This window comes from Bacillus sp. A01H (assembly GCF_045277205.1).
In the GTDB taxonomy this organism is placed as follows: domain Bacteria; phylum Bacillota; class Bacilli; order Bacillales; family Bacillaceae_G; genus Bacillus_A; species Bacillus_A paranthracis.
Genome location: NZ_CP117702.1, coordinates 4,859,930 through 4,917,600 on the forward strand (window position 1 = coordinate 4,859,930; position 57,671 = coordinate 4,917,600).

56 protein-coding genes, 3 pseudogenes and 1 riboswitch (3 of these 60 only partly in view) are annotated in these 57,671 nt (G+C 36.0%); of the genes and pseudogenes, 19 read left to right on the forward strand and 40 right to left on the reverse strand.

The genetic code is table 11. The annotated features are described in order from the left end of the window. Position 1: a 1-nt sliver of an EndoU domain-containing protein gene (locus PSR14_RS25825; RefSeq protein WP_229131380.1), read on the forward strand. The gene continues 266 nt to the left of window position 1, outside the view; just 1 of its 267 coding nucleotides falls inside the window; the start codon falls outside the window, past its left edge; the stop codon is cut by the window's left edge — 1 of its three bases falls inside, at position 1. After that, positions 1–359, forward strand: partial view of a hypothetical protein gene (locus PSR14_RS25830; RefSeq protein WP_000413492.1) — the 3' portion only. Its footprint begins 43 nt before the window's first position; the window shows 359 of its 402 coding nt (coding positions 44–402); its start codon lies beyond the left edge, outside the window; it ends in the stop codon at positions 357–359. Before PSR14_RS25825 ends, PSR14_RS25830 begins: the two co-directional genes overlap by 44 nt. A 109-nt stretch (positions 360–468) precedes the next feature. Continuing rightward, positions 469–588 (forward strand): annotated as a pseudogene (locus tag PSR14_RS25835) (IS3 family transposase); the annotation flags it as partial. A 56-nt stretch (positions 589–644) separates the two neighbouring features. On the opposite strand, the gene PSR14_RS25840 reads toward PSR14_RS25835, so the two are convergent. From PSR14_RS25840 to PSR14_RS25850, 3 genes are read right to left on the reverse strand one after another with little or no spacing between them, the layout of a single operon-like run. Continuing rightward, positions 645–812, reverse strand: a complete 168-nt coding sequence (locus PSR14_RS25840; protein WP_000989595.1) for a FeoB-associated Cys-rich membrane protein — start codon at positions 810–812, stop codon at positions 645–647. 16 nt (positions 813–828) lie between these two features. Continuing rightward, entirely contained in the window at positions 829–2,817 is a 1,989-nt protein-coding gene (gene feoB, locus PSR14_RS25845; protein WP_098487227.1) for a ferrous iron transport protein B, read from the reverse strand. Then, entirely contained in the window at positions 2,814–3,041 is a 228-nt protein-coding gene (locus PSR14_RS25850; protein WP_000060519.1) for a FeoA family protein, read from the reverse strand. Before PSR14_RS25850 ends, feoB begins: the two co-directional genes overlap by 4 nt. Positions 3,042–3,235: 194 nt before the next feature. Continuing rightward, positions 3,236–3,337, forward strand: a riboswitch (TPP riboswitch). Between the two features lie 85 nt (positions 3,338–3,422). Between PSR14_RS25850 and thiT the strand changes: the two genes are divergently transcribed. Further along, the gene (gene thiT / locus PSR14_RS25855) at positions 3,423–4,091 is read left to right on the forward strand and encodes an energy-coupled thiamine transporter ThiT (RefSeq protein WP_001246599.1); all 669 of its coding nucleotides are present in this window, start codon (positions 3,423–3,425) and stop codon (positions 4,089–4,091) included. Between the two features lie 208 nt (positions 4,092–4,299). Here thiT and PSR14_RS25860 read toward each other — a convergent pair whose 3' ends face one another. From PSR14_RS25860 to PSR14_RS25890, 7 genes are all read right to left on the reverse strand, one after another. Next, a complete protein-coding gene (locus PSR14_RS25860; protein ID WP_001225473.1) occupies positions 4,300–6,153 on the reverse strand; it encodes a cell wall metabolism sensor histidine kinase WalK in 1,854 nt (617 codons plus the stop codon). Beyond that, positions 6,150–6,839 (reverse strand): response regulator transcription factor, encoded by a 690-nt coding sequence (locus PSR14_RS25865; RefSeq protein WP_001097107.1) that lies wholly within the window; start codon positions 6,837–6,839, stop codon positions 6,150–6,152. The genes PSR14_RS25860 and PSR14_RS25865 overlap by 4 nt, the downstream gene beginning before the upstream one ends. Positions 6,840–6,876: 37 nt before the next feature. Next, complete coding sequence (locus tag PSR14_RS25870; RefSeq protein WP_098487226.1) at positions 6,877–7,497, reverse strand: class D sortase; 621 nt, start codon at positions 7,495–7,497, stop codon at positions 6,877–6,879. 89 nt (positions 7,498–7,586) lie between these two features. After that, positions 7,587–8,030, reverse strand: coding sequence for an LPXTG cell wall anchor domain-containing protein (locus PSR14_RS25875; protein WP_048557020.1), 444 nt, complete (start codon positions 8,028–8,030; stop codon positions 7,587–7,589). 160 nt (positions 8,031–8,190) lie between these two features. Then, positions 8,191–10,779, reverse strand: a complete 2,589-nt coding sequence (locus PSR14_RS25880) for an S-layer homology domain-containing protein (protein ID WP_098487225.1) — start codon at positions 10,777–10,779, stop codon at positions 8,191–8,193. Between the two features lie 168 nt (positions 10,780–10,947). Beyond that, on the reverse strand, positions 10,948–11,280 hold the full coding sequence (locus tag PSR14_RS25885; protein WP_000415597.1) for a hypothetical protein: 333 nt from the start codon (positions 11,278–11,280) through the stop codon (positions 10,948–10,950). A gap of 184 nt (positions 11,281–11,464) precedes the next feature. Continuing rightward, positions 11,465–11,680 (reverse strand): hypothetical protein, encoded by a 216-nt coding sequence (locus PSR14_RS25890; protein ID WP_002156638.1) that lies wholly within the window; start codon positions 11,678–11,680, stop codon positions 11,465–11,467. Positions 11,681–11,840: 160 nt separating this feature from the next. Here PSR14_RS25890 and hpt point away from each other — a divergent pair, with 160 nt between their 5' ends. Together hpt and PSR14_RS25900 are read left to right on the forward strand one after the other, a co-directional pair. Further along, positions 11,841–12,368 carry a hypoxanthine phosphoribosyltransferase gene (hpt, locus tag PSR14_RS25895; protein WP_001019304.1) on the forward strand — a complete coding sequence of 176 codons (528 nt, stop codon included), beginning with the start codon at positions 11,841–11,843 and terminating at the stop codon, positions 12,366–12,368. Between the two features lie 256 nt (positions 12,369–12,624). Further along, complete coding sequence (locus PSR14_RS25900) at positions 12,625–13,527, forward strand: diacylglycerol kinase family protein (protein ID WP_000167905.1); 903 nt, start codon at positions 12,625–12,627, stop codon at positions 13,525–13,527. 60 nt (positions 13,528–13,587) lie between these two features. Here PSR14_RS25900 and PSR14_RS25905 read toward each other — a convergent pair. Next, a pseudogene (locus tag PSR14_RS25905) lies at positions 13,588–13,773 on the reverse strand (DUF7003 family protein); the annotation flags it as partial. 145 nt (positions 13,774–13,918) lie between these two features. On the opposite strand from PSR14_RS25905, the gene PSR14_RS25910 reads away from it, so the two are divergent. Then, the gene (locus PSR14_RS25910) at positions 13,919–14,890 is read left to right on the forward strand and encodes an Rpn family recombination-promoting nuclease/putative transposase (protein ID WP_098487224.1); all 972 of its coding nucleotides are present in this window, start codon (positions 13,919–13,921) and stop codon (positions 14,888–14,890) included. A gap of 53 nt (positions 14,891–14,943) precedes the next feature. On the opposite strand, the gene PSR14_RS25915 is transcribed toward PSR14_RS25910, so the two are convergent. The 8 genes from PSR14_RS25915 to PSR14_RS25950 all read right to left on the reverse strand — a co-directional run bounded on the left by PSR14_RS25915 (position 14,944) and on the right by PSR14_RS25950 (position 21,683). Beyond that, positions 14,944–16,848, reverse strand: a complete 1,905-nt coding sequence (locus tag PSR14_RS25915) for an ABC transporter permease (protein WP_098487223.1) — start codon at positions 16,846–16,848, stop codon at positions 14,944–14,946. Beyond that, a complete protein-coding gene (locus PSR14_RS25920) occupies positions 16,835–17,605 on the reverse strand; it encodes an ABC transporter ATP-binding protein (protein WP_000855632.1) in 771 nt (256 codons plus the stop codon). The genes PSR14_RS25915 and PSR14_RS25920 overlap by 14 nt, the downstream gene beginning before the upstream one ends. Before the next feature lie 177 nt (positions 17,606–17,782). Then, positions 17,783–18,199: an SRPBCC family protein gene (locus PSR14_RS25925; protein ID WP_000024113.1), complete on the reverse strand. Its 417-nt coding sequence runs from the start codon at positions 18,197–18,199 to the stop codon at positions 17,783–17,785. A gap of 17 nt (positions 18,200–18,216) precedes the next feature. Further along, entirely contained in the window at positions 18,217–19,227 is a 1,011-nt protein-coding gene (locus PSR14_RS25930) for an aldo/keto reductase (RefSeq protein WP_000653984.1), read from the reverse strand. Positions 19,228–19,615: 388 nt separating this feature from the next. Then, a complete protein-coding gene (locus PSR14_RS25935) occupies positions 19,616–19,795 on the reverse strand; it encodes a hypothetical protein (RefSeq protein ID WP_000924671.1) in 180 nt (59 codons plus the stop codon). 75 nt (positions 19,796–19,870) lie between these two features. Next, positions 19,871–20,218, reverse strand: coding sequence for a YxeA family protein (locus PSR14_RS25940; RefSeq protein ID WP_048557016.1), 348 nt, complete (start codon positions 20,216–20,218; stop codon positions 19,871–19,873). A gap of 296 nt (positions 20,219–20,514) precedes the next feature. Next, complete coding sequence (locus tag PSR14_RS25945) at positions 20,515–21,105, reverse strand: DedA family protein (protein ID WP_000418914.1); 591 nt, start codon at positions 21,103–21,105, stop codon at positions 20,515–20,517. Further along, entirely contained in the window at positions 21,105–21,683 is a 579-nt protein-coding gene (locus tag PSR14_RS25950; protein ID WP_001176078.1) for a class I SAM-dependent methyltransferase, read from the reverse strand. Before PSR14_RS25950 ends, PSR14_RS25945 begins: the two co-directional genes overlap by 1 nt. 370 nt (positions 21,684–22,053) lie before the next feature. Between PSR14_RS25950 and PSR14_RS25955 the strand changes: the two genes are divergently transcribed. Next, positions 22,054–23,283 (forward strand): helix-turn-helix domain-containing protein, encoded by a 1,230-nt coding sequence (locus tag PSR14_RS25955; protein WP_098487222.1) that lies wholly within the window; start codon positions 22,054–22,056, stop codon positions 23,281–23,283. A gap of 296 nt (positions 23,284–23,579) precedes the next feature. Continuing rightward, complete coding sequence (locus PSR14_RS25960; RefSeq protein WP_000099615.1) at positions 23,580–23,879, forward strand: YolD-like family protein; 300 nt, start codon at positions 23,580–23,582, stop codon at positions 23,877–23,879. Positions 23,880–23,954: 75 nt separating this feature from the next. Here PSR14_RS25960 and PSR14_RS25965 read toward each other — a convergent pair whose 3' ends face one another. Further along, positions 23,955–25,904 carry an ABC transporter permease gene (locus PSR14_RS25965; RefSeq protein WP_098487221.1) on the reverse strand — a complete coding sequence of 650 codons (1,950 nt, stop codon included), beginning with the start codon at positions 25,902–25,904 and terminating at the stop codon, positions 23,955–23,957. After that, complete coding sequence (locus PSR14_RS25970) at positions 25,891–26,661, reverse strand: ABC transporter ATP-binding protein (protein ID WP_000859654.1); 771 nt, start codon at positions 26,659–26,661, stop codon at positions 25,891–25,893. Before PSR14_RS25970 ends, PSR14_RS25965 begins: the two co-directional genes overlap by 14 nt. Positions 26,662–26,966: 305 nt before the next feature. On the opposite strand from PSR14_RS25970, the gene PSR14_RS25975 reads away from it, so the two are divergent. Then, positions 26,967–27,839: an AraC family transcriptional regulator gene (locus tag PSR14_RS25975; RefSeq protein ID WP_048557013.1), complete on the forward strand. Its 873-nt coding sequence runs from the start codon at positions 26,967–26,969 to the stop codon at positions 27,837–27,839. A 42-nt stretch (positions 27,840–27,881) separates the two neighbouring features. Here PSR14_RS25975 and PSR14_RS25980 read toward each other — a convergent pair whose 3' ends face one another. Next, positions 27,882–28,517, reverse strand: coding sequence for an SdpI family protein (locus PSR14_RS25980; protein ID WP_074531947.1), 636 nt, complete (start codon positions 28,515–28,517; stop codon positions 27,882–27,884). Further along, positions 28,514–28,786, reverse strand: a complete 273-nt coding sequence (locus PSR14_RS25985) for an autorepressor SdpR family transcription factor (RefSeq protein WP_098487220.1) — start codon at positions 28,784–28,786, stop codon at positions 28,514–28,516. Before PSR14_RS25985 ends, PSR14_RS25980 begins: the two co-directional genes overlap by 4 nt. Before the next feature lie 207 nt (positions 28,787–28,993). Here PSR14_RS25985 and PSR14_RS25990 point away from each other — a divergent pair, with 207 nt between their 5' ends. From PSR14_RS25990 to PSR14_RS26015, 6 genes are all read left to right on the forward strand, one after another. Continuing rightward, the gene (locus PSR14_RS25990; protein ID WP_000276737.1) at positions 28,994–29,689 is read left to right on the forward strand and encodes a response regulator transcription factor; all 696 of its coding nucleotides are present in this window, start codon (positions 28,994–28,996) and stop codon (positions 29,687–29,689) included. 2 nt (positions 29,690–29,691) lie between these two features. Next, entirely contained in the window at positions 29,692–30,714 is a 1,023-nt protein-coding gene (locus PSR14_RS25995) for a HAMP domain-containing sensor histidine kinase (protein WP_048557011.1), read from the forward strand. Between the two features lie 94 nt (positions 30,715–30,808). Next, on the forward strand, positions 30,809–32,782 hold the full coding sequence (locus tag PSR14_RS26000) for an FtsX-like permease family protein (RefSeq protein WP_048557010.1): 1,974 nt from the start codon (positions 30,809–30,811) through the stop codon (positions 32,780–32,782). 74 nt (positions 32,783–32,856) lie between these two features. Further along, a complete protein-coding gene (locus tag PSR14_RS26005; RefSeq protein ID WP_000145014.1) occupies positions 32,857–34,812 on the forward strand; it encodes an ABC transporter permease in 1,956 nt (651 codons plus the stop codon). A gap of 20 nt (positions 34,813–34,832) precedes the next feature. Beyond that, complete coding sequence (locus PSR14_RS26010; RefSeq protein WP_000393244.1) at positions 34,833–35,585, forward strand: ABC transporter ATP-binding protein; 753 nt, start codon at positions 34,833–34,835, stop codon at positions 35,583–35,585. Further along, positions 35,582–37,558 carry an FtsX-like permease family protein gene (locus PSR14_RS26015; protein ID WP_098487219.1) on the forward strand — a complete coding sequence of 659 codons (1,977 nt, stop codon included), beginning with the start codon at positions 35,582–35,584 and terminating at the stop codon, positions 37,556–37,558. The genes PSR14_RS26010 and PSR14_RS26015 overlap by 4 nt, the downstream gene beginning before the upstream one ends. A gap of 50 nt (positions 37,559–37,608) precedes the next feature. Here PSR14_RS26015 and PSR14_RS26020 read toward each other — a convergent pair whose 3' ends face one another. The 16 genes and pseudogenes from PSR14_RS26020 to PSR14_RS26095 all read right to left on the reverse strand — a co-directional run bounded on the left by PSR14_RS26020 (position 37,609) and on the right by PSR14_RS26095 (position 55,003). Continuing rightward, positions 37,609–37,800 carry a YjcZ family sporulation protein gene (locus tag PSR14_RS26020; RefSeq protein ID WP_001290390.1) on the reverse strand — a complete coding sequence of 64 codons (192 nt, stop codon included), beginning with the start codon at positions 37,798–37,800 and terminating at the stop codon, positions 37,609–37,611. 169 nt (positions 37,801–37,969) lie between these two features. After that, positions 37,970–39,294 (reverse strand): annotated as a pseudogene (gene gntP, locus PSR14_RS26025) (gluconate permease GntP). Positions 39,295–39,341: 47 nt separating this feature from the next. Continuing rightward, a complete protein-coding gene (locus PSR14_RS26030; protein WP_000539281.1) occupies positions 39,342–40,067 on the reverse strand; it encodes a GntR family transcriptional regulator in 726 nt (241 codons plus the stop codon). Then, positions 40,067–41,083 (reverse strand): sugar kinase, encoded by a 1,017-nt coding sequence (locus PSR14_RS26035; RefSeq protein ID WP_048557007.1) that lies wholly within the window; start codon positions 41,081–41,083, stop codon positions 40,067–40,069. Before PSR14_RS26035 ends, PSR14_RS26030 begins: the two co-directional genes overlap by 1 nt. Continuing rightward, a complete protein-coding gene (dagF, locus tag PSR14_RS26040) occupies positions 41,076–41,831 on the reverse strand; it encodes a 2-dehydro-3-deoxy-phosphogluconate aldolase (protein ID WP_000181911.1) in 756 nt (251 codons plus the stop codon). Before dagF ends, PSR14_RS26035 begins: the two co-directional genes overlap by 8 nt. A 1-nt stretch (position 41,832) precedes the next feature. Continuing rightward, entirely contained in the window at positions 41,833–42,936 is a 1,104-nt protein-coding gene (locus PSR14_RS26045; protein ID WP_000542376.1) for a DgaE family pyridoxal phosphate-dependent ammonia lyase, read from the reverse strand. After that, positions 42,914–44,014 carry an amidohydrolase/deacetylase family metallohydrolase gene (locus PSR14_RS26050; protein WP_046199479.1) on the reverse strand — a complete coding sequence of 367 codons (1,101 nt, stop codon included), beginning with the start codon at positions 44,012–44,014 and terminating at the stop codon, positions 42,914–42,916. Before PSR14_RS26050 ends, PSR14_RS26045 begins: the two co-directional genes overlap by 23 nt. Before the next feature lie 173 nt (positions 44,015–44,187). Next, positions 44,188–45,048 carry a D-alanyl-D-alanine carboxypeptidase family protein gene (locus tag PSR14_RS26055; RefSeq protein WP_098487218.1) on the reverse strand — a complete coding sequence of 287 codons (861 nt, stop codon included), beginning with the start codon at positions 45,046–45,048 and terminating at the stop codon, positions 44,188–44,190. Positions 45,049–45,130: 82 nt separating this feature from the next. Further along, a complete protein-coding gene (locus PSR14_RS26060; RefSeq protein ID WP_098487217.1) occupies positions 45,131–46,237 on the reverse strand; it encodes a cell wall metabolism sensor histidine kinase WalK in 1,107 nt (368 codons plus the stop codon). Next, the gene (locus PSR14_RS26065; protein WP_000822491.1) at positions 46,230–46,928 is read right to left on the reverse strand and encodes a response regulator transcription factor; all 699 of its coding nucleotides are present in this window, start codon (positions 46,926–46,928) and stop codon (positions 46,230–46,232) included. Before PSR14_RS26065 ends, PSR14_RS26060 begins: the two co-directional genes overlap by 8 nt. Before the next feature lie 234 nt (positions 46,929–47,162). After that, positions 47,163–48,269, reverse strand: a complete 1,107-nt coding sequence (gene menC / locus PSR14_RS26070; protein ID WP_000403291.1) for an o-succinylbenzoate synthase — start codon at positions 48,267–48,269, stop codon at positions 47,163–47,165. Next, positions 48,270–49,715 (reverse strand): o-succinylbenzoate--CoA ligase, encoded by a 1,446-nt coding sequence (locus PSR14_RS26075; RefSeq protein ID WP_000449582.1) that lies wholly within the window; start codon positions 49,713–49,715, stop codon positions 48,270–48,272. Between the two features lie 445 nt (positions 49,716–50,160). Continuing rightward, the gene (menB, locus tag PSR14_RS26080) at positions 50,161–50,979 is read right to left on the reverse strand and encodes a 1,4-dihydroxy-2-naphthoyl-CoA synthase (RefSeq protein ID WP_000963874.1); all 819 of its coding nucleotides are present in this window, start codon (positions 50,977–50,979) and stop codon (positions 50,161–50,163) included. Between the two features lie 69 nt (positions 50,980–51,048). Beyond that, positions 51,049–51,861: a 2-succinyl-6-hydroxy-2,4-cyclohexadiene-1-carboxylate synthase gene (menH, locus tag PSR14_RS26085; RefSeq protein WP_098487216.1), complete on the reverse strand. Its 813-nt coding sequence runs from the start codon at positions 51,859–51,861 to the stop codon at positions 51,049–51,051. Then, positions 51,858–53,612, reverse strand: a complete 1,755-nt coding sequence (gene menD, locus PSR14_RS26090; protein ID WP_001059237.1) for a 2-succinyl-5-enolpyruvyl-6-hydroxy-3-cyclohexene-1-carboxylic-acid synthase — start codon at positions 53,610–53,612, stop codon at positions 51,858–51,860. The genes menH and menD overlap by 4 nt, the downstream gene beginning before the upstream one ends. Further along, positions 53,609–55,003: an isochorismate synthase MenF gene (locus PSR14_RS26095; protein ID WP_098487215.1), complete on the reverse strand. Its 1,395-nt coding sequence runs from the start codon at positions 55,001–55,003 to the stop codon at positions 53,609–53,611. The genes menD and PSR14_RS26095 overlap by 4 nt, the downstream gene beginning before the upstream one ends. Before the next feature lie 194 nt (positions 55,004–55,197). Here PSR14_RS26095 and PSR14_RS26100 point away from each other — a divergent pair, with 194 nt between their 5' ends. Both PSR14_RS26100 and PSR14_RS26105 read left to right on the forward strand, forming a co-directional pair. After that, a complete protein-coding gene (locus tag PSR14_RS26100) occupies positions 55,198–56,151 on the forward strand; it encodes a 1,4-dihydroxy-2-naphthoate polyprenyltransferase (RefSeq protein ID WP_000425747.1) in 954 nt (317 codons plus the stop codon). 109 nt (positions 56,152–56,260) lie between these two features. After that, complete coding sequence (locus PSR14_RS26105) at positions 56,261–56,992, forward strand: yteA family sporulation protein (protein WP_000957376.1); 732 nt, start codon at positions 56,261–56,263, stop codon at positions 56,990–56,992. A 44-nt stretch (positions 56,993–57,036) separates the two neighbouring features. On the opposite strand, the gene cspD is transcribed toward PSR14_RS26105, so the two are convergent. Further along, on the reverse strand, positions 57,037–57,237 hold the full coding sequence (gene cspD, locus PSR14_RS26110) for a cold-shock protein CspD (protein ID WP_001193054.1): 201 nt from the start codon (positions 57,235–57,237) through the stop codon (positions 57,037–57,039). Between the two features lie 326 nt (positions 57,238–57,563). Between cspD and PSR14_RS26115 the strand changes: the two genes are divergently transcribed. Further along, positions 57,564–57,671, forward strand: partial view of a TIGR00266 family protein gene (locus tag PSR14_RS26115; protein ID WP_001147833.1) — the 5' portion only. The gene runs 675 nt beyond the window's last position; only the first 108 of its 783 coding nucleotides appear in the window; it begins with the start codon at positions 57,564–57,566; the stop codon falls past the right edge of the window.

The window sequence follows — 57,671 nt, forward strand, 5'->3', positions numbered from 1 at the left end:
GTGAGGTTGTATTAATGAATTATTCACATGAATTTTGGCGTGACCCATTTGGTGGACTAAGAATTCGTTTACCAAAAGAAATTGCTATTGTATCTGACTTTATAGAAAATCTAGATGAAGATGAAGCGGATGAATACATAGAAGTTTTAGACCATGTCGTAGAAGGAAAGTACCCTAGTTATGAACTAGAATACAATGCTGCTGCTGTATTTATTGAACCTAAATATACAAGCGCGATTAATTATTACATTAGCCCACCAAATAATCAATGTAAATTAGAAACTTCAGAATTCAGGAGATTACTTTTGCTTTGGAGAAATAAAGTGATGACAGAAGGCCGAGATATTGAAGTAGATTAAAAAGACTGCCTGTAATGAAGTGCACCCCAATTGTTAGACACATAATTAACAATTGGAGGTGCATTTTTTATGGCTAAATTTTCTTCAAAAGATAAAATACAAGCAGTAAATGGAACAATTTAAGCAAGAACTAGAAACTTATATTTATTACTACAATCACAAAGGAATTAAAGCAAAACTAAAAGGATTGCCCCCTGTGCAATACAGAGTTCAATCCTTAGTAGCTAGCTGCTTAATATATTTGTCTAACTTTTTGGGTTCAATTCAAATTCGAAAAGCTTTTTTCTATTTATGAGCAATTTGCTCCATATCCGGACTACAAGTATTCGACTGACATGACTTATTTAAAGAACATGCCGCGCATTTTCCTTTTTTACTTCTCTTTACAAAATTAACTAACGTGTATGCTGCATAACCAAAAATGATAGCTCCAATTATAATATTGACCATCATCACAATACATCTCCTTCTAGAATCCGAGTAGGGATCCAACTTGGTATATAATGAGCGTTAATACATAAGCAACTACGAGTGGATACACGACTGAGAAAATCGTCCATTTCGCTGATCCTGTTTCACGTTTAATAACAGCTACCGTCGCTAAACACGGAACATATAATAAAATAAAGAACATAAATGCATAAGCTGATAATGCTGTATAATGTGCTCCCATTACATTTCCAAGCACATCTTCTTTCACCGCATAAATAATGGCCATTGTAGAAACGACCACTTCCTTCGCTAAAAATCCTGTTAAAAGGGAAGCTGCAGCTTGCCACGTTCCAAAGCCAAGTGGTGCAAATAGTGGTGCGATAAATCCACCAATCATTGCTAAGAAACTGTCTCCCATATCAACACCAAATCCTGATGGCCCTGCATAATTTAATAGCCAAATGACAACAGAACCACCAAAGATAAATGTACCTGCTTTACGAACAAATCCTTTCCCTTTCTCCCACGTACTTAGCCATAACGTTTTCGCTTGCGGCACGCGGTAAGGCGGTAGTTCAATAACGAAAATAGATTTTTCCGCTTTTAAAATGGTAAGAGACATAATTTTTGTAACTAATAACGCAAGGACAATCCCTGCAACATATAGGGAGAACACAACAGTTGCCTGACCATGAGGGAAGAATACTCCCGCAAATAACGCATATACAGGTAAACGTGCCGAACAAGACATAAATGGTGTTACAAGAACTGTAAGTAAACGTTCTTTTTCTTGTTCAATCGTTCTCGCTGCCATAATACCTGGAACATTACATCCAAAACCGATAATCATCGGAATAAACGCTTTTCCGTTTAAACCGAAGAACTCCATAATTCTATCCATAACAACTGCAATTCGCGCCATATATCCTGAGTCTTCTAATAATGAAATGAAAAAGAATAGTGCAAAGATTTGTGGAACGAATACTAATACGGCACCAACACCAGCAATAATACCTTCCGTAACGAGTGCTTGAATAAAATCAGAAGCTCCAACACTTGTAAGCCCAGCTATCACCCAATCCTTAAGCTGTCCAGCAAAAAACTCATCTAACATATCAGATAACGGTGTCCCAATCCACGTAAACGTAACCTGAAAAATAAAAAACATAACTGCTAAAAAGATTGGAAGTCCTAAAATTTTATGTGTAATTAATCTATCAATTTTTTCTGAAAAAGGAATTTCTCCTTCTTTCTCATGCTTCATAACATTTGTTTTTAACTTTTCAATATACGCTTCACGAGTTTTGTAAATGTGCTCTTCCAACGTACAATCAAGTTTTTCTTCTAAGCGAGATCGAATGGCTATGAGTTCCTTATAGATTGGTAATGCTTTCATTTCTTTTTCTACTACTTCGTTATTACTTAAAAATTGAAGAGCTAACCATCTCGGATGCTCATAATTCGCTTTCTCTAAAAGAGAAATTACTTCTCCAATTCCTTCATCCATTCGTACACCATATGAAATAATGAATGGCTTTTTCTCGTTTTTATCATTTTCTTTAAGAGTCGCAAGTAATTCTTCACAGCCTTTTCCACTTCTTGCAACGACAGGAACGACTGTTACACCTAATAGTTCTGATAATCGTTTTACATCAATGACAATTCCTCTTTGCTTCGCCACATCAATCATATTTAAACCAATTGAGACCGGCTTACCAAATTCAAGTAATTGCAACGTTAAATGCATATTTCGTTCGAACTGCGAAGAATCCACAATATTTAACATATGCTGAAATTCTTCTGTTAATAGAAAGTTTGTTACAACACCTTCATCACGCGAAACTGGATTTAAATCATACACACCTGGTAAATCAATTAATGTTCCTTGCTTATCTTTTAATTTACCAACCTTCTTTTCTACTGTTACACCGCTCCAGTTTCCTACGTATTCATAAGAACCAGTAAGCGCATTAAATAATGATGTCTTTCCTGTATTCGGATTCCCTAGCAAAGCTACCTTATTCACGCTAATTCCACCTTTATCATTTTCGCGTCACAATGACGAATGCTAATTAACTGTCCACGACACTCCAATGTACAAGGACCTTTGAACATCGCTTTCTGCTTCATACGAAGTTCGCTTCCTTCAGAAAGACCAAAAGCAGCCAGTCTTCTCTTTAATAATTGATCTAACGACTGAACGCTTTTTACTAACACTTTCTCACCAATTTTAATATCTACTAAGCTCATAACCTTCCCCCTCAGAAGAGAATGATAATTATTTTCAAAAAAATTATAGCACACTCTATTTCTCTTGTACTATACCCTTTTGCTTCATATTTATTAACATTTCGCTACAATTCTATTTCAATTATTGTCATACTGTATTCGTTTGCCATTCTCATCCATTTCGCTTACAATAAACAGTAGCAAATAAAGAATCTCGTTATCACAGGGGGAGCCATGCCGCTGAGAGGGAACACTTCGTTCCGACCCTTCGAACCTGTTAGTTAATGCTAACGCAGGGATTGTGCAAACGTCCGAAATACATACCTCTTTTTATTTACGTATTTCGTATCCTCCTATGATATCTATTCTTTTTTGTACAACTTGGATTTAGGGGGAGACAACATGCGTAACACCAATTTACAAGCGATGATCGAATCTGCTATTCTTGCAGCCTTCGCCATGGTCATCGACATTTTACCATTATCAATCAAACTTCCAACAGGCGGTTCCATTTCATTTGCTATGATTCCTATTTTTATTATCGCTTATCGCTGGGGCTTTAAATCAGCTTTCTTAGGTGGTTTAGTTTGGGGACTATTACAAATTGTCGTGGGAGATGCTTACATTTTAACACCTGTTCAAGCATTCATTGAGTACTTCATTGCCTTTGCTTTTATCGGATTTGCTGGCTTATTCTATCGTCCAATTCAAAAAGCACTTTTAACTTCTAATGAAAATAACTTAGAACAATCCAGTTTAGGTAGCCGTAAAGACAAACCTTCATCAAAACAAAATGAAGGAAAGAAAGTTCTTGCTTATATTATCCTTGCTACATTTATCGGTAGCTTTGCCCGCTACTTCTGTCACTTTATTGCCGGTATCATTTTCTGGGGACAATATGCGCCAAAAGGTCAATCAGCTGTGCTTTATTCATTAATCGTAAATGGTAGTACAATGATTGGGTCTTATATTTTGTGTACCGTTTTACTTATATTTTTATTCCTTACTTCACCACGCTTATTCAAGAGCATCAATGCTTATCAAATAAATGCAAACAAAAAGGGCGCTTAATAAGCGCTCTTTTTTTCATATCGTAATATCAATTAAAAATACAATAAATGCGCAAAGAAAAATAAATACTACCATACCTAGTAAATTGCTATTCACGGCTAATCTACTCCTTACATAACCTCATTTTCTAACCAGATTATATCGTTTAAAAATAAAGATTAAGTAAAGATAATATGAAAATAAATTAAAAAAGCGTAGATTATATTGTCTACGCTTTTTTCTGTAAATAAAAATAAAATAACACACCATCTTCTGTATTCTTTACTCCATATTCAGCATCATGCAGTTCTAAAATATTCTTTGAAATGGCAAGCCCAAGACCTGTTCCACCTTGCGAACGCTGACGAGCTGCATCCACGCGATAAAAACGATCCCAAATTTTATCTAATTGTTCTTCTTCTATGTGAGTACCTTTATTTTCAATACATACTTTTATACGATCCTTCTCATCTATTGTAGAAATAATAATATCTTCTTTATTTGGTGTATAACGTATCGCATTCGTAATGAAATTTACGATGACTTGTTCAATCCGGCCTTGATTTGCGACTACTTCAAATGGACCTATATGTTTATGAACACGAAGTTCTTTTTTCTCTATTTCTACAGAAAGGTGTTCACATATATCTTCAATTACTGTATCAATATAAAATGAATCCTTTTTCATTTTATATGTGCCTGACTCAAACTTAGCTAACTCCAGCATATCCAAAATTAAAGTATCCATTTTGTCTACTTCCCGTTCCATCGCTTGAAAATAGTACTCTTTTTTATGCTCAGCTACTCCATCTTTTAAAATAGAAATACAGCTTTTCATAATACTCAGCGGTGTTTTTAGTTCATGCGAAACACCAGAAATGAATTCTTTCCGCGTCTTTTCTAACTTTCTTTCCTTTTCAATATCTTGTTCTAGCTGTCCAATATGTGAATTGAGTTTATTCGATAGCACATTAATATTTTTCGATAAATCACCAATTTCATCTTTTGAAGTAATTGGTATTTGTTCTGTGAAATCTAAATGCGCTATTTTCTTCGTTGTATCATTTATTTTTAATAACGGCTTTGCGATTTGCTTAGAGTAATAGAATGAAGCTAGAAAAATAAGAACAACTACAAATGCAATGATGTAAATGTAGTAATCTTGCACCATTTGTACAGCTTCATCTACAGGCTGTAAAGAAGCCATCGCATATATATATGTGACGGATCCGTCTTTTTCTTTTATTGGTTTGATTAATAATTTATATTTAATATCATTTTTTTCATAGTCCATTGTTTGTGTAGTAGATTGTATGGGCTTGCTCTCTTTCAATAATAAATCCGTTTGAAATTCTTTTATGTTATCTAAAAAGATGCTATTTTTATAAATTGGATTTATAGGACCTGTTACATCCGGAAGCTGAACTTTCGTAACACGCCCTCTTATGTGAATATCTGGTTCTTGGGCAGCTTGCTCCTGAACTGCCGGCTTCTTTTCCTTACCAAATTGTTCCTCAGCTGCTTTCTTTTTCTCCTGATCTAATTTACTCATTTTCTCATTAAATGCTTTTTCTAACGGTTTATTAAATCCATTCAAATTTTGCTTACCTAGCGAAAAAGAGAATGGAATAAAACTTTCTTCTTTTTTCACTCCAGAAAAATAAATTTCTTGTCCTAAAAATGGATCTGATGATTTATTATCAATCTCTTCTATATTGACGAGATTGTATAAGGGAATTTTGAATATTTGTTGTCCAAAGCTCTTTTGTTGCCTACGATCTATCGTTACCTCAAAATAAAAATCATCCGCATGTTTTAAATTCCCATTTTGATCTAATGTCGTAATCCACGTATTATTTTCTCTTAAAAAGTCTTGCTCTAGCTTCTGAATTCCTTCTGCACTTCCTGCATAGTTCAAATAATTCTTTTCGAAGGAATTTAAATTCACTTTAATGTCTTCTACTTTTCGATTCGCGTAATATTGTTTAAAAAATATCGTTTGTCCAATAAAAATCGTCGCTAAAATTAACATACATAATGCTGTTGTGAGGGTAAATAATTTTAGTACAACCCCTTTTCTCATACATTCCCCTCAAATTTATAACCTGTTCGTACTACAGTTGTAATGTACTTTGCTTTCTCTCCTAATTTATTTCGCAAATTACGAATATGACTATTAACCGTTCGATCGTCACCAGCAAATTCATATCCCCAAATTTTTGAAATGAGTTGCTCTCGTGTTAAAACAATCCCCTGATTTTTCATCAAGTACGCTAATATTTCAAATTCTGTATGAGTTAAATTAATGTCTGTTTTATCTACCGTAACAGTACGCGATGGAAAATGGACATGAATACCATGAATTGATAATGTATCATCTTCATTCTCTAAAAGTCGCTTCGTCACTTTTCTACTTTCTAATAACCTTTTCGCTCTTGCTAATAAAATTGGCGGACTATACGGCTTCGTCACATAGTCATCTGCTCCAAGTTCAAAGCCAAGTAACGTATCATCTTCATCAACACGTGCCGTCAGCATAATGATAGGAACCTCGGATGTTTTACGGATTCTTCGGCAAACGGACCACCCATCAAGTTCCGGCAACATAATATCAAGAATAACTAAATCAACCTCTTCTTCCTCAAATACAACTAAAGCTTCTTTCCCGTCCCTTGCTTCAAACACTACATATTGCTCACTTAAAAAATAATCTTTTAATATTTCACGCAAAATATCTTCATCTTCTACAATTAAAATGTTTTTTGCCATAACTTATATCCCCCTCTCGCTTTCAGAAACTATAATTTCATTTTGAATAACTAGCAGTTAACTTCGCCTCGATAATATATCTATCCGGTGCATCCCCTATATAATTAAATGGATAGCAAGTCGTCAGTGTTAATATCGGTTCTTCTTTTTTTATAATAACAGTACGATCATCCGCATGGGTAATCCACTTCTTTTGAATTTCATATGTGTACGTTTTATTATCATACTCTAAAACAAGAGTATCTTTTTCTTTTAACTCTCCTAAATCTGTAAAGACCGTATCCCGGTGCCCACTTAGTACAGTATGGCCCCCTCCAGATGGCGTTGTCGTTACATCACTAACGAACATTCCAACCCCTTTTTTCAGCGTTGCATCATCCGCTCCCCAATATACAGAAAACTTCTTCTTTATTTTCGGTATATGTAACATCGCTACCTTTTCTCCTTCTTTATGCTCTGTTTGAGAAGAAGGGACTTGAGAAGTTACGGGGGTTTCATGTGAAAGTTGATTATGTTGTATATTGTTAAGGCTCTTTATTTCTTCCTTCGTTAGTTGCCCGGCAGAGCTTTTTCCTTTATACCATTCCACAGCATAATATGATCCCATAAATAGTCCTATAGCCATCAATATGATACCGATATAATTGAGTAACTTCATTCTTCATTCCTCCATGCCAAAAATGGTAGGAATAACCTACCATTTTTAATATATGAAATTATTCCATTCTTTATAGGAGAATATTTTATTTACGCCTTAACTTTATTGCGACGATTCAAACCAAATAATGTCCCTAGCCCTACAAGGCATGCGCTTAGTGCCATCATTGCTACATTATTAGAAGCTGTGTTTGGTAATTTTTCACCTTGTACAACTGGCTTTGCTACTTCTTTTTTAGTTGCAGTATTTTTTTGTTGCACTTGTGCTGCCTCTTTTTTTGCTTTATCATTTTTCAACTGTTCTTGTGCTATTCTCTTTTTCTCCTCTTCGCCTTTTTGCTGTTCTTGTGCTATTCTCTTTTTCTCTTCCTCACCTTTTTGCTGTATCTTAATCGCTTCTTCTTTTTTAGCCTTATCTTGTTGTACTTGCGCTGCATCTTCCTTTGTTACTGTTCCAGTATCGGCACTTGCTACTGAAGAATATCCTACTGCTAAAAGTGCCATTGCACAGATTGGTAATAGTTTCTTTTTCATTGTATTTCTCTCCTTTTATACGTTTTACATCACTTCGCATCGGATGTATCACTAGAATAAACAAGAGATATAAATATAAGATGCAGATAAAATATATTTCATTTAAAGATTTCATTGTAAAAAAGGTTATCCGAAATCATCTTCGGATAACCTTTTAAAATTAATCTACACTTAAGGCCTTCTTGCCCATTTGATTATAAATACTTGCAAACCGGCTCTTACTCACTTTTACATTTTTCGTTCCATAGAAAGGATCATTATAGTATACGTAATTATCATCCACTCCTGTTAAAACAACCGCATGCGTATTCATTCTTGCAGAAATTGTCTTTCCACCTGGTGTTTTCCACGTTGTAATTGGTCTTGGATTATTTAAAGCGACAGTCACCCACGTTACTACTGGTTTTCCATTTCTCACATAGTCTTCTAAAACAGAAAGATCATTTCCAGTTAAATTCGTTCCTCTTGCATATTTATCTAACAAACGTTTTAGTGGTTCGGGATTAATAGAATATCCTGGCGTATTTCCTGTCACATCACCTACAAACCCTACATCTGGATCTCCCCAAATTTGTGATGATGTTTTATAGTTCTTTAATTTCGTTTGATCAAAAGGCATTTCAAAAGCAAATGCTACTTTATTTAACGAGCGACCAATTTGATGTTCTACAAGCATTTGTAAAGAAACGACTTCACAGCCATTATGCAATTCTGGGAATTGATACAGTGACGGTACGTTCAATATAACTTGACTACGATTAATATTCCCTTCATTAACCCACTTTAACCCATTACTAGTTTGAATTTGAATCCAACCACCGTCTCTCTCACCATAAACCTCGACTGTCTGTGGTGCATACCTTCCTGATACACGAGATACAAAACTTGGACTATCATAAGCAAAGAACACTTTAGATAAATACTTCGCTTCTTTTTTCGTATCCAACCATTGATAGCCTGCATATGTACGTATACGAAGCCAAGTTCCTCTTTCCTCTACAACCGTTACTGCTTGAGGCCCATAATAATCTAGTATATTCGCAGACCTGAAAGGAGCATCATAAGTAGTAAAGTCTCTATCAATCTGAACTTTTTTGTCTATTAAGCAGACCCACTTATAGCCTAAGGCCGTATAAACTTTAATCCAATTTCCTTCTCTTTCTTCAATAACCGTTACACTTTGCGGAGCATACTCACCTGAAATCCCTGAAGATAAGGATGCCTCATTATATGTCAAAAAATTTTTATTCATATTCACTTTCTTTTCAACTAAACAAACCCACTTAAAACCAGTATCCGTATGAATTCTAATCCAGCCACCATCTCGCTCTTCATACACTGTTACTTCCCTAGGGCCATATTCCCTTGAAATTCCAGATGATAAAGATGGTCCATTATACGTAAAGAATTTTTTCGAAATGCTTATCTTCTTCATCTTCAATTCATTGTCTTTAGACTTATCTGTAACTGCGACGAGCTGTGCTGCCTCTGCACGTGTAATGGATCTATCTGGTTGCCAACGTCCTCCATCAACACCACTTGATATACCCATGCTTACTAAAATATTAATGAATTTCTCACCCCAATGATCTTTTACATCAGGAAATAATGTTGATAATTCTTCATGAACCTTTTTCTCTAGTTGATAGGCTTGTACTAACATCGTTGCCATAGCAGCTCTTGTCATTTGACCATTCGGATTAAATTTCCCATTTCCTTCTCCTTTAATGACTCCTGCCTTTTCCACAGCAGCAATATAAGGAGTTGCCCAATGATCTTGAGAGTCTGTAAAAGTTGGTTTCTCCCCCTCTTTAACTTCTAATTCTAAAATTTTCGCCATAATTGTTGCTGCTTCAGCTCTGCTTAATACTTTACTTGGTGAAAATGTTCCATCTGGCATCCCAGAAATAACTTTTTTATGAACTAAATAATAAACAGACTCTTGTGCCCATCCTGGAACGTCAGGAAATGATTGCGGCGCTACTTGCATTGTAATGGTAGCTTGTTTTAATTCTGTCTCTCTCTTTTCTTGTTCCTCTTTTTGTTTTAATTCAAGTTCTTGTTTTGCTTGTTCCTCTTTTTGTTTTAATTCAAGTTCTTGTTTTGCCTGCTCTTCTTTCTGTGTTAACTCAAGCTCTTGTTTCGTTTTCTGCTCCAATTCTAGCTGTTGCTTCTTCAATTCTTCCTGCTGTTTTCGTAATTCCTCTTGTTGCTTCTTTAGCTCTTCTTTCTTTTTTTGTTCTTCTAATTCTTCAAGTTTTTTTTCTTCTTGGCTATTATTTTCTTTTATTTCTAATGCATTCTTCTCTTCAAGTTCTTCTTGTTTTTTTAATTCAGCAGCTTTTTTCTCTTCATTATTATCCTTCACTTGTAACGGGTTCTTCCCTTCAAGTTCTGCTTGCTGCTTTTTCAACTCATCTAATTCCTGCTGTACTTCTTCCAGTTGTACTTTATGTTCACCATCTTGTTTCAGTAACTCGTCTTTTTTCTGTTTTAATTCATCTACCTTAACAAATAATTCTTTCTGCTGTTTTAAAATTTCTTCTCTTTTTTCTAATTCTATTTGTCGTTCTTTTACAGCTTCTAATTGTTGTTGCAGTTCGCTTTTCTCATTGCTCTGTATATAGGAAAAAGCTTCTATACTATTTCTCGTTTTATTTTCAATTTCCGCTAGCGAACTAGAAGGAAAGGTTAATAGATTTGTCGCTAACAAACTCGCTACTGCAATTACACTATATTTTTTCATCATACACGCACCTTTTCAAATTTCATTACGATCATACTTTCATACTAAATGTAAAATGTAAGATTCCTCCATAATCATAGCAAATTTTTCCTCAAACAAAATACTTTTTTACAAAAAAGAAAAAGAGCACTGTATGATACAATGCTCTTTTCGGGTGTGTGTCTCAATTATTTACATGTTACTTTCGCGTGATTTAGAAGTAGAACGGGCCGGAGCGATAACTAATTGTCTCGGCTCAGTTTTCTTTAAGTGATTTTTGACGTTACACTTACGACGTTGAACAACCCACGCTTTAATAGGGTTTGTCAAAATAATTTTTTGCGCTTCGTTAGGGGCCTCTTCTTCCAACCTACAACTTTCGCTCCATTTATTCCATTTCATTGTAAATTTAGAAGAAGAATGATCGTCTTCTCGATCAAACAAGTGCAAAAAATCCATCTCGCCAGCTAGCATTACGGTGTTGCTAGTTGCTAAAAAAGAAAAGGTCGTCCAACGTTTCTCCATGCCCTCCTACTCCTTTTTCACATATAGAGTGCCTAAAACTTAATTTACCTAAAATATGCTTGCCTTTTACCTTACACCCATAGTTTATCCAAAACACTACTATGCAACTATCGATTTCCCTTACAACTACCTTACATTTTTGTAAGAAACAAAAAAAACTTCACTATGCATATGTGAAGGTCTCTTATTTCTTATCTATATGATCTTTCATATCATCAAGTCCAGCTTCTTGTAGCTGCGACATCATACCATGAGAAATTGCGCCTAATACTAAAGTCATTCCAATTAGTGAAATCCGAATCGCTGGTACATCAATTATATAAGCCAACAATCCAAGAACAATTGTTAATAGTAATGCTTTTATAAATGTTACAGTTGTGTACTGTTTCTTCTTCATTATCATCACCCTTTATGGAAGCGTTTTCTTAATATAATTAGTATATCATATCATCAGACGATTTTGTTCGTATTTTGTAAAAAATTACTATCTCCTTTGACTTTTTCCTTTCTATCCTTTACAGTCGAAATGTTCACAAGTTTTACACTGTAGGAGGACTCCAATGAATATTGAAATAAAAGACACTTTAATTTCTGAAGAACAATTACAAGAAAAAGTAAAAGAACTAGCACTTCAAATCGAACGTGATTTTGAAGGAGAAGAAATTGTAGTAATCGCTGTATTAAAAGGATCTTTCGTATTTGCTGCTGATTTAATTCGTCACATTAAAAACGATGTAACAATCGACTTTATTTCTGCATCTAGCTACGGAAATCAAACAGAAACAACTGGCAAAGTAAAACTATTAAAAGATATCGATGTAAACATTACTGGCAAAAACGTAATTGTCGTAGAAGACATTATCGATTCTGGCTTAACACTTCACTTCTTAAAAGACCACTTCTTTATGCATAAACCAAAAGCGTTAAAATTCTGTACGCTACTTGATAAACCTGAGCGTCGTAAGGTGGACTTAAAAGCTGAATATGTTGGCTTCCAAATTCCAGACGAATTTATCGTTGGCTACGGCATCGACTGCGCAGAAAAATATCGTAACTTACCATTTATTGCTTCGGTTGTAACGGAATAATCATATAACTTAAAAAATCGATAGTACATGAAATTTATATCGGCGATTTTCAAAATATATCGACCGTATCTTAAATTATATCGGCGATTTTTCAAATATATCGACTGCAACTCAAATTATATCGGCGATTTTTTCAATATATCGACTTACCGACAATAACCGACAATCTTAGCACCCTATTAATAGGAAGAAGCTGTTCTGAAATACATCGGAACAGCTCCTTCTTTCCATTACAAAAAACAGGGAGAGATGAAAAATGACAAAGACAAAATTTGAAAAAGTACTCCTCATCGTAAATCCAAAAGCTGGACAAGGCGACTTACATACAAATTTAACGAAAATCGTACCACCTCTTGCCGCAGCTTTTCCTGACTTACATATCCTTCATACGAAAAAGCAAGGTGATGCAACGAAATATTGCCAAGAGTTTGCTAGTAAAGTAGATTTAATTATCGTCTTTGGTGGTGACGGCACTGTATTTGAATGCACAAACGGCTTAGCACCTCTTGAAACTAGACCTACACTTGCGATCATTCCAGGCGGAACTTGCAATGACTTCTCTCGCACACTAGGCGTTCCGCAAAACATTGCAGAAGCAGCAAAACTTATCACTAAGGAACACGTAAAACCAGTTGATGTTGCAAAAGCAAACGGACAACATTTCCTAAACTTCTGGGGCATTGGACTCGTATCTGAAGTATCAAACAATATTGATGCAGAGGAGAAAGCAAAGCTTGGTAAAATTGGTTACTACTTAAGCACAATCCGAACTGTAAAAAATGCTGAAACATTCCCGGTAAAAATTACGTACGACGGACAAGTATATGAAGACGAAGCTGTTCTTGTCATGGTTGGAAACGGTGAATATCTTGGCGGCATCCCATCCTTTATTCCGAACGTAAAATGCGACGACGGAACACTTGATATTTTCGTAGTCAAATCAACAGGTATTCAAGCATTTAAAGATTATATCGGAAAGAAACTATTTGAAGACTCAAACGAAAATGACATCTTCCACGTAAAAGCGAAATCCATTCATATCGAAACAGAAGAAGAAAAAGAAGTAGATACAGATGGAGAAAGTTCGCTTCATACACCTTGTCATATTGAATTGTTACAAGGGCACTTTACGATGATTTATAATCCTGCGGTTGTGTAATACAAAAAGACGAGCTAAAGTTTTAACATTTTAGCTCGTCTTTTTTATTACAAAGATATTTCAATATGAATTTTCGTAATCAAACTCCACCCAATTTTTCCAGTGCGTATTAGCATCCTTCTTCACAATAATACTTGGATCTTTCTTCTCTATTGCAGCGGCTACTGATTGGAAGAATTCATTTTCACTTACTTTTTCATCTTCAACATGTTTCCATTCTTCCGTTTCATACGCTACTTCCCAATTTCACTAGAGTATAACATAACCATACTTACCTCTGACATTATAATAATCCTACTTAAAAATAGCAGAATGGTCTATTTGCATCCTCTAGTTATTTTTAGATACAATTAAGAAAAGAAGCACCTTCATATAAGGGAGAGGACAACCTTTGTTCAACCAACAATTAGTGAATTTACGCATTGATTTTGCATTTAAACAATTGTTTGGTACGAATGGTAGTGAAGATATTCTCATTGCCTTTTTAAACGCGATGTTACAAGAGTCTTTAGAGTCACCTATTGCTTCTCTACAATTAGAAGATCCACATTTACACCGAGAACACGCAAATGATAAATTATCAATTCTAGATATTTCAGCAACATTAGACACAGGGACAAAAGTAAATGTAGAAATACAGCTTAATAATAATCACGATATGATGAAACGCAGTTTATATTATTGGGGAAAATTATACACATCCCAGTTACAAAAAGGGATGCCCTACAGTGCACTTCGTAAAACCATCACCATTAATTTATTGAACTTCATAATGTTTTTAGATCACAAAGAATTTCATACAAAGGGCACATTGTGGAATACACAACAACAGAAACTCTTGAGTGATGACATAGAAATTCACATTGTAGAAATTCCAAAGTTAACAGAACAGTGGCATGAAGAAAAAGTAAATCCGTGGAAAGACCCATTTGCTCGTTGGCTTTTATTGCTTTCAGCAAATGAGGATGAGCACTTAACTAAACTATTGGAGGATATTGCTATGAACCAAGACCCTATTTTACAAAAAGCAATAAACAAATGGGAACGTATGAGTCAAGATTCCTCTTTCCGACAAGCCTATGACGCAAGGGAGAAAGTTTTAATGGATGAAGCAGCAAAATTCGCCCACGCAGAGACAGAAGGTATGAAAAGAGGCATGGAAAAGGGTATGGAAAAAGGTATGGAAAAAGGTATGGAAAAAGGCTTAGAACAAGGTATAGAAAAAGGTCGAAAAGAAGGAGTTCAACAGGGAAAAATCCAAATGATTAAAAGTATGTATGATCTTGGTATACCACTTGAGACGATTGCTAAGGCAAGTAAATTAAGTGTACATGATGTTGAACGAATTTTAGAAAATAAATAATGATAAAAAGCGAAAGAGAACATAATTTTCACTATGCTCTCTTTCTCTCTTTTCTATTTACTAACGATCCCAAAATAAGCACGAACCGTCAACAAATAATAACCAATATAAATAACACTATACACGCCGATGCTAATTAACAACGGAACTGCAATTTCATACGGAAGTACTGTCGCTAATCCTGTTAATGCAAATAAAGTGTGTAATATGCCAACTACTAAAGGAATGAAGAAAATAAATCTCATTTGTTTTGCGATTGCCCTTTTCATTTCTTTTTTCGTGACACCTAGTTTTCGAAGAACGATGTAACGCTCACGATCTGCATGTGCTTCTGTTAATTGCTTGAAGTAAATGATAGACCCTGTTGCGAGTAAAAATACAAGTCCTAAGAACATACCACTAAACATCATTAAACCTGATACCTCAATACCATCACGGAAAATAGTATAGAAATCACTGAATTGTTCTTTACCTTCTGCATCTTCTTCCGGTATTACTTTCTTTAAATTCTCCGTTAATACTTTACTATTTCTTTCATCTTTCACATCAATATTTTTTACAGTATGAGAGCCAATTGTCTTCTTTGCTTGCTCATATACTTCGTCTGGAACAACAACTAGAAGTTCATATAAGTTTGTAATGTTTTTTGCTTGTACATCTTTCACTTGTACTGGTGCTACTTCTTCAATTTGGAATGTAGCTTTTCGATTTTTATATACCCCACTATCTCTCTTACCTTCACTGTACATACCATCAAATGCATACAATTCGTTCTTCTTTAAATCTAAAGTTTCTTCATTTAAATATTTTGCAATTTTATTAAATGATGATTGTGCGATAAGTTCTGTTGTTCTTGATTGTAATGAAGTTCCATCACCGTATTCTCCTACTACTTTTACTGTCTCTAATTCATATTGATGAATGACTTCATTCTTTCCTTCTTTTAAAATCCCACTCACCTTACGATCCAATTCTATATCTTTCTTTTCATATGAATAACTAACTGGGTGATATTTCTTCGCCTGCATATATGTGTTGTAATATATCGTAACAGACATTCCAACCGCTGTTAACGTTACTGCGCTTAATACAGCAATTGTCGCTAACGATTTTGCATTTCCTTTAATGCGGTATAGTAATTGAGATGTCGTCACCATTTTCATTCCATTATAAAATGAAGATTTTATATCTCGCGCTCTTTTTAATGCAAAAACAGTAAAGAACCTAAATAATAAATACGTTCCAAGTACTGTTGCTAATACAATATAAAGCGCAAGTGGCATAAAGTTATCGCTGCTTGCATTTTTAATAGCCGTTACTGAAAAGAAATAACCTGATCCAATTAATAATAAAGAAATGATAGCCATTATTTTAGAATCTTTTGGCATAACTTCGCCTTCGTTATCTGCACGAAATAGCTCGATTAACTTAAATTGATAAATAACGCGGTATCCTTTAAATGACGTATATAAAATAATGAAACAAAAAATAACTGCTGTATCTATAATAGCTCCAATTGGTACTTCAAAATGAACATTTACATGTAGCTCTAACATATTTACAAGTAGCTTTAGGAATCCTTTTGAAAGTAAGCTACCAATTACAATTCCGATTACTAACGATAATAAACCCATTAACATATTTTCATAAAAAAGCATTTTACCTATTTCTTTCTTTCGAATACCGAGTAAAGAATAAAGACCTATTTCCTTCTTACGCTTTCGTGTAAAGAAACCATTCGAATATATAATAAATACCGCAACGAAAATAATGAGCATAACACTCGCAAGCTGGAATCCTCGTCCGATGTTATCTCCAGCTTCACTTATTTGTGAATTGTATTGCAACGCCTTAAACGTAAAATAAATGACGATGCTAAAAATCATAGAGGCAAAGTATATAAAATAATCTTTAAAATTTCGTTTTATATTACGAAGTGCAATGCTAGATAAGCTCATTTGTCGCACCTCCAGATATGGAAGACATCATATCAATAATTTGCTGGAAGAACTGTTTTCGTGTCATCCCTTTACGATGTAATTCTTTATATAACTTTCCATCTTTAATAAATACAACACGTTTACAATAACTTGCCGCAAACGCATCATGCGTTACCATTAAAATCGTTACAAGATCTTTTTCATTTAATGTCTTCATACTTTCTAATAAATCCGTCGCTGACTTTGAATCAAGCGCACCAGTTGGCTCATCTCCAAAAATCATACTTGGACTTGTTACAATTGCCCTTGATGCTGCGCAGCGTTGTTTTTGTCCACCGGATACTTCATACGGATACTGATTTAAAATATGATCTATTCCAAACTTCTTCGCAATCTTCTCAACGCGAGATTCTACTTCTTTCGCCTTCACTTTTGACAAAGCAAGTGGCAATGCAATATTTTCTCGTACCGTTAACGTATCTAATAAGTTATAATCTTGAAAAATAAACCCTAAATGATTACGTCGGAATAACGCCAATTCATCATCATTCATCTTCACAATATTTTTTCCATCAATTAAAATCTCACCCTTCGAAACTGTATCAATAGTAGAAAGGACATTCAAAAGTGTCGTCTTACCAGAACCAGACGGTCCCATAATGCCAACAAATTCTCCCTCTTTCACCTGTAAATGAATATCCTTCAACGCTTCAAACGTATTACCGCCCGTATCATATATTTTCGAAATCCCTTTCGCTTCTAACATTGTTTTCATCTATTTGTACCTCCTGTTATAATTCGTGATGTTCTCTTTAAGCAACAGAATTCAGTATAGATACATTTTCTTAACAAATAGTGCTAGGGTTTCTTAATATTTTCTTAAAAAGAAATTCCATAATCAAAAAAGTCTGCAGTTGTTACACTGCAGACTTTCAAATGTTTAATAAATTGATTAAGCTAAATATGTTTGTTGTAACGCCTCTAAACCATCTTTATAAATGCCATGGAATAGATTAATTGCCTCTTCATCAGTAACCGCTACAGGAGTGAAGCTACCAGACCATTCAACTAATGATGTGTTAGCATCTTTACCTTCTTTAACACGGATTGTAGATAAATAATTCGTCACAGGGAATGGTGCTTGCATAATTGAATATGTGTAGTAACGTTCTTTCTCATTAAATGCTTCTAAGCGCTCTACGATTGCATCGCCATCAGGATTAGCTAAATGACGTACACGTCCACCTTCCGTTACTTTACTGCTAGGGATATATGGTAACCAATCTGGAAGTGCATCAAAACCTCCGATTAATTGCCATACTTGGGCAGGTGAAGCTGGAATTTCAATAGATGTAATAGTATTTGCCATTTTCATTACTCTCCTTTTTATTTAACGTTAATTGGTAGTGGTGCATTAACTGCAACTAATTTTTGTTCACGCATTTCTTCCCAGAACGCTGCTGGAATCACTGTTTTCAATGCAGCTTGGTCTTCTGCAATTCGTTCCGGTTTACTTGCACCTGGAATAACAGCAGCAACCGCTGGGTTAGCCAGTGAAAACTGTAAAGCAGCAGCTTTAATACTGATTCCATGACGATCGGCAAGGTTTTTCATTTTATTAACTTTTTCAATGATTTCTGGTGACGCTTTTTGGTATTCAAAGTGAGTACCTCCAGCAAGAACACCTGAGCTATATGGTCCACCAACAACAATGTCCATATTGTTTTTTACAGCCGCAGGCATTACGCGTTCTAACGCACGCTCGTGGTCTAATAATGAATAGCGACCAGCTAATAAAGATACATTTGGTTTTGCTTCTTCTAAGTCCAGCATAAGTTCAATAGCTTCTACTTTATTTACTCCAAGGCCCCAGCCTTTAATTACACCTTCATCACGCAATTGAGTAAGTGCACGGAATGCTCCTGTTCGAGCAATCTCAAATTGTGAAATCCACTCATCTCCATAAAAATCTTGTGCTACGTCATGAATATAAACAAAATCTAGACGATCTGTTTTTAAACGTTTTAAACTATCTTCAATAGAACGAAGAGTTGCATCCGCACTGTAGTCGTTGATGATTTTATTTTTACGACCAAATTCGAAAAGTCCGCCTTTTTCACCTAAATCACGTGTAGATGGATCTTCCAATTCATCTGAAATAATTCGACCTACTTTTGTACTTAAGAAGTACTCATCACGATTTCTTTTCGATAGTGCTTCACCAAGACGAATCTCTGCTAAACCAGATCCATACAGTGGAGCTGTATCAAAGTAACGAACACCATTATCCCAAGCAGCATCCACTGTTGCGATTGCTTCTTCCTCTGGAATATTACGGTACATATTACCTAGTGGTGCCGTACCAAAACCAAGTGTACCTTTTAATAAATCTTTCATTTAAAATCTCCTCCTAAAATCTATTTAAAAATGATGAATGAATATCAATTAATGTGACAAGGGCTGACCGATTAAAGCACGATAGTTATGAAAAATAACGTATATGCTTTTTAGTTCTACACTACTCATTTCCCTCTCACGTATGTAATTATGTCTTATCTACAACACAATAAAAAGTACGCACTTTAAAGTGTTATAGATACTAATAAGTAACAATTTTATGTTTCAACGTCTGTAGCTCCAAAATAAAATGATTTTATAAAAAAAACCTATTTTTGCGGAGATAACCGTAGAAATTATGAGTGGAACATAGAAATTTGTTATTACTCTTCATTCAAAAAAGGCCAAAACGAACTGAAATATGTTCGTTTTGGCCTTTTTACCTTCTTTAAAAGATTACATTACATTTCGAACAAAAAGGAGCAGAATTCCCTTTTCTAATTTTCGCATCACATTTTGGACAATATACGTATCGTTCTTCTATCTTTTCTCGTTCTATCATATGTAATGATACTATTCTCATACTACACATGATTCCAATTAAAATAAGGCTAACAATGAGTAGCATTCCTCTCACTCCTCCCCTTTAAATTTTACCATAAAATAACAAACCCGATTCTCTCATCGAGAATCGGGTTTATATTTACAATCCTAACTTTGCCTTTGCACCGTCAGGAATTATTTCTTCTTCTATTTGTACCTTATCGTGCACAGACTTTCCTCTCGTAATTACATGCCAGTATGAACCTTTTTGCAATGTATCCACTCCATCAATTGTTATCTCTTTTTCGTTTCCATCCTTATCATATGTGTTCACTGTGTATGCACGGCCTTTATTTCCACCTAAATCTTTTCCATCGTTATCAATTACGGCATAACGATATTCTAATTTAAGAAACGGGTTCATGGAATCTACTGTAGCACTCCCACTTAATAAATATGCCGCTCCTGCGACGATAACAAGTAATGATCCAAAAATAAATCTTTTCATCTATATTCCGCCTTTCATTATGTTTTCTTGAGAACATTTCTAAGTATAGAGCGCATTTCTTAATAAAAACTCGTACTGTTTCTTAACTTTTTCTTAATGTAGAAGAAATGTGGCGTTACATCTAGGTACATGAAATTATATCGACGATTTTTCAAATATATCGAACACAACTCAAAATATATCAACGATTTTTTCAATATATCGACGTTTCGACAAGGAATATCGACTTACCGACAAAAACTGACAGTAGAAACAACAAAAGAGGCTGTCCAAAATGGATTTTGGAACAGCCTCCGCTACTTACTCACTACTGCACTTCTTTTTACATAAAACAAACTGCCAATTAAAACGACAATTACGCCAAAATACACACCATACTCTATCGCAACTGCTACAATTCTTTCAATATGTTGTCCGAATAAAGAACCGAGCACAAAATAAATGAGCGTCCAAACAAATCCTGTCGTATAGGAATACACAGCATATATCCGAAATGACATGTTATTCATTCCAACTACATACGGTACAATATGTCTTACAACTGGTATGAAGTAACTTGTAACTAACGCATAATGACCATATTTCTCTACCATTTGTTGAGATTTCAAAAGATATTTTGCCTTTTTCTTTTTCATTAGTTTATGAAGTACTTTTGTACCAAATATTTTCCCTAGTATATAACCTAAAGAAAGTCCGGATACAACTCCTAAATACGTTAATAAAAATGCAGGAATGATACTTAATATCCCTAGTGAAGAGACAAATCCGCCACTCATTACAATCATTTCGTCTGGAATTGGCATACCGATAATACCCAACCATAAACAGAAAAATAACGCCCAATAACCATACTGCTCAATATAGGATAATAATTCATGCAATTCCATTATGCATATACTCTCCTTAGCTCTTTTTTACAGCTAAAGACGTACGCTGGCGGGAAATTGAGCCACACTTTTTCTAATGTAATTTGAGGAAAGAAATGCTGTATAAATCCTTTTTTCACAAGTGAATATTGAAATGTTATGAATTCCCCATTCTCATGTATTGCTTCCATTACATTATTTAAAATGCGTTTTGAAACTTCTTCTGGTAAAGAGGTAAAAGGTAATCCCGATAAGACATAATCCACGCATTCTATATGAAACTCTTCCATATACTTCTTTATATTTTCAGCTGAACCGTGCACAACAATGACGTTCTGCTCATCTTTAAACTTTCTCTTTAGCTCTTTGCAAAACACTTCATTTATTTCAATAAGAAGAAATATTGTTCCCTTCTTTTTTCTCTTCATAATCTCCTTCGTAAAAACCCCTGTACCAGGCCCTAACTCTACAATGCATTTTGCTTTATTAAAATCAATTACATCTACCATTTTCTTTGCTAATATTTTTGAACTTGGCGCAACTGCACCAGTATGTTTCGGATGTTTAATAAATTCATGTAAGAATGTTATGAGCTGCATGTAAACCTCTCCCCATTCGTTCAATAGTTTTTAACTTGTTTCTAAGTATAACTATCGTTTCTTAACAAAAATTGAGGAGATTTCTTAAAATTTTATGAAGAATATATCATTTGTTCTTATATATAAACATCTCTCTTATATTTATTAATTTGGTATAATAGATATAAAAAGAACTTTATGGAAGGTACCATCACTACGTCTATTTTCATACAACATCTGTAGAAATAAATCTGTCAATTACCTTTCATTATTATCCAACATATGTAATTATTTTGTATGAGCAAAGAAATTCAAATAATAAGAAATTTATATTTTGTAGAAACGAATATAGGTTCAAATATATTTCAAAAAGATTTAAAAGGAGAAGATTATGAATAATTATATCGACATACAGCACTTATGCGACCTTGTACATAGCACTTTTCATGTACCTGTTCAATTTTTAGCTACTAATAAAAAAATTGTATATGAATCTACTTCTCATACGATTGGTAGTCCTTTTTATACTTCTAAAGAAGAACATCTGAATGAACTTTATCAAGAAAATGCTCCTTGTAATTTTCCAATTTTCAAAGGGAATAAATATCTTGAGAATTTCATTAGCATTCATATAACAAATCATGAACATATAAAAGGAACGATTATAATCGGCCCTACCACTTACCCAAAAGTATCAGATGAAATGGCTATTAAACTTATGAAGTATTTCAACTGTAATGATAAAACGCAGCAAGGAATAGACTACTATCAATTTCTACCCGAGATGAAAAAAAGTACACTAATTGATATAAGTATTTGGTTACATTACGTCATTTTCAATGAAAAATTAGATCGCGATATTGTTTGGAAAAAAAATAAATTGCTCGAAGATGTTTCTTATAAAATCGTAAATCCTGATCTATACATTTCAAAACGTCTTCGGCATGATCCGCAACATTATGACATATCATTGGAACGTAAATTTTTTTCTGCAATTAAAGAAGGCAATAAAGAAAAAGTCATACAATATGCATATTCCTTCCCGCAAGAAGATTCAGCAATTTCATCTAAAGGAGATCAACTAAGAAACCCAAAAAATAATGGCATTATCGCCATTACGCTAGCTATTCGATATGCGATAGATGGTAATCTTCCATCACATATTGCTTTTTCACTCGGTACTTTATATATTCAAACCATTGAAAAACTAGACAACATGTATTCCGTAAATAGATTAATTGAAGATGCATTATGTACTTTTGCAGAACGTGTAAAAGAATATAATAATCAAGCATATTCTAATGCCATTACTACATGCCTAAATCATATTCACAAACATATTTACGATGAAATAACTCTTAATGACCTTGCTAACCTTTTACATATTTCCCCTACTTATTTATCAAAGCTATTTAAAAAAGAAGTGGGAATTCCTTTAAGTGAATACATCCAGAGGGAACGAGTAGAAGAAGCCAAAAAGTTATTAACATTAACGACCTACCCACTATCAGATATTTGTGCCTGGCTCAACTTTAATGATCAAAGCTATTTTACGAGAGTCTTCAAAAAAATTACTAACATGACTCCTAGACAATATCGTGAAAATCATACCGTTATATAAAAACGCTTTCTTAATAGAGGGTGAGATAGTTGTCATACTTGCTCACCTTCCTCCATTTGATTTCCTCTCCTTCATCCAAAATAAAGTTTTAATCCTCTTCAAAAAAGTACAAAAATGACAAATAAATTACTATAAATAAGTGAATGAATTTGATAATTTTTTAGTACTAAGCAAATTCGCTTCCCAATCAGACATAATAAAACTAACACAAGGTACTTCGGAATGATCAGCAGTAGTTACTTCCATAGTGATTAACCTTCCTATATAGAAAATATATTGTTAGGAGAATAGAAAGCATGAGTAGTACAAATATATCAAAATCGGTTCAATTGACTAGTATGTCTAAACAATCTGCTCACATGAAAGAATCGGGAAAAGTATCATCATACGATGATAGAGAAAGAATTGAAGACACTTTATTACGCTCATTCATTTCAGAAAAACAAATATTGGTCACTTATTATAAAGATAATTATTTCCCTACAATGTATATGACTGTAATTGAATTAAACCCTTTGAAACGTTCTTTAATATGTATAGATACCTTTGGCCGTAAACATACCTTTAGTTTCATCGACATAATTGATGCACGTTAATTATTTCTATACAAAAAAGCCACTCACCTATAAAAATTAGGTAAATGGCTTTTTCCTTCCTCACAGCTTCACTTATTATTTCGCACTCACAATCTTATAATAAGAACGAACTGTTAAGAAGTAATATCCGATATAAATAGCGCCGTATACTCCAATACTAATTAGGAGTGGGATCATGATTTCATACGGTAATATGTTCCCTAAACCTTTTAGTGCAAACAAGCTGTGCAAAATTCCGATTACTAACGGAATAGCGAAGATAAAGCTTACTTGTTTTGCGATAGCTTTCTTCATTTCTTGCTTCGTTACACCAACTTTATGAAGGACAATGTAACGATCACGGTCAGCACTTGCTTCTGTTAATTGTTTAAAGTAAATGATTGAGCCTGTCGCTAATAGGAAGACTAATCCTAAGAATAACCCAATAAACATCATTAAGCCTGTCGTTTCAAGCCCCATTTGGAATCCTGTATAGAAATCGTTAAATGGTTTTAAAACTTCTGATTCACCAGCTGGCATAACGCTTGCTAATTTCGCTGTTAACTCTTTACTATTTCGCTCACCTTTTACATCAATATTTTTTACAGTGCGCGTTTCGTTTACTTGTTTCGCCTGCTCATATGTTTGATCTGGAACGATTACAAATAATTCATTTAAGTTTGTAACACTTCTACTATTTACACCTTTAATCTTTAACTCTTTCGATTCATTTCCAACAGGGAATACAGCTGTATTTCCTGTGTAAAGAGGACCAAAATCAAGTGTTTCAATATATAAGCTATCATATACAAAAGCTTCATTCGCACTTAAATTTACAGGTTCTATATCTAAATGTTTCACGATTGTATTAAAGTTTGATTGAGAAATAAGCTGGTACTGCTTCGTCACATTATAGTGTGTGTTCAGAACTTGATCCGCTCTTTCACCTTTAAATGTTCCTTTCACAGGAATCATTTCAACTTCTGATTCATATGTGACTGGATGATTATTCTTTTCTCCAGCAAGTATTTCATTTACTTTTTTATCTAATGCTGCATCTTTTTTCTCATAGGAATAACTATACGGCGCAGCAACTTTTGATTGCGTAAATGTGTTGTAATACATCGTAACTGACGTACCAACCGCCGTTAATGTTACTGCACTTAAAATAGCGATTGTCGCCAGTGATTTCGCATTTCCTTTAATGCGATAGAGTAACTGTGATGTCGTTACCATATTCATACCGTTATAAAACGCTGATTTATTATTTCTCGCACGTTTCAATATAAATACTGTGAAGAACATGAACAATAAATAAGTTCCTGCTACTGTCGCTAATAAAATGTATAATGCAACGACCATAAAGTCTGCATACATAACTGCTTTCATGTACATTAGCGCTAAGAAATAACCTGAACCGATTAAGAAAACTGAAATGAATGCCATAATAACAGAGCCCTTCGGCATTGCTTCTCCTTCACGTTCTGCACGGAAAAGTTCAATTAGCTTGAATCGATAAATTAAACGATATCCTTGAAGTGATGTATATAAAATAATCACAAAGAAAATAATTGCTGTATCAATAATGGCAGCCATCGGTACTTCAAAATGAACATTTAAATTTAATCCCATCATATTTACTAATAACTCAAGGAATAATTTTGAAAGGACACTACCAATCGCAATCCCGATAATTAAAGACATTAACCCCATTAACATATTTTCATAAAAGAGCATTTTACCAATTTGTCTTTTACGAATACCTAATAAGGAATAGAGTCCAACTTCTTTTTTACGTTTTCTTGTAAAGAAACCGTTCGAATATATAATAAACACCGCTACGAAAATGATAAGCATCACACTGGAAACTTGGAATGCCCCGCTAATTTTTTTAGAAGCTTCCGCTGCTTTTTCCATTTGTGAATTATATTGCAGTGCTTTAAATGTAAAGTAAATAACGATACTAAAAATCATAGATGCAAAATATACAAAGTAGTCTTTAAAGTTCCGCTGTATGTTGCGGAGGGCAATGCTAGATAAGGTCATCAGCCATACCTCCGGAAATAGAAGACATTACATCAACGACTTGTTGGAAGAACTGTTTACGCGTTAACTCGCCGCGGTGCAATTCTTTATATAACTCACCATCTTTAATGAAAATAACTCGTTTACAGTAACTTGCCGCAAACGCATCGTGCGTTACCATTAAAATTGTAGAATTATCATATTCATTTAGCGACTTCATACTTTCAAGTAAATCTGTCGCTGATTTCGAATCAAGTGCTCCCGTTGGCTCGTCCCCGAAAATCATACTTGGATTTGTAACGATTGCACGTGATGCCGCACATCTTTGCTTCTGTCCACCAGATACTTGATATGGGAACTGACTTAAAATATGATCAATACCGAATTTCTTTGAGATTTCAAGAACGCGGCGATCAATCTCACTCGCTTTCACCTTTGATAACGCAAGAGGTAACGCAATGTTCTCTTTTACAGTTAACGTATCTAATAAGTTATAATCTTGGAAAATGAAACCTAAATGATCGCGGCGGAATAACGCTAACTTATCATCATTCATTTTCACAATATCTTTTCCATCAATTAAAATTTCACCGTTCGTCGCATTATCAATTGTAGAAAGAACGTTTAGTAAAGTCGTCTTTCCAGAACCAGAAGGTCCCATAATTCCAACGAACTCACCTTCTTTTACTTGTAAGTTAATACCTTTTAACGCTGCAAATTTATTACCACCCGTGTCATACACTTTTTCAATATTTTTTGCTTCTAACACTGTTTTCATCTCGACATCCCTCATTTCATCTATTCTCTATTTTCACTATATACATTCTCTACTTTTTCCACTATCGATGTTTCTTACACAAACATGACAGTTATGTAAGACCAGTAAGCAAAGAAATCAAAATTTAACCTAATGAATCAAAGTACTTTGTTACTATAACATTGGGATATCATGCCATCCATTCATTCTCCTTACAGGAACATTACAATTTTGTAAGGTACAAAATGTACCCTACAAAGTTGTGCACGAAATGTCGGATGGAGCTATTTCGTTCCTGCTATTCTATGTACAGAGGAGGTCATCATATGGATTCACTTAAAAATATGAATGCTGCAATGCACTATATTGAAAACAACCTAACAAATGAAATTAATTTTAAAGAAGTTGCGAAGCTAGCTTACTGCTCGGAATATCATTTCAAAAGAATGTTTTCTTTTCTAGCTGGCATATCACTATCAGAATATATTCGTTGTAGACGTCTGACTCTCGCTGCTTTTGAACTAAAAAATAGCGATGCAAAAGTCATTGATGTCGCTATCAAATATGGGTACAACTCACCAGATTCTTTTGCGCGTGCCTTTCAGAACTTGCACGGCATAACACCTTCAGAGGCCCGAAATAGTAGTCATTCCCTAAAAGCCTATTCACCAATGACCTTCCAATTATCCATCCAAGGAGGAAATGAAATGAATTATCGAATTGAAGAAAAAGAACCATTTCGAATTATAGGTATTACAAAACGCGTACCGATTGTATTTAACGGTGTAAATGAAGAAATTGCTTCTATGTGGAAAAGTTTAAATCCAGATGTCATTCAAACTTTAAAGTCACTTTCAAATATGGAACCTACTGGAATTATTAGTGCTTCTACTAACTTTTCTGAAGGAAGAATGGAGGAAAAAGGAGAACTTGATCACTATATTGGCGTAGCCACAATGAAAGATTGCCCAGAGCAATTTGCGCAACTTGAAGTTGCAGCTTCAACGTGGGCTATATTTGAAGCTGTTGGTCCATTTCCGGATGCACTACAAAATGTATGGGGGCGTATTTATTCTGAATGGTTCCCTTCTTCGAACTTTGAACTAGCGGAAGGACCGGAGATATTATGGAATGAACAGAAAGATATATCTTCTCCAAACTTTAAAAGTGAAATCTGGATACCGGTTTTGAGGAAATAAAAAATAAAGCTGCTTTTCCTTTTAAGGAAAAGCAGCTTTATTTTACATTTTTAGTTCTTTTTTATAAGCGACATAGGAATATCCCATCGTTAATCCTACTGCACCAATAATAACTACAACCATTACGAAAGATTTCCACGTTACTGGTACAAAAACACTTAAAATCATAATAATTCCTAATATAACAAACACCTTTCCACTAAAACGGTGCGTTTTTCTCCACACTTCTTCGTTACTTAACGTCCACGGCGTTTTTATACCTACAAAATAGTTTGGTTTGCACTGTGGTAAATAGTTTCCGATGACTATAAATAAAATACCAACTAATAATTCCGGCACACGGTTAATGAATAAGTTGTATCCTAATCCACTTGTAATAATATCTATATTCCCTATAAATAGTAGCAGTAGTATCCCGTTATTCATCATCATAAAAGCTTTAGAGAACTTCTCGTAATTTGCTTTCTTTGGGTCAATCTTTGGTAACACGTTTAAAAAAATATATAAAACAATCATAATTCCAACCATAGAAAGCATTCCATATAATTTAGAAGAATATCCATCTACCTTACCTCCGCTCCAATGCGTTGCAATTGTATCCGGCAAATGTGGCCAAGCAAACGCCCAAGCTAAACAAGTTATAACAGTTAATAAGATTGCAAAAAGATGTTTTCTCATTTCCCCTCTTCCCCCTTATTCGTAAACGTAAACACCCAAGTCAACAAATCTTGAAATACAGTTGTGTTTAAAGAGTACACAACGAATTGCCCTTTCTTTTCATCTTGAATAAGTTCAGCATTTTTAAGTGCGTTTAAGTGGTGTGAAATACTTGGTTTTGTCATATTGAAATGTTCAGCGATCTCACCAGCGGTTAGAACACCTTCTTTTAATAAGTCCAAAATTTTTCTCCTTGTTGGATCTGCTAATGCTTTGAATGCTTGATTCAATGTCTTTCTTCCTTTCACTAATTAGACATTTAGATATTTATCTAAATGTTAAAATGTTTTCAGTTAATTGTCAATTATATACGAGGCCCTTTTTACTTTCTCCGCTTTTGACCTATACTGTTTATTAGCTTATCTTTCAACATAATGAAAAGACTTAAAACACATGATACACTATAGCTACAATTGTTTTTTAGGAGGAATATACATATGTATAAAATTTTAATCGTTGAAGACGATCCAAATATTTCATCATTACTACAATCTCACATTCAAAAATATGGCTATGAAGCTGTTGTTGCAGAGAATTTCGATGATATTATGGAATCGTTTAACGCTGTGAAACCACATCTTGTTTTACTTGATGTAAACTTACCGAAATTCGATGGATTTTACTGGTGCCGCCAAATTCGTCATGAATCTACTTGTCCAATTATTTTCATTTCAGCTCGTGCTGGTGAGATGGAACAAATTATGGCGATTGAAAGCGGTGCGGATGATTATATTACAAAACCGTTCCACTACGACGTTGTAATGGCAAAAATTAAAGGTCAATTACGCCGTATTTACGGTGATTATGCACCAAACATTTCTGAGCGTATCGTTGAAGTAGAAGGATTAAAACTATTCCCAGAACGTCCTGAAATTCACTTCGGATCTGAACAAGTTCTTTTAACGAAGAAAGAAGCTATTTTAGCAGAAATGTTATTATCTAAATTCCCTCGTACAGCGAGCCGTGAAGATTTGTTAGCTGCGCTTTGGGATGACGAAAGCTTCGTTGAAGAAAACACATTAAACGTAAACATTACGCGTCTTCGTAAAAAGTTCAATGAGCTTGGTATTGAAAATGCTATTGAAACAGTGCGCGGACTTGGGTATCGTTTTAACGCAACTTGGAGTGAATAAGCATGAAGCTATTTTTACGTGATCATTTTGCATTTTTTCTACTGTACGTATTAAACTTCGGTATCATTTTCGTTCTGTATGATGCAGTAGATGGATTCCAAAATAATAAATTTTACTTCGTCGTTTTAAGTTTATACTTATTTATTTGTTTCCTCGCTTACCGTTACGTTCGTAATCGTAGAATGTACCATAGATTAAGTGAACAACCAGAAAAAATGGAAGATGCATTTATTGAAAGAGCAACTGCTCCGATGCCTCACGGTGTAAATGAACTCGTGCGCACGCAGTATCGTCTATTCCAAAAAGAACTACAATCGTACGAAGTAAAACAACAAGAACATCAATTATTCATTAACCACTGGGTGCATCAAATGAAAACGCCCGTTTCTGTTATGCAACTTATGGTACTCGAAATGGAAGATGAACATTTAATTCCGAAATTCAAAAAAGAATTAGAACGTCTAAACCAAGGGCTTGATATGGCTTTATACATGGCAAGGTTAAATAACTTCCATGAAGACTTCCATGTTGAGACGATTTCATTAAAAGATACGGTAACGAAAAATATTAATGGATTAAAAGAACTATTTATCCGAAACGGAGTCTTCCCTGTTTTAGAAGTTCATTCTGATTTACAGGTTGCTTCTGATGCGAAATGGCTAAAATTTATCATCTATCAGTTAATGACAAATGCCGTTCGTTACTCTGGTGAGCGCGGCAAGAAAGTATTCTTATCCGCTTATCGAAACGGAAAAGATATTATTTTAGAAGTTCGTGATGAAGGTGTTGGTATTCCGCAAGAAGATATTCGACGAGTATTCGAACCGTTTTACACTGGGAAAAATGGTCGTACATTCGGAGAATCTACTGGTATGGGACTTTATATCGTAAGTAAAATTTGTGATTATTTAGGTCACTCTGTCAAACTAGATTCTGAAGTTGGGAAAGGAACGACGATTAAAATCATCTTCCACAACGCTGCAAATAATCAAGCAGAATATACGGAGAAGGTGACCGAAGCATGATCGTGACATATGCAAGCAAAATGTATGAGAACTCACTCTCATACATTTTTTGCAATAAAACTACTTCTATATCTTCTAACCGGAGGTATAATTTATGACATTTTGGCAATTTGCATTTAAAAACGTCACGCGCAACTCGAGAGCTTATTTTGCTTACTTTGTAAGTAGTTCTTTTTCGATTGCCGTTTTCTTTTCATTTGCTGTTTACTTATTCCATCCGAAATTACAAAACTTTGGCACGGTCTCTGAAATTTCAGGATTAATGATATTTTCAGAAGTAGTAATTGTATTTTTTTCTTTCTTCTTTTTACTATATTCCATTGGCACTTTTTTAAAAGTTAGAAAAAAACAATTCGGCGTTTTGACCGTTTTAGGAATATCGAGAAAACAATTACACCGTCTCGTCTTCATGGAAAATATGTTAATCGGTATTTTATCTATCTTTTTCGGCATGCAGTTTGGACTTGTATTTTCACAATTTTTCTTATTAGTCACAGCAAAAATTACGCACGTACCAGGCATATATTTATACTTACCTATTAACGCTTTTATTTTAACGACAATCGTCTTCCTTAGTCTTTTTATCGTTGTATCTACGTTGACACCGATGCTCATTCGTACAAAAAAAGCGGTACACCTTTTAAAAATAAATAGTAAAAAACGAAAAGAAAGAAAACCGTCCATACTTATTTCTTTATTTGGTGTGATTTGTTTATTTGGTGGCTATGCGTTAGCTGGAAATCCTAAATATTTCGTATCAGTAAGCCCACAAATAGGTGTTATATATATGGTTTCAAGTATTTTCGTCATTCCAATGCTCGTTACAATCGGAACATATTTCTTCTTTTCACAAATTAGTTTCTTACTTATTCATATTTTAAAGAAAAGAAGAAAATTTTATATGAAACGTATTAATATGCTTTGGATTTCTGATTTAGCAAACCGTATTCGAACGAATATTAATATGCTTTTTATTGTAGCAATGCTATCTACTATCGCTTTCACAATGATTACGTTCCTATATGGGTTCGGAAAATTTATTAAGCTAGACGTTAATCGAACTTCGCCTTTCCCAATTTCTTATTTTTCTTATGATGCGAATCCTTTTGTTACAGAGCATTTAAATTGGCTTGAGCAACAATTAAAAAAAGAGCATTTTCCTTATGAGAAAATAACAGCTGATATGTATGAAACACCGCTAGAAGAAGATAAAGGTATAGCTATTTATAATGACGTATACGCAATTAAGCAAAGTGACTATAACAAACTTGCGAATTCTTTACGAATGAAACAACTATTTATAAATGATAACGAGGCATATGTTTTAACGGGGACGTCTTATATCACTATATTCAATGAATTTGAGCAAAGCTATAAAAGAGATTACATTACACTCTCTAGTACAAATACGAAATTAAAAGTAAAAGGCTATGAACAGATCCATGCAATTCCATCTGACTTTTCATATCAAACGATCGTTTTGCCTGATATTGTTGTGAACAACTTACCTAACTCGGTAAAGCATATATCGGCATATAATTATAAAATTCAAAATTGGGAACAGACATATGAAATTGCTGATACTTTTATAGAAAAAGTGCAAAAAGATCGCAACAACTCCCAATATGAAGGGACTCTTATTCGACTATTTGAATCAGCAGGATCGTTATACAGAATAACATCTGGTAGTGCTGCATACTTCCTAATTGGAACATTTTTAGGAGTTATTTTCTTCATTGGAGCCGGTAGCGTTCTTTACTTTAGAATGTATACAGATTTGACGAACGAACAAGAGAAATACATAACGATTTCTAAAATTGGTGTAACAGGTGCAGAGATGAAACGATCTGCAACCATACAACTTAGTATTTTATTTTTCGTTCCGTACATTATGGCATCCATTCATACAATGTTCGCAACGAAAATGCTACAAGATGTAATTGGCTTATCTTTGTTCAAAGAAGTTTCAGCCGTTCTTATTATTTTTGGATTCGTTGAAATTGTATTTTTCTTATTCATTCGCTCACTTTATATGCAGAAGTTATCACAATATACTGATACACATTAAAAAGGTTATTACATGAAAAAGGTGGGATCTCTTCCCTCCTTTTTCATGCCCATTATATTAGGAGGTTTAGGTGAATGACATTTTGGCAGTTTGCATTTAAAAACGTCACAAGGAACGCCAGAGCTTATTTCGCCTATTTTGTAAGCAGTGCATTTTCCATTGCAATTTTTTTCTCGTTTGCAGTTTATTTATTTCATCCTAAATTGCATATGACAGGCGTGAATGCTGCTCTGAACATATTAATGACAATTTCAGAAATTGTCATCGTATTCTTTTCATTTTTCTTTTTACTATATTCAATCGGTACTTTCTTAAAAGTGCGAAAAAAGCAATTTGGGATTTTAACAGTACTTGGCATATCCCAAAAACAATTAAAGAGACTCGTATTTCTAGAAAACATGCTAATTGGTGTTCTTTCCATCTTTTTCGGCATTCAACTTGGACTTGTTTTCTCGCAGTTCTTTTTATTAGTTACCGCCAAGATTACACATGTTCCTGGTTTATATTTATATTGGCCAACAGCTGCCATTATTTTAACTATGATCATTTTTCTAGGACTCTTCATTCTCGTCTCATCGTTTACGCCGATGCTCATTCGGACGAGAAAGGCTGTACGTCTTTTAAAAGAAGGAACAAAACAAAAAGAAAGAAAAGCATCTGTGCTCATCTCTCTATTTGGTGCGATATGTTTAATATCTGGATACGTGCTAGCAGCCAATCCGCTATATTTCATGTCGCTCGGCGACGTAGTTGGGCTTTTGTACGCCGCCACCAGTATATTTCTCATTCCGTCACTTGTTACAGCTGGAACATACTTTTTCTTTTCACAAATTAGTTTTTTACTCATTCGTATATTAAAAACGCGAAGAACATTTTATATGAAGCGAATTAATATGCTTTGGATTTCTGATTTGGCAGCGCGCATTCGGACAAACATTAACATGCTCTTTATTGTAGCGATGCTATCAACACTTGCTTTTACTATGATTACATTCTTATATGGATTTGGTAAATTTATGAAGTTCGATACAGTAAGAGAAAACCCTTTTCCTTTTACATATTTATCACATACTGAAAATACGTTGGCGGATGAACATTTAAACTGGTTAGAACAAAAATTTAATGAAGAGCACTTTACTTATACAAAATTTAAAACGGATATATATGAAGTATCTTCAGCTGAAAATAACACGCAGCTCTATTATGCCATTAAGCAAAGTGACTATAATGTACTTGCTAAAGCTTTAAATTGGGAGACACTCACGGTAAATAAGAATGAATCTTATATTCTTATGAAAGACTTAGATGATCAAGTTATTGGAACGCTTCACAATAAAGACAAGAAAAATACTCTTACACTTACGCAAAACAATTTACAACTACAAGTGAAAGAATATAAAAGTTATAATCCATTCCCAAATCGCTTAATATACCAATTGCTCATACTATCTGATGAAAATGTAGAAGCATTATCCACTGTTTCAAAACAGATGAGTGTATATAGCTTTAAAGTTAAGGACTGGGAAAAAGCTAATAACATCGGCGCGGTATTCATAGACAAAATTAATACCGACGGGAACAACATTCAAGCAGAGCACCCGCCTTTCCATGCAAGTGAAGCGAGCGATTCTCTATACACAACAAAACAAAATGTCGCTTCGTTCTTCTTAATTGGTACTTTCTTAGGTGTTATTTTCTTTATTGGTGCTGGCAGTGTTCTTTACTTCAGGATGCATACAGATTTAACAAATGAACAAGAAAAGTATGTAACGATTACAAAAATTGGTTTAACAGAAGCCGAAATGAAACGATCTGCTACAATTCAACTTGCGATTCTATTCTTTGTCCCGTACATTATGGCATCAATTCATACGATGTTTGCGACAAAGATGCTGCAAGAAGTTTTACATCTCTCGTTCTTCGCTGAGATTACAGTCGTACTGATGATTTTTGGAACAGTTGAAATTTTATTTTTCCTTTTAATTCGTTCCTTCTATATGCAAAAATTATCACACCATATTAAGTTTTAAAGGATAGAAAGGTGATTATTATGGAAGAAGTATTACACATTAAAAATGTCTCAAAAGTGTATGAAGGAAAGGTCCCTCATACAGCTTTAAAAAATATAAATTTACATGTAGATAAAGGTGAATTCGTTGCGATTATGGGACCATCTGGTAGCGGTAAATCTACATTTTTAAACGTTATTTCTACCATTGATTCTCCGACTGCTGGTGATGTCGTGATTAATGGAAAAAAACCGCACACATTTCGTAGAGAGAAGTTAGCTATTTTCCGCCGCCAAGAGCTAGGATTTGTTTTCCAAAATTTTAACCTACTAGATACACTAACAATCGGTGAAAATATCGTACTACCTTTAACATTAGATAATGTTCCTTTAAAAGAAATGGATGAAAAGCTTGATAACATTTCAAAGAAACTTGGAATTGATCATATTTTAGACAAGCGTATCTTTGAAGTGTCAGGAGGACAAGCACAGCGTACCGCAGTAGCACGTGCTGTTATTCATCATCCTTCACTTTTACTTGCCGATGAACCGACAGGAAATTTAGATTCAAAAGCGGCAATTGACGTGATGGAACTATTTACGAAATTGAACAAAGAAGAAGATGCAACAATTTTAATGGTTACGCACGATCCATTCGCAGCAAGTTATTGTAACCGCGTCATTTTCATTAAAGATGGCGAACTTTACAATGAACTACACCGCGGATTGTACCGTGAGAAATTTTATCAAGAAATATTAGATGTTTTAGCATTACTAGGAGGAAGACGTGGATGACATTTTGGCAATTCGCATTTAAAAATGTCTCCCGTAATTCAAAAGCATATTTCGCCTACTTTGTAAGTAGTGCGTTTTCTATCATGGTTTTCTTTTCATTTACTGTATACGCATATCATCCGCGGTTACAAAGTGTACAAAGTTTCCAAGAACGTGATCCTCTAATGAACTTAGCTAGTACAGCGCAGTTGGTTATCGTTATGTTCTCGTTCTTCTTTCTCTTATATTCAATTGGAACATTTTTAAATGTACGGAAGCAGCAATTTGGCGTTTTAACTGTTCTCGGTATATCTCAAAAACAATTAAAACGTCTTTTGTTTACTGAAAATATGATCATTGGAATGCTTGCTATCTTTGCAGGTATTCAAGGCGGTCTTGTTTTCTCTAACTTTTTCTTACTCGTTACTTCTAAATTAACAAGTGCAAAAGGCCTCTATTTATATTGGCCAACAGAAGCTATTATCGTTACAACCGTAACTTTTATTATTTTATTTTTCATCGTATCTACGTTTACACCAATGTTTATTCGTACTCGAAAAACAACGCAGCTTATTAAGGGAGTTAACAAAGAGAAGAGCGAAAAAAGACCATCTATACTCATTTCACTATTTGCTTTAACTTGTCTAGGACTATGTTATTATATTGCCGGTTATCCGCAAGGCTACATAACAGAAAAAAATGCCCAAAATGGATCTGTATTCTTAATTATGTTATCTATTTTACCGCTTGTAGTAATTGGGACGTATTTATTTTTTTCACAAACATTTCTTCTCTTTATCTATATTTTAAAGAAACGAAGAAAGTTTTATTTGAAACAAATAAATATGTTATGGATTTCAGATTTAGTTTCTCGTACCCGCAGTAATATTAATGTACTCTTTATCGTTTCTATGCTATCTGCACTTGCATTTACGATTATTATCGGGTTATTTGCTGCAAACAATCATACGAAAGCATCCATACTAGAACGATATCCTATACCATTCACCTATACATCAGAAGGTATTAATGTATTTGAACAAAAGCATATTACTACGATTGAAACTGAACTTATAAATGCTAATTTTCAATATGACAAATATAAATTTACCGTTTTAAAAGATACAGCTTCAAAAGAATCAATTGCCATTATGAAAATGAGTGATTATAACGCAATAGCAAAGCAATTAAACAGGCCAGAAATCACTCTCGAATCTTCACAAGTTTATAATATTTCTCGCTATTCACCAGCGTTATTAAATCTCGTATCTAACCCATTTGCGAAGCAGGGCACGATTACACTTGGCTCTAATAAAAAGGAATTTCAAATTAAAGGTTTTATTAATAGAGGAATTGAGCCCCCCTTTGCATTACCTCACTTAATAGTGATGCGAGATGAAGTAATTGAAAATATGGTTCCTCATATTGAAACAATTACAGTTTATAACTACTTCGTGGAGAATTGGGAAAATGCAATTGTCCCAACAAAAAATATATTAAAAAGCTTAAATCATGATGAAGAAACTTTGTATGAAGCACATAAGGGTGAAGAAGATTTCATTAAACCATTTCATATTTATACAGCTACGGATGAACTGGTTCATAGTAAAGGAAATGCAGTTGCTCAATTCTTTATTTGGGCATTTCTCGGCTTTATTTTCTTTATCGGTGCAGCTAGTGTTTTATACTTCCGTATGTATAACGACTTAACGAATGAAAAACAAAAATATATTACGATTACAAAGCTTGGATTAACTGAGTCAGAAATGTTTCGCTCCGCAACGATTCAATTAGGAATTTTATTTTTCGTCCCTTACATTGTTGCTGGTGTTCACACATTATTTGCGGTTAAGTTTTTACAAAGCATGCTCGCTTTTTCTTTACTAAAAGAGCTATTAATTGTACTCACTTTCTTTGGGATTATCGAGATTATTTTCTTCTTCTTAATCCGATCTCTGTACATTAATAAATTATCACAACACATAAAAATATGAATAAAATGGCCTTGTGCGTATTGCACAAGGCCATTTTCAATAGTTTTTAATTAGCAGCAATATCCGCCGTAGCCACCATATCCGTAGCCGCCGTAACCGCCATAACCACAACCGCCACCGCCGAAGCAGCTAGCACCGATGATAATTAATAAAATAAACAATACGATTAGAAGCGCAAAACCGCCTCCGCACCCATGTCTGCGGTTACAATCATCATGTCTGTGTTCACACTTTTCGCTCATTACTCTATTCCTCCTTTAGTATCATTCATAACAAGTTCACCTTGCTCTAAATGAGGGGATTCCATTTATATTATGTTTTCAGGGCGAATAGGAAGCTTGGCTTGCTTAAAAACGGGCTTGTTTTTAGAAATGGGCTTTATCAAAAAAAAGATACCTGTTAAGGTATCTCCTAAAGAAACATATTCAATAAAAGTGCAAAACCAAATGCAATAAATGATAACAATGTCTCGAGTACCGTCCACGTTTTAAACGTTTCCTTCACCGTCAAACCTAAATACTCTTTTACAAGCCAGAACCCTGCATCATTTACGTGAGAAAACATTAACGAGCCTGCTCCGGTTGCTATAACGAGCAATTCTAAATTCACACCAGACATGTGCTGAATAACTGGTGAAACAATCCCTGCTGCTGTCGTTAATGCTACTGTCGCTGAACCTGTTGCAATTCGAATTAATCCAGCTACCATAAAAGCTAATACGATTGGTGATAACGATATATGTTCTGCCATTTGCGCGATCGCCGTTCCAACGCCGCTTTCAATTAATATTTGTTTAAATCCACCGCCTGCACCGATAATTAAAATAATGGAACCGACCGGTAATAAACTTTCGTCCGTTAATTTTTTAATCATCTTTTTATTAATTCCTTGTCTTATTCCAAGTAAATAAAATGCTGCGAAACATGAAATAAGTAAAGCAATTACTGGACTTCCAATAAATACAAAAAATTCAGTTATCTTTTTCGGTAATGAAATATATGGTGCAACGACCGATAAAATCATCAATACAACTGGTAATAAAATAATAAAGAATGAAACTTTACGACTCGGTAAGTCAGTTGAGACAGTCGTAACTCGAATAAGCTCTGGTTCATTTTCAGGTATAACCCTTTTATGTACCCACTTTGCAAATATCGGTCCTGCGATAATGGCTGCTGGTAACGCGATAAGTAATGAATATAAAAGTACCTTTCCTAAGTTCGCGTTATAAATACCGATTGCTGTCATCGCCCCTGGATGTGGTGGCACGAGACCGTGAACAATAGATAGCCCCGCAATAACAGGTAAAGCAATTAATAATATGTTTTGCTTCGTTGTTTTTCGAATTGAAATAACAAGTGGTAATAAAATGACAATCCCTACTTCAAAAAAGACGGGAATCCCTATAACAAACCCTGCAAATAACATAGCCCACGGTAGTTTCTTTACACCGAAAAATCGAATAAAGAAATCTGCCACTTGCATGCCGGCCCCTGAATCGGACATCATTTTTCCTAAAATTGTACCGAGAGCTAAAAACCAACTAAATGCCCTAGTACACTACCAACACCAGATTCATAGGCAGTCACTATTTTCGTTAAATTCAATCCAGACATAATCGCTAAAAATAAACTCGCAACTGTTAAACTAATAAATGCATGCCACTTCCACCATGATACCCCTAAAATAACAATCGCAATTGCAAGTAACGTGACGATTAATAAGTATATATCCATTTTTCATTCCCCTTACTTTATAAAAAAAGAGGGCGAATACCCTCTTTTTATACGTCATAATTCACTACATAATGCTGCATTTCTGTATTGTAGTAGCCCTCGCTATATTCAATTACTTCGCCAACTTCATCGTAAGAATAGCGCATTCGTTTTAATAGCGCTGTCCCCTCTTTTTCACCTAACGCTTCTGCAACGAAATTAGGTGCAAGTCCAACAGCGAATTCATCTCTAAAGTTTTCTAAATGAATGCCTCGGTCTTCAACTAAATCATAAAGCGATTGCAAGTCAAAGTCCGATAAATCTGTACTTGCCATTTTCGCTGAGAAATAGTGCGTATAATGAATGTACGGTGCATCATTTAACGTATATAAACGTTCAATACGAAAACTCTCTTTACCGAATAATCGAAATGGCACTGTTCCTTCTTCATTCTGAACGATTTCTGCTTTTAGCAATTTTTTCTGTACTTTATATCCTTCTTCCACTAACACTTCAGTAAATTTCTTACCCTTTGACAGTTTTGTCGCAGAAGTGTTACGTATAACTTTCGTTCCTTTACCGCTTTTCTTTTCTAAATACCCTTCTTGAGCGAGTTCTTTAATCGCATTTCGTACTGTAATTTTACTCACCTTGAACTCTTCTTCTAACTGCGGTTCGGAAGGAATATTTGTATGAATTGCATATACACCATGCAATATTCGATCACGAATAATGTTTTTTATTTGTAAATATAATGGTCCTTTTTTTCTCGTTACGTTCACCGTTACACCCACTACCTTTCTACATCACCTACTGATGCCGTCATTGCCCGAAGTATATCCTTCTCTGATGACATTGGCGTATCACCGACGATTGTATGTGCAAGCATTCCAGCTGCTGACGCAAATGAAACAGCTTTCTCTGGTGCAAATTCTTCTATCTCGCCATGAATAATCCCGCTCGTATAAGCATCTCCAGCACCTATTCTATCATATACAGAAAACGTAAGTGTTTTTGCAAAAGTGAACGCACCGTCTTTACATATAAATCCCCGAAGCGAGTGTGTATTATCGCTATTAATAGAGCGATGTGTACCAGCGATTGTAGCGATACTATACGTTTCAGCTACCTTTGGAATAAGATCAACAAGTTGCGCCTCTCGCTCCGTTTCTTCTGTTTTCATTCCTAAAACAAACATTGCATCTTTTTCGTTCATCATTACAATATCAGCTAGCCCTAACATTTCTTCATAATGTGGTTTCGCCTGCTCGTACCCATCTTTTCCCCAAAGTGATGGACGATAATTGCAATCAAAAACGACAGTGCCTCCGTTTTGTTTAACTGCTTTCGCTAAAGATTTCATATGATGGCGCACAGTATCATTCATCGCAAGTGTAATCCCGCAAAAATGAACGATATCAATTTCCTTCGCGATTTCTTCAAATTGATACATTTCTTCACATGCCGTATTAAAGCTACTTTCTAATCGATTCGAATATGTAACGCGGCTTGCACGTGCGCCAAATCCATTTTCTAAAAAGTAGATGCCGACATATTTACCGCCTCTTGAAACAAGCGAGGTTTGCACGCCTAATTTTTGAATGTAAGATAATGCAGCATCTCCAACCGAGTTTTCCGGTAAAGTAGAAATAAGAAGCCCTTCATGCCCGAGATGAGAAAGTGCTGCAGCAACGTTCACACCTGTACCAGAAAATGAGTATTTTAATGTATTAGCTTGCGATAACAATTCATATCCTGGTACTTGCAGGCGCATCATTACTTCACCGAATGCTGCAATTTTCTTACGCATATTGATCAACTAACTTCTTCACGACTGCTAATAATTCACGAACATCTTCTACTTTCGTATTGCCAGTTTCTTTATCAATAATAGAAGAGTACACATGCGGGATCACTTGCTCTACATTTGCTTCAAGCGCAATACGTAAAATTGTTTCAAAGTTTTCTTTATCGATTCCGCCCGTTGGCTCTAATGCGAATCCTTCTTCCGCACAAGCTTTCGCAACTGCGCGATATTCTTCTTCATGAGCTAGCCCTTTCATCGGGAAGTATTTCAATGAATTTCCGCCCATATCACGTACAAGTGCGATCGCTGTTTTAATTGGAACGATTGCTTTTTCTTCTCCAGCTGCACTAATTGGACCAGTAGAAATATTTACGTACCCTACTTTTCCTGTTGGCGATACTAAACTATTAATCCAGCTATCTTTTCCGCCAAGATTTGCACGTGTCGCTCCAACTGAAGGGAACACTTGGTTAATATGGCTACCAGGATAATGCTTCGCAATTTCAGCTACAACTGCTGCTTGGCGATTATCTCCTGCTCCTAGTCCAATCGATACAGCATCATCAATTTCTTTTCCGTATGCTTTCATCGCTGTAACTGCTTCTTCTACTGTTGGATAGTCTTTTGATAACACTCCCACTACTACATAACCTTCTGCTGCTTCAAAAATATCTTTCGCATTTTCGATATTGTTCGCTAATACATTTAATGCTACGCGGCCTTTATAAAAACGTTTTTGAATGTTTGTCATTTTAGTTTCCCCCTACAATTTCTCTCAATTTTTCTTCAATCACATGTATGTCATCACCTTGAAGTGGACGTGGATCAATATCAAAGAATCCTTGTCTTACTCCGTAATCACGTGTATAAATCGCGATTTCCCCTTCGCGTAATGCTGTCACAACGTCTTTTGCCGATTTATTTAACTCTTTTTCGTTAATATGAATACGGGCTCTAAAGATTGCTCTTCCCGCTTCATCTTGAACGATCGTTACATTTACACCGTTTAATTCTTTTAGCGGCATAAGTACTTGTAACAACTCTTTTTCTTGCTCACTCTTATCTTCTTTTACTCCGTACTCATCAAGCGCTTGAAGTAAGCCAAATGTTGTTTCTTTCCCAACTTTCATACTTCTTCCGATGCAATGTAATTGCACTTTCAGCCACTCAATATATTTTCGTTTCCCGCCAACAATACCAGAAGTAGGCCCTTCAATTGCTTTTGAACCGCTATAAATGGCAAGGTCTGAATACTTCACATATTTTTGAATATCTTCTTCAGCTGCCGCATCAACGATAAGTGGTACATTATTTCGCTGCGCAACTTCCCATGCTTCTTCAACAGAAATCATATTTTTTTGCACGGCATGATGTGATTTTACATAAAGAATTGCTGCTGTATTTTCACCAATTGCATCTTCAATATGCTCTGCTTTCCCTTCATTTGCGTAGCCAACTTCTACAAGTTTTCCTCCGCCTAAGTAAATCATCGTTTCAACAGGAGCACCGTATTGAACGTTATGACCTTTTAACATAATCACTTCGTTTTTCGCGATGACCTCTTGATGAAGTCTTTCACTTTTACGGCGATTTCCTTCTGTCACAATTGCTGCGATAGAAAGCGCAATTCCGCTCGATGCTGAATTCACAACAACCGCTGCCTCTGCATCTAGAATTCTCGCAATATGATCTCCTGCTTTATCTACTAAATCAGCAATTTCCACATAATTTTGTCCCCCATGTTTCATTGCATCCATAACTGTATCTGTCGGAGCGGATACACCTAAAATACTCATTCTACCGCTCGCATTTATTACTCTTTTTAATCCGTACTTAGCATTCAATGAATAACCCATTGACTACAACCCCTTTCGTATCAATTCTTCTTTCAGCAATGCGCTGATCCCCTTCTGAATCTATTAACGTAATCTTCTCATCTTTCACCGTAAATAAAGTTAAATTTGCAATATCTCCTTCTTGAATACGGCCAAGCTCAGGTTTCTTAAGCCATTCTGCCGCATGTTTCGTCACCGCATCAATCACTTCTTCTAGCGGATAACCTAAGTAAAGGAATTTTGAAAGAACATGAGCCATACTATACACTGGACCGTGCACGCGATTCTTCCGGTAAATATCTGTACTAATTGTATTAAAGGCAATATCGTGACGCTTTGCTGCCTCTGCTACTTTAAAAGAAAAACTAGCATTACCGTGACCAACATCTAAATGAACGCCGCGATTCACTGCATCTAGTAACACAGGTAACGGTTTACCTTCTTCATCAAACAAATTATTTTCTTTCCCGTTTAAGTAATGTGTAATAACATCATCTTTTTCTAAAAGAGGTACAACTTCCTCAATGCGAGGAGGCGCTGAACCGATATGTACCATAATCGGTAATGATGTTTCACGTGATAAAGAGCGCGCTACATGCAGCGGTTCAATTCCACTATCACAAACGACGCTTTTACTCATTCTCGCCTTTAACCCAACGATTACATCTTTATACTTTTCTACTGCTTCTATTACTTTCTCTTTATCGATCCATTCCATATTGGATAATTCATCAATTCGTTTCAAACCGATGCGAGAAATATTTAAAAAGGCAAATAAATTCGTTTTCGCCTGCTCTCTACTTTTTACTAAATCTGCAATGCGATCAGCTCCGCAGCTACCCGCATCAACAATTGTCGTTACCCCTTGTTTAACGCCAATTTCATCCACCTCATCGCCATACGGATCAAACTCTGGAAAAGCATGAACGTGCAAATCAATCCAGCCACTCGATACGTAAGTACCCGAGTAATCAAGAACCTTTCCACCCTCGCCAGCACCTGCTTTCGTCACCTGTGCGATTTTATTATTTTCAATTACAATGTCAATCTCTTCCCCGTTCACACGTTTCACATTACGTAGTACGAATCGTTCTGTCATTGTACTTCACCCTTTTCTATAAGAAGCCATAAGAATACGCTTACATTAAAATTTCATTTTATATATCTTTCACACGTTTAGCGTAACACAAAAAAAGGGAGAAGTAAATATAACGTTATAATGTTTAAATTTAAATAAAAAGATGCTGCTCCAAAACGGAACAACCTCTTTTTCTATTCCTGAACCGTCACAATAACCCCGTCCACATTATTCCCCGAAATTTCATACTGCTTATTCACCGGAATATCCACTTTCCTATTCCCGGAAACTTTATAATAAGAAACCGTATATTTCGTACCTTCCACATCGGTTGTGATTTCTTTTTTCTCTTTTAAGAAGTCTAAGTATTCCTCTAATGTCATTTTCTTTTTTTGCATAATGGCACTATGAGGTAACCCGACATAACGAATGTGCCACGGCTCATATTGAATGCCTGTAATGTTACTTTTATTTTTCGGATAGCGTAAAACAAATCCGTGCTTCCATACGTTCTCTTCAATCCATTTTCCTTCAGGCGCTTTTTCCATTTTCTTTTGCGTTGAACCAACGTCCAGTGATAACCCTAAATTATGTTCACTATATCCTGCTGGGAGTGCATAATCAGATCCCATTTTTTCATATAGCTGTCTTTGCTCTTGGAAATCTCGATAGCCGCTATTCATTAAGAAATGTTGTACGCCATCTTTTCCAGCCGCATCGACAACGTTCAAAAACTTTTTTACAACATCCTTTGATAAACGAAGGTTTCTATCAAATATTACGTAGCCTCTCACTAACTCACTATTATGATTTACATTTATAATATCAGACCTAATGCTATCTTTTTTTAGTGGATAATCTTTGTTAACTAATAATAGATTCCCTTTATAAATTTCTTCTTTTGTAATCTCTACCTTTTCCATATTTGCATTCTTTATTGCGCTATTTTCCTCGCCGATTTTCACATCAATTTCTTTTTGAAATAACGGTGATATATATAAGCCTACACAGATTGTGCATGCGATAAAAAGAGAAATAAATACCCACTTTTTCATTTCTAGTTCCTCCTTAACATAACTTACGTATAGAATAGAAAAAACTATTAAAATAAAAAGTGGGGTAAAGTTTAAATTTTTATTAAATTGTAACGTTCTCGTCTTTTGGCAATCGCACTTCAAACATTGTTCTAACTACATTACTTTCAGCAGAAATCGTCCCGTTATGCTGTTCAACAATATTTTTCGCAATAAATAGCCCAAGGCCTGTCCCGCCACGGTTTTCTGACCTCGATTTATCACCTGTATAAAACATATCAAAAAGATACGGTAAGTCCTCTTCTGGAATGCTATCTCCGTAATTCATAACTTGTACGACAACTTCTTCATTATCGATATACCCATTCAAATCAACAAATTGCCCATCATATCCGTAACGAACAGCATTTGTTAACAAGTTTTCAAATACTCTAGCTAACAATTTCCCATCACCGTTAATCGGCAAATGAGGATCAACATTCAATCTAGCTTCTAAATGATGTTTTTCTAATAACGGATACAATTCCTCATCTAGCTGTATAAGCAGCTCACTTATATCAATCGGCTTTTTATCCAGCTTTAGCATGCCATAATTCATACGTGTAATTTCAAATAACTCATCAATTAAACTTTCGAGCCTTTGCGATTTCGTATATGCAATTGTGGAGAAATGTTTAATTTGTTCTTTTGTTAAATTCTCATCTTTAAGAATTAAATCTAAATACCCTAACACGGATGTTAATGGTGTCCTTAAATCATGAGCTAAGTTCACAACGAGCTGGTCTTTACTACTTTCTACAAAGTCTCCTCTTTCCACCGCTTCTTTTAACTTTTCACTCGCAACATTTATTTCACGCGCGATGTCTCCAAATTCATCATTTGATGAAACTTGAACTCTATTCGTAAAGTTACCGTTCGCAAGATGATGAATCCCGTTAGAAATCTCACTAAAATACTTTAAATACGGTTTTGTCAAAAAGAAGAAAAAGATAATAGATAACGGGATAAAGAAAATTAAAAAGAAGTTAATGTCTCCAAATTCCCTTACGATTGACCTAAATTGTGCTAAAGGCTCTTCATAGCGAACCATCGTTTTATAATACAACTGCAATCCTTTATAAATTATATAAGTTACAGTTGCAGCGAGCACCATACTTAACGCAAATAAGGCAATCATTTTAAATCGAAAGCTTTTCATCATGTTATCCATTGAAAGTATACCCTACTCCCCACACTGTTTTTATTAGCTTATCTTTTCTTTTATCTTCCCCAAGTTTTTTCCGCAACGTACGAATATGTACCATAACTGTATTTCCGCCTTCATAATAATCATCTGCCCATACTTGCTGAAAAATATTTTCCACATTGTATACTTTCTTCGGGTGACTCGCTAATAAATATAAAATATCAAACTCTTTCGGTGTTAATTCAACTTGTTCTCCGTACACATTTACTGTTCTTCGCTCAGGATCAATCACGACCCCGCCTACCTCTAAAGCAGATTTATTCTCCGCTACTTTCGGCTGATTTAACGTAAGAAACCTACGTAATTGTGCATTTACACGTGCAACTAATTCAATTGGTGTAAAAGGTTTCGTCATATAATCATCTGCACCTAATACAAGACCTGTCACCTTATCAAAATCAGACGTTTTCGCACTCAAGAAAATGATTGGCATATGATGCTTCGCGCGAATTTGACGCGTCACTTCATACCCATCCATTTTCGGCATCATAATATCTAAAACCACTAAATCGATTGGCTGCGTTTCAATAATATGAATTGCCTCTTCTCCATCAGCTGCTTTCACGACGTGGTACCCTTCTTTTTCTAAATGTATCTCAATTAAATCAGCAATTTCTGCCTCATCATCCGCTATTAAAATGGAAATGCGCTTCATTTTACTCCCCCTTTATACGCTCGATTGTAAACTAGTCTATCCAATTTGTACAATAAGAAAAGGCTACTCGCGGGAGTAACCTTAGTAAATGAAATTATATCGACGATTTTCCAAATATATCGAACACAACTTGAATTATATCGACGATTTTTTTAATATATCGACGTTTCGACAAGGAATATCGACTTACCGACAATTAACGACGAAATTCGCCCACTATTTTAAAGACTCAACCTACCGCTCAAACACAATCCGCTGCTTCGTGATTTCCGCCAGTCTTCCGCGATCTACTTCATACTCAGTATCAACGCTTTGCGGCACCATCACTTTCCCTCCCTCAAGCATCACTTGCGGTGAAATAATATCCTTCTCCCAATGCCTACTAGAAGCGGATATATCGCCTGGAATCGTAAAGTTAGGCAGTGAGGCAAGGGCAACATTTTGTGCTCTTGAAATCCCCATCTCTACCATACCGCCGCACCAAACTGGTATGTTATGCTCCATACAATAATTATGGATTTGGATTGATTCTGTTAATCCGCCCACTCGCCCTGGTTTAATGTTAACGATTTGACAACTGCCAAGTGTAATCGCAACACGCGCATCTTCTAAACTATGGATACTTTCGTCCAAACAAATTGGCGTTTCTATTTTCTTTTGCAACTGTGCATGATCAAGAAAATCGTAATCCGCTAGCGGTTGCTCAATCATCATCAATTGGAATTCATCTAGTCGTTTCAGACTCTCCGTATCCGCTAATGTATACGCTGAATTCGCATCAGCCATTAACGGGATATGCGGAAACTCTTTACGAATTTCTTTCAATAACTCATAATCATGCTCTGGCTTTATTTTCACTTTAAAACGCTCGTATCCTTCTTCCGCGTACTTCTCGATTTGTTTTAACATAACCGGAATCGTATTAAGCCCAATTACAACACCAACTTCAATTTCAGCTTTCGTTCCGCCAAGCAATGTCGCTAATGATTTCTTTTGACGCTTCGCATATAAATCCCAAACAGCCCCTTCAATTCCGGCCTTTGCCATTCGGTTTCTTTTTATATGCTGGAACAAACTTGGCACTTCATTCGGATGAGAAATTTCAGCCTTTAATAAATCCGGTAATAAAAAGTCTTGCAGTACATGCAGCGCCGTCTTCACTGTTTCTTCCGTATACCACGGTTCAGAAAAAGCAACGACTTCCCCAAATCCAATGTACCCGTCCGTATCTTCTAATTCAATGACGATACTCTCACGCTTTTCATACGTTCCGTAGCTTGCAGCAAACGGGATGACGAGTGGCATTTCCGTTATATGAAGTGTCGCTTTTTTTATCTCCACTTACATCTCCTCCACTAATTGTCTTAACTCTCGTCTTAACAATTTTTTCGAAGCATTTCGTGGTAATTCCTCTAAGAACCACGCTTTTTTCGGCACTTTATATTTCGCTAATTTCTCCTCGCAAAAGTGAAGAATTTCTTCTTCTGTTACCTCTCCACTTTTTACAATAAAAGCAGCGGGTACTTGTCCCCATTTATCATCAGTCATACCGACAACACCAGCTTCCGCTACCGCCGGATGAGAAAGCAACACTTCTTCAATTTGAGCTGGATATATATTCTCTCCGCCAGAAATAATTAAATCACTGCGGCGATCTAATACGTATAAAAATCCTTCTTCATCTAAATAACCGAGGTCACCAGTATGAAGCCATCCGTTTTGAATTGTCTCACGCGTCGCATCTTCACGGTTAAAGTAACCACCTGTTACGTTCGGTCCTTTTACTACGATCTCGCCTTCTGTAAACGCCGGCACTACTACGCCATCTTTTTCAATACGCAGTTGGCACTGAAATAGTGGTTTTCCAGCTGACCCTACTTTCGTTAACATATAATCTGCGGATAACGTACAAATTTGCGAAGACGTTTCTGTCATACCGTACGTTTGATATACAGGAATCCCTTTATCAACACACGTTTCTAATAACGGTTTCGGCGCTGGTCCTCCGCCAAGTAACATACATCGTAAAGAAGATGGATATGTCTCTGCCCCAAGTCGCTCTAATAAATCAGTTAACATTTTAGAAACGACAGAAATAATCGTTACACCTCTCGTTTGAAGTGCTTTATGAATAAAATCAGCATCATATTTCGGAACGAGTAAAATGCGCATGCCGTACATAATATTTTTCATTAAAAGAGATAGCCCGCCAACGTGGAACATCGGCATACAAGCTAACCAGCAATCATCATCACGAAGTCCTAAATTAAGCGAAGAACCAACCGCGCTTGCCCAATGATTGCCGTACGTTAAAATAACGCCTTTCGGTTTTCCAGTCGTCCCTGACGTATAAATAATTGTCATCGCTTCTTTTAAAGAGAATTCTTCTTGTATAGAGGCTTCCTCTTTTGGTCCATTCATTATGTCGGTGAATGAATACACAGGAATATCTTTAGCCTCAAAATCTTGATCTGTCACTAAACAAATAACTTCAGCATCATCCATTTGCCAAAGTAGCTCTTCTCTTGAAAGACGCGTATTTAAAAGCACAGCTACTGCACCTACGTACGATAGGGCGTGAATAACTGTAATCATCTTCATACCATTTTTCATCAGAACAGCCACCTTTTGCCCACGCTTCACTCCTATATGTGTGAGGTGTTCACAAACAGATACTACTTTTTCATGCAACTGCATAAAAGTAACTTTCTCTTCCTCTATTTCAATTGCAGTGCGATCTGGTGTTAAAAATGCACGTTGCATTAACCAATTTGGCATCGTCTCCATCATTCATTCTCCTTTCATGAAAGAAAGAGACTTGATATGACATCAAGTCTCTTAGTTGTTTTGTTTCCGGTTTGACCTTATCCAGCTGCGCCTCCTAGCCCCTTCCGTCTAAGAACCTTCCGCACAAGAAAGTAAAAAACACTTTCTGTGCGAAAGAACCTTAGCCAACGGGGCTAAACAGTCGGCTCCGCTTTTAAAACATCCAGCTACAGCGGCTAGAACAGTCGGTCGTTTCACGCCTTCCTACGAGGCAAAAAGCGCCTCTACGTCAGGAGTTCCAACGCCCTCGTGTTCTAAGTGAGCCGCTTTCGCTTTTGATCTCATCCAGCTACAGCAGCTAGAATGTTCGGTGGCTTCACTTCTTCCTACGAGGCAAAAAGCGCCTCTACGTCAGAAGCTCCATCCCCCTCACATTCTGAACGAGCTGCTTCCGCTTTTGGTTTGATCACGGGAAACGAGGGAATTGACCGAAGTCTGGACGGCGTTTTTCTTTGAACGCGTCGCGACCTTCTTTTGCTTCGTCAGTTGTGTAGTACAATAACGTTGCATCTCCAGCTAGTTGTTGAATACCAGCTAGACCGTCTGTGTCTGCGTTGAATGCAGCTTTTAGGAAACGAAGTGCCATTGGGCTGTTTGCTAAAATTTCTTCTGCCCATTGTACTGTTTCTGCTTCAAGTTGTTCTAATGGTACTACTGTATTTACTAAGCCCATATCAAGCGCTTCTTGTGCGTTGTATTGACGGCATAGGTACCAAATTTCGCGAGCTTTCTTGTGGCCTACCATACGAGCTAAGTAACCAGCTCCGTATCCACCGTCAAAGCTTCCTACTTTAGGACCTGTTTGTCCGAATACAGCGTTGTCTGCAGCGATTGTTAAGTCACATACGATATGAAGTACGTGCCCACCACCGATTGCATAACCTGCTACCATTGCGATAACTGGTTTAGGAATTGCGCGAATTAGACGTTGTAAGTCTAATACGTTTAGACGTGGGATTTGGTCGTCACCTACATATCCACCATGACCGCGAACTTTTTGGTCGCCGCCGGAACAGAATGCACGTCCACCTTCACCTGTTAAAATGATAACGCCAACATTTGCATCATCACGAGCATGTGCAAAAGCGTCGATTAACTCCATTACCGTTTTAGGACGGAATGCGTTATGTACTTCAGGGCGGTTAATCGAAATCTTTGCGATACCATTGTATGTTGAATAAATAATATCTTCGTAATTGCCTTCTTTTACCCATTCAATAGCCATTACAACTACCTCCTTGTATATTTCTGATCTCCTCTATAAGTGTAACTTCATTCTTAACTGAAAAAAGCATCACTGCATAGTTTTTAGAAATCCCTTTACTATTGTATCAAACTTTTCCGGTTGTTCCACATGAATTGCATGACCAGCACCATCAATTTTGACAAATTTCGCGTCAGAGACGCATTTTTTGATATTTTTTAATATGCAAAAGAACTTTTCATCATACTCTCCATTCATTAAAAGAACAGGCATTTTTAAGTTTTGCAGCTCATTCCACCATGAAGGCTGAGCCCCTGTTCCCATGCCGCGCAAGCTATTTGCGAGCCCTTTTGGATTGTTAGCAAGTCGTTCTTTTCGCACTGCTTCTTGTACGTTTTGTGCTAAACGTTTTTGCGTTTCAAACAGCGGAATATTTCCCCACATCGATACAAAACTTTCGATGCCTTCTCGCTCAATTTTTTGAGCAAGTCGCTCATCTTTTTCACAGCGTTCTTTTCGCTCATCTTCCCTTTCAAGCCCAGCTGTACAATTTTCTAATAAAAGAGAGCGTACATATTCTGGATATAGACACGCCATTGTAATCGCCAGTCTACCGCCCATTGAATAGCCAAGTATGTGCGCCTTTTCAATATGAAGGTAATCTAGTAGTTCTTTCATTTGCAACGCTACATTTCGAATATCATAATGCGTCACATCTTCAGGACTTTCCGTTTTTCCGTGCCCAACAATATCTACTAAAATGACTTGAAATTGCTCACTCCAAGAAGGAACGAAGGAACGCCACGTCTCCATGCTTCCCGTAAAACCATGAAGAAGTAGAAGTGGTTCCCCGCTTCCGACTACTTCATATTCATACGATACACCTTGCAGCGTTACGTTCATTTTGATTCACCTTGCAACGATGTAGTAATTACGTCCTGTGTTTTTGCCCATAACGTACGGTGCAACGTTAAGTTTTCATCACGGTTCGTACAAATTTCCACAACGTGTAAACCTTCTGTCGTTGTTCCTTTTTGTACTTCTTCTCGGAATTGCTCCCAGCCATTTACACGGCTAAATGAACCACCGTACATGTTGACAACATGCTCATAATCAAGGCCAATCGGTGTTCCAAATAACGATTCGAAATGTTCCTTTTTCTCATACTGTGGTAAGAATGAGAAAATACCGCCACCGTCATTATTTACAACGACAATCGTTATGTTTAATTCATGTAATTTTGCGGCTAGTAGTCCATTTAAATCGTGATAGAATGATAAATCACCAATCACTAATACAAGTGGATCGCAAATCATGCTCGCTCCTAAAGCTGTCGAAATGATCCCATCAATCCCATTTACACCACGATTTGCCATTACTTGAATGTCTTTATCCGATGTGAAGAAGAAAGAATCTGTATCACGAATTGGCATACTATTACTTGCAAATAACGTTGCCCCTTCTGGTAATACGCGGACAATATCTGTAATGACTCTTCCTTCAAATGCCGTATCATATGTTTCCATTTCACGAAGCGTTTCCTTCGTTTTTTCGTTTATATGTTGCCACATTTGGGACCAATCATTCTTTTTCATAACTGGCATTTTTTCTATTAGTGCACTGCAAAATGCAATATCACTCGCTTGGACAACTTCTGTTGCAACGAGAGCCGGATCTCTCCATTGTCCAGATTCGTCAACAACGATATGAACGGCTTTCGTCTGTTTTTTAATGAATTGCGTTAATGCTTTCGAAACAGGCATACCACCGAAGCGAATTAAAACGTCCGGCTTCCACGTTTCTTTTAACAATTCATTTCGTAAAAATGTATCGTAACAGTCAATTACCATCGTTTTGTCGTGGTGCCCGCTACGAATGTTAGAAAGTGGATCCGCTAATATTGGATATCCCGTTTTTTCAGCTAGTTGCGTTGCAAACGTTGCGATTTCTGAATGACTATCATCTCCACAAATAATAAGCCCCTTTTCCATATGTGAAAGGCGCCCTACAAGAGAATCTACATATTCACTCGGCATCACCGCGTTCCCTTGCTGAACTACTCCTGTATATTCTCCGCGTCCTTTATCCCATAAACTTTCTAATGAGAAGTCCGGGATAAGCGGTTCGCGAACCGGAAAATTAAGATGAACAGGTCCTTGCGGTGCTAAAAGCGCGCTTGCTATCGTGCGCTGCGTTGTCATGCGAGCGTAATGATACATCGCCTCATTCGCTTCTGGAAGTGCCATCTCTGTAAATTGCTTCACAAACGTGCCGTATAAATTAATTTGATTCATCGCTTGTGGTGCACCGACATCTCTTAATTCATGCGGTCTATCTGCCGTTAAGACGATAAGCGGCACTCGCGAATGAAAAGCTTCACATACAGCTGGATAGTAGTTCGCTGCAGCCGTTCCTGACGTACATAATAATGCAACAGGACGTTTTTTCGCTTTTGCAATACCGAGCGCAAAAAATCCTGCAGATCTTTCATCTACATGTAAATATGTGTTCATTCCTTCATGTTGTTCCATTAGTAGAGCAATCGGCGTTGACCGTGAGCCTGGACTAATGACAACATCACATACATTTAGACGCGTCAGTTCATCCACGAACGCGCCTAAATAATATGATAATGCTTCTATATGATTGTTCATTTCATTAATTCCTCCAAAGCACCAAGCATCGGTCTAAACTTCAAACTTGTTTCTTCATATTCAAGTTGCGGTACTGAATCAATTACAATCCCGCAACCGGCAAATAAGGATGCTTTCTCTCCATTTAATAATCCGCAGCGAAGTGCAACCGCAAATTCACCATTTCCTTCATCATCTATCCAGCCAATCGGTGCACCATATAATCCTCTGTCTAACAATTCAACATCACGAATTAGTTTCATCGCTTCCAAACGAGGTGTCCCGCCAAGAGCTGGTGTTGGATGTAATTCTTCTACCATCGTTAAAAGACTCGCGTCGCCTTTTGCCTCTACAGGCGTATATAAATGAATTAAGTTTTTCGTTGTTAATAGACCAGGACTTTCCGGAATATTAACGGATTCGCAGTGCTCATTTAATACTCCTCGAATCATGTTCACAACATAACCGTGTTCAGCTAAATTCTTTTCATCATGAAGAAGTGCATCACTATTTCGCTTACTTTCTTCTATAGATTGACCATGACCAGTTGAACCAGCAAGACACATTGAAGTAAACTTCTCATCTTCTTTGCGAATTAATCTCTCTGGCGTCGCTCCTAAGAAGCATGCTCCTTTATAATCAAAAGAAAATACGTAACAATCTGGTTGCCCAATGCGAAGTGCTTCTAAAACAAGCGCAGAATCAATATGATGATCCATCTCTACTTTTAGCTCCCTCGCTAATACAACCTTCTGCACGTTCCCCTGCTTCATCTCATCTTGCACTTTCTCAATGGACTTCATCCAGCCTTTCGGATCCACTTCTACTTTAGAAGTAACTGTTAATTTCGATCCTTCTAGTGCACATTTACTCTCCTCAAAAATTTTCTCTTCTAAAGAAACAATTTCGTTATAAAGAGTTTCTGCACAATCTGTTGCTGAAACGAATGTATTCATTGTTAACCATGCTTTTTCATTTTTTACAGTTAATAAAAATGCCGGTAGTGAAAATGTCGTATCATCAAATTCTTTCCATAAATCTGTTTTCTCTTTTTCTTGGTCAAATGAAAATCCACCAAATAAAAGAGGACCTGTTCCAAATTCGTATCTTTCTCTTTGTACAAATGCTTTCTCTTTTAATTTATCCCACTCGTCACGAGCAGTTTGAAAGCGTTTGTGAGAAGCAGTTGCTATAGTGAAAACAGAACCAATTCCAGCAAATATTACATGCTGAGCTGGGTCTGCAAAATAACATCTATTTTCGAATGAGATCCTTTTTCCTGCTGCATAAAACAGAAGTGGATCCATCCAGTCTATTTTTTTTACAAAACTAACCAATATTTTTTCATCAGTTGCATACTTAATGGCTGCACTTAGAACTTCCTGCAAGCCTTTTTGTTTCGTTTGAATCACAATTGTCTCCCCCCTATGGGCGAAAAATAGTCATAATTACGCTTGATTTTAAGATACACCTCAAACGAAAGGCCTGTCAACGTTTAGCATTTCTGAGAAATTCACCTTCTCTTCCTAGAAAATAAACGTTGACACTAAATGATGCTTTTTCTACACTTAGTTGTGTACAATATGTGACCAAAGGAGGATTCAACATGGAAATGAACGTCGAAACGAATTCCTCTCCTACGGCGCCAAAGCCAAGCAAGCAAACAGGCTGGCGCATTTGGTGGAGTTTACTACGTCCCCATACATTAACAGCAGCTTTCGTTCCTGTTTTCATCGGAACAGCCTATGCAATGCAGGTCGGAGGTATAAATCAAATACATCTCCCTCTTTTCCTTATAATGCTTCTTGCTTGTCTTCTCATTCAGGCAGCAACAAACATGTTTAATGAATACTTTGATTATAAAAGAGGACTTGATCACGAAGGTTCAGTTGGTATCGGCGGCGCTATCGTTCGCGATGGCATTCAGCCAAAAACAGTGCTTAACTTAGCATTTGGATTTTTCGGCATCGCAATACTATTAGGTGTTTATATTTGTATGAATTCTAGCTGGTGGCTTGCTGCAATCGGTCTTGTTTGTATGGCCGTTGCTTACCTTTATACAGGCGGTCCACTTCCAATTGCCTATACACCATTTGGAGAGTTAACAGCCGGATTATTTATGGGTGTCATTATTATCGGGATTTCATTCTTTATTCAAACTGGAACTGTAACATCAGAAGTCGTTTTACTATCTATTCCAAGCTCCATTTTAATTGGTGCCATTTTACTAGCTAATAACATCCGTGACTTAGATGGCGATAAAGAAAACGGTCGTAAAACGTTAGCCATTCTCGTTGGACGCGAGCGAGCGGTCGGTGTACTTGCTTCTATGTTCATCGTTTCCTACATTTGGACAATTGCTTTAATTATCGTGGGCATTGTATCACCATGGATGCTTATCGTATTTTTAAGTGCACCGAAAGCATTTAAAGCGACGAAAGGCTTTATCGGCAAAAGCATTCCAATGGAAATGGTACCTGCGATGATAGCAACAGCAAAAACAAATACAATCTTCGGTCTCCTCATGGGAATCGGATTATTACTTGGATATTTCCTTTAAAAGGAGCTGCTAATGCGGCTCCTTTTTCATATACCAATTTCAGCTCATAATTCCTACTCGCAACGCTCATACTATGTAAAGAAACTGAATTGTAGGAAGGTGGACGACTATGTTAACTCCACAACAAATAAATCAATTTAAATCCGTTTTAGAAAAACAAAAACAAGAACTAGAGCAAACGATACAAACACACGAAAATGAAGATCGTGCATCTGAACGTGAATCTGTTGGAGAATTATCTAGCTACGATAACCATCCGGCTGATATGGCAACAGAGCTATATGAACGTGAAAAAGACTTCGGGCTTATTGAACTTTGGCATAAACAGCTTGAGGACACGAAACACGCCTTACAAAAAATAGAAGCGGGTACGTACGGCATTTGCGAAGTGTCTGGCGAAGAAATTCCATTTGAAAGATTAGAAGCAATGCCGACTGCTACAACATGCATCCAGCACGCGACAAATAAGTTAAATATGAATACACGACCAGTCGAAGAAGAAGTGCTGTCTCCTTCTTTTCACAAACATGATGAAGATCGTTCTGTTGAATATGATGCAGAAGATGCATGGCAAGATGTTGCCAATTACGGAACATCTGAAACACCATCTGATTTAGAAAGACAAGATTCGAAAAACTATAACGGCATGTACGTAAATAGTGAAGAAAACGTAGGCTACGTAGAGGATTTTGAAAACTTTATCGGTACAGATATGTATGGAAAAAATCCGCAAGTTTTCGCTACGGAAGAACATGAAGAATATGAGCAAATGCTTGATGACTTTGAAGAGCGTACCTTTAAGGGCGAATTATCTTCAAATGAGTCGAGTTCCAAAGAATAAAAAAAAGCATTCCGAAAATCGGAATGCTTTTTATCGCTAGCTAATTAGTTTTTTGTAACGTTAGCAGCTTGTGGTCCACGGTTACCTTCAACGATTTCGAAAGAAACTTCTTGACCTTCTTCTAAAGTTTTGAATCCGTCACCTTGGATAGCTGAGAAGTGAACGAATACATCGTCTCCACCTTCAACTTCGATGAAACCGAAACCTTTTTCGCTGTTGAACCATTTAACTTTACCTGTTTGCATGTCATGTACCTCCTAAATAAAAATGAAACTATGAATCCACATGAAAAGGTGGATATAAAGGACATGAATGTATAACAAGCTTACAGCCTTTAATTCAACGTGCTTTATTTCCGTACCACATTATGTAGCTCAATAGTGACTTCACTATATCACGCTATATCCAAAACGTCAAATGAGAACACTTTCATTCCATTATTTTTTTATAATTTTAATATAATGTTGAACTTCCATATTCATATTTTATTGGAAAATTAACAAAACTATAGTGTTCTAATTCTAATAATTTCTGTACAATATAATTACTACATATTTATGAGGTGAAAAAAATGCAAGCACATGAAATCGAGTATAAATTATACGGCGATGATATGCAGTTTGTTGAAATTGAGTTAGACCCAGAAGAAAGCGTTATTGCAGAAGCTGGCGCAATGATG

What these genes read in the sequence shown, in the direction of transcription:
- PSR14_RS25875 (WP_048557020.1), bottom strand. Translation starts at nt 8,030, where the DNA reads ATGAAAAAGAAACTATTACCAATCTGTGCAATGGCACTTTTAGCAGTA.
- PSR14_RS26010 (WP_000393244.1), top strand. Translation starts at nt 34,833, where the DNA reads ATGGAAGAAGTATTACACATTAAAAATGTCTCAAAAGTGTATGAAGGA.
- PSR14_RS25925 (WP_000024113.1), bottom strand. Translation starts at nt 18,199, where the DNA reads ATGGCAAATACTATTACATCTATTGAAATTCCAGCTTCACCTGCCCAA.
- hpt (WP_001019304.1), top strand. Translation starts at nt 11,841, where the DNA reads ATGAATATTGAAATAAAAGACACTTTAATTTCTGAAGAACAATTACAA.
- PSR14_RS25915 (WP_098487223.1), bottom strand. Translation starts at nt 16,848, where the DNA reads ATGAGCTTATCTAGCATTGCACTTCGTAATATAAAACGAAATTTTAAA.
- menD (WP_001059237.1), bottom strand. Translation starts at nt 53,612, where the DNA reads ATGAACAATCATATAGAAGCATTATCATATTATTTAGGCGCGTTCGTG.
- PSR14_RS26065 (WP_000822491.1), bottom strand. Translation starts at nt 46,928, where the DNA reads ATGAAGCGCATTTCCATTTTAATAGCGGATGATGAGGCAGAAATTGCT.
- thiT (WP_001246599.1), top strand. Translation starts at nt 3,423, where the DNA reads ATGCGTAACACCAATTTACAAGCGATGATCGAATCTGCTATTCTTGCA.
- PSR14_RS25870 (WP_098487226.1), bottom strand. Translation starts at nt 7,497, where the DNA reads ATGAAGTTACTCAATTATATCGGTATCATATTGATGGCTATAGGACTA.
- PSR14_RS25850 (WP_000060519.1), bottom strand. Translation starts at nt 3,041, where the DNA reads ATGAGCTTAGTAGATATTAAAATTGGTGAGAAAGTGTTAGTAAAAAGC.
- PSR14_RS26035 (WP_048557007.1), bottom strand. Translation starts at nt 41,083, where the DNA reads ATGCGTAAGAAAATTGCAGCATTCGGTGAAGTAATGATGCGCCTGCAA.
- PSR14_RS25940 (WP_048557016.1), bottom strand. Translation starts at nt 20,218, where the DNA reads ATGAAAAGATTTATTTTTGGATCATTACTTGTTATCGTCGCAGGAGCG.
- PSR14_RS25995 (WP_048557011.1), top strand. Translation starts at nt 29,692, where the DNA reads ATGAAGCTATTTTTACGTGATCATTTTGCATTTTTTCTACTGTACGTA.
- cspD (WP_001193054.1), bottom strand. Translation starts at nt 57,237, where the DNA reads ATGCAAACAGGTAAAGTTAAATGGTTCAACAGCGAAAAAGGTTTCGGT.
- dagF (WP_000181911.1), bottom strand. Translation starts at nt 41,831, where the DNA reads ATGACAAACATTCAAAAACGTTTTTATAAAGGCCGCGTAGCATTAAAT.
- PSR14_RS26000 (WP_048557010.1), top strand. Translation starts at nt 30,809, where the DNA reads ATGACATTTTGGCAATTTGCATTTAAAAACGTCACGCGCAACTCGAGA.
- PSR14_RS25860 (WP_001225473.1), bottom strand. Translation starts at nt 6,153, where the DNA reads ATGAGAAAAGGGGTTGTACTAAAATTATTTACCCTCACAACAGCATTA.
- PSR14_RS25960 (WP_000099615.1), top strand. Translation starts at nt 23,580, where the DNA reads ATGAGTAGTACAAATATATCAAAATCGGTTCAATTGACTAGTATGTCT.
- PSR14_RS25930 (WP_000653984.1), bottom strand. Translation starts at nt 19,227, where the DNA reads ATGAAAGATTTATTAAAAGGTACACTTGGTTTTGGTACGGCACCACTA.
- PSR14_RS25840 (WP_000989595.1), bottom strand. Translation starts at nt 812, where the DNA reads ATGATGGTCAATATTATAATTGGAGCTATCATTTTTGGTTATGCAGCA.
- PSR14_RS25990 (WP_000276737.1), top strand. Translation starts at nt 28,994, where the DNA reads ATGTATAAAATTTTAATCGTTGAAGACGATCCAAATATTTCATCATTA.
- PSR14_RS25980 (WP_074531947.1), bottom strand. Translation starts at nt 28,517, where the DNA reads ATGAGAAAACATCTTTTTGCAATCTTATTAACTGTTATAACTTGTTTA.
- PSR14_RS25970 (WP_000859654.1), bottom strand. Translation starts at nt 26,661, where the DNA reads ATGAAAACAGTGTTAGAAGCAAAAAATATTGAAAAAGTGTATGACACG.
- PSR14_RS25975 (WP_048557013.1), top strand. Translation starts at nt 26,967, where the DNA reads ATGGATTCACTTAAAAATATGAATGCTGCAATGCACTATATTGAAAAC.
- PSR14_RS25945 (WP_000418914.1), bottom strand. Translation starts at nt 21,105, where the DNA reads ATGGAATTGCATGAATTATTATCCTATATTGAGCAGTATGGTTATTGG.
- PSR14_RS26045 (WP_000542376.1), bottom strand. Translation starts at nt 42,936, where the DNA reads ATGGGTTATTCATTGAATGCTAAGTACGGATTAAAAAGAGTAATAAAT.
- PSR14_RS25885 (WP_000415597.1), bottom strand. Translation starts at nt 11,280, where the DNA reads ATGGAGAAACGTTGGACGACCTTTTCTTTTTTAGCAACTAGCAACACC.
- menB (WP_000963874.1), bottom strand. Translation starts at nt 50,979, where the DNA reads ATGGCTATTGAATGGGTAAAAGAAGGCAATTACGAAGATATTATTTAT.
- PSR14_RS26005 (WP_000145014.1), top strand. Translation starts at nt 32,857, where the DNA reads ATGACATTTTGGCAGTTTGCATTTAAAAACGTCACAAGGAACGCCAGA.
- PSR14_RS26075 (WP_000449582.1), bottom strand. Translation starts at nt 49,715, where the DNA reads ATGGAGACGATGCCAAATTGGTTAATGCAACGTGCATTTTTAACACCA.
- PSR14_RS25955 (WP_098487222.1), top strand. Translation starts at nt 22,054, where the DNA reads ATGAATAATTATATCGACATACAGCACTTATGCGACCTTGTACATAGC.
- PSR14_RS26055 (WP_098487218.1), bottom strand. Translation starts at nt 45,048, where the DNA reads ATGAAAAAGTGGGTATTTATTTCTCTTTTTATCGCATGCACAATCTGT.
- PSR14_RS26015 (WP_098487219.1), top strand. Translation starts at nt 35,582, where the DNA reads ATGACATTTTGGCAATTCGCATTTAAAAATGTCTCCCGTAATTCAAAA.
- PSR14_RS26105 (WP_000957376.1), top strand. Translation starts at nt 56,261, where the DNA reads ATGTTAACTCCACAACAAATAAATCAATTTAAATCCGTTTTAGAAAAA.
- PSR14_RS26060 (WP_098487217.1), bottom strand. Translation starts at nt 46,237, where the DNA reads ATGGATAACATGATGAAAAGCTTTCGATTTAAAATGATTGCCTTATTT.
- PSR14_RS25950 (WP_001176078.1), bottom strand. Translation starts at nt 21,683, where the DNA reads ATGCAGCTCATAACATTCTTACATGAATTTATTAAACATCCGAAACAT.
- PSR14_RS26100 (WP_000425747.1), top strand. Translation starts at nt 55,198, where the DNA reads ATGGAAATGAACGTCGAAACGAATTCCTCTCCTACGGCGCCAAAGCCA.
- PSR14_RS25920 (WP_000855632.1), bottom strand. Translation starts at nt 17,605, where the DNA reads ATGAAAACAATGTTAGAAGCGAAAGGGATTTCGAAAATATATGATACG.
- PSR14_RS26020 (WP_001290390.1), bottom strand. Translation starts at nt 37,800, where the DNA reads ATGAGCGAAAAGTGTGAACACAGACATGATGATTGTAACCGCAGACAT.
- PSR14_RS25865 (WP_001097107.1), bottom strand. Translation starts at nt 6,839, where the DNA reads ATGGCAAAAAACATTTTAATTGTAGAAGATGAAGATATTTTGCGTGAA.
- PSR14_RS25880 (WP_098487225.1), bottom strand. Translation starts at nt 10,779, where the DNA reads ATGATGAAAAAATATAGTGTAATTGCAGTAGCGAGTTTGTTAGCGACA.
- PSR14_RS25900 (WP_000167905.1), top strand. Translation starts at nt 12,625, where the DNA reads ATGACAAAGACAAAATTTGAAAAAGTACTCCTCATCGTAAATCCAAAA.
- PSR14_RS26050 (WP_046199479.1), bottom strand. Translation starts at nt 44,014, where the DNA reads ATGACAGAACGATTCGTACTACGTAATGTGAAACGTGTGAACGGGGAA.
- menH (WP_098487216.1), bottom strand. Translation starts at nt 51,861, where the DNA reads ATGAACGTAACGCTGCAAGGTGTATCGTATGAATATGAAGTAGTCGGA.
- PSR14_RS25935 (WP_000924671.1), bottom strand. Translation starts at nt 19,795, where the DNA reads ATGCTACTCATTGTTAGCCTTATTTTAATTGGAATCATGTGTAGTATG.
- PSR14_RS25965 (WP_098487221.1), bottom strand. Translation starts at nt 25,904, where the DNA reads ATGACCTTATCTAGCATTGCCCTCCGCAACATACAGCGGAACTTTAAA.